Here is a 57,671-nt window from a genome sequence, read left to right on the forward strand (position 1 = left end):
AGAAGTGAAACACACCAGCGCCGATGGTAGTGTGGGGTCTCCCCATGCGAGAGTAGGTCACCGCCAGACTACAAATAGGAAGACCCCGGTGCTAACGCGCCGGGGTTTTTTTATATCTGGTGGTGACCTACTGAGAGTAGGGTGAAGCGGGTCCCTGGTAAAGCCAACGATTTGGCTTTACCCCGCTGAACAGGTTGAGCTCTGCGAAACCTTGTCCAGACTATTATTTTAAGAAGCCCTCAGCTTACGCTGGGGGCTTTTTTATGTCCGTCACAAAATACCTCGCTTCAGCAGCGGCTACGACCAAAGTCCAATTTCCCCTGTTAACAATCCCACTTACATTTGTTAGCGACCCAAAAACAATAATGTTGAACAACTGGAGGGGACGTTATGGCATTCGAAAGCGAATCTCATGCCAAAGCGTATTGGAAAGAAAACCTCAGCTTGATGCTCAAGCTGTTAGTTGTATGGTTTATCGTTTCCTATGGCTTTGGAATTATACTGGTGGACGTGCTTAACGAAATTACTTTCTTTGGCTTTAAGCTGGGATTTTGGTTTGCACAGCAAGGCTCCATTCTGACTTTCATCGTGCTCATCTTCATTTATGTGAAGGGCATGGCCGCGTTAGATAACAAATACAATGTACACGAGGACTAAGGCGCTATGGATATTCAAACGCTCACCTTTATAATCGTCGGCCTGACCTTCGCGCTATACATTGGTATCGCAATTTGGTCACGTGCTGGCTCAACGAATGATTTTTATGTAGCAAGCGGTGGTGTCAACCCGGTAATGAACGGGATGGCAACAGCTGCAGACTGGATGTCTGCTGCTTCTTTTATCTCAATGGCGGGTATCGTAGCCTTCGCTGGGTATGATGGTTCTGTTTACCTGATGGGCTGGACTGGTGGTTATGTCTTATTGGCCATGTGTCTTGCTCCTTACTTACGTAAGTTTGGTAAATTCACTGTGCCGGACTTTATTGGCGACCGCTACTACTCACAAACCGCTCGTACTATCGCAGTAATCTGCGCTATCTTAATCTGCTTTACTTACATTGCAGGACAAATGCGCGGTGTCGGTGTTGTATTTTCCCGCTTCCTGGAAGTCGATATTGCAACGGGTGTTATTATTGGCGCAATCATCGTTTTCTTCTACACCGTACTCGGTGGTATGAAGGGAATCACGTACACACAGGTTGCGCAATATGTTGTACTGATGTTTGCTTATGTTGTACCTGCTGTATTCATCTCGCTATTAATGACGGATCATTTCTTGCCCCAAACTGGCTTTGGCGCAACCATAGCTCAAGACGTTCCGGGCGGAGGAAGTTACCTGCTTGACCGGCTCGATGGACTGTCTCAGGAACTTGGTTTTGCCGCATATACAGAAGGTATGCGTAGTAAAGTCGATGTGTTTTTCATCACAGCTGCATTAATGGTTGGTACTGCTGGTTTGCCTCACGTTATTGTGCGCTTCTTCACCGTACCTAAGGTACGCGATGCGCGTCGCTCTGCGTTCTGGGCTCTGACCTTTATTTCTGTGGTTTACTTAACAGCGCCTGCTATTGCTGCGTTTGCCAAGGTCAACATGTTCAATACTATCAACGGTCCTGAATTAACGGGTGTTGAATATGAAAACGCACCAAGCTGGATTAAAAACTGGGAAAAAACCGGTCTGATCACTTGGGAAGATAAGAACGATGACGGCAAAATGTTCTATTCAGGTGATGAACGCAATGAAATGACTATTGACCGTGACATCATGGTTTTAGCTAACCCTGAGATTGCTGATTTGCCCGCCTGGGTCGTTGCACTTGTAGCTGCCGGTGGGGTAGCCGCTGCGCTCTCTACATCTGCAGGCTTGCTATTGGTTATTTCGACGTCAGTTTCGCATGACTTATTGAAACGAAATTTGGCACCGAATATCACGGATAGGCAGGAGCTTTTCTACGCCCGACTCGCAGCTGCGGTCGCGATAATTATCTCGGTTTACTTCGGTATCTATCCGCCCGGCTTCGTGGCGCAGGTGGTCGCCTTCGCGTTCGGCTTAGCCGCAGCGAGCTTCTTCCCTGCGATCATCATGGGTGTGTTCCATAAGCGTATGAACCGTGCAGGTGCAGTAGCTGGTATGGTTGTCGGTATACTGTTTACTTTCTGCTACATTGTTTACTTCAAGTTCGTCGCTCCGGAGCTAAATACTCAGGAAAACTGGTTATTCGGTATCTCGCCTGAGGGCATTGGTACTTTAGGTATGATAATCAACTTTGTTGTTGCGGTTGTTGTGCATAAATTTACTGGTGACGCCCCGGAAGATATTCAGGAGCTGGTTGAGTCCATTCGTTATCCGAAAGGATCGGGTGAAGCTCAGTCTCACTAAAGAGTAACATAATAGAGTTAAAGCCCAGCCCGAGTGCTGGGCTTTTTATTGACTAAGTTGTGTTAATACACAAAACTGAAGTCAGCTTTTACACATTGAGGTCAGCTCATGGAAGTAAATGCATTTCTAAAAGATTGCCCTCCATTTGATACGTTATCTGAAGAGCAGAGAAGTTGGGCGGTATCTCAATTGCAGTCCGTTTATATGAATGAAGAAAACTGCAATGAAATTATGAAAGACATGCGGCCTGCACTTTTTATAGTGCGCTCGGGAGTCTTTGATTTGCGAGGCGCCGATGGGCGGTTAATTGAGCGCCTGGAGAATGGTGATCTCTTTGGCTATCCGTCGTTGTTATCGGGTCGAGAAGTAGTAAATAAACTTAAAACAATAGAAGATGGCATTGTTTACGTTTTGCCTCAGTCTGCCTTCGATCGTCTTCGGAATGTGTCGAAACCCTTCGAACAGTACTTCATTCGCGCGCATGGACAACGCTTGCTAACAGAACAAAAAAGCGACGAAAATGATGAGCTTGACTGGAGTGAGCAAACGGTCGGTAGTGTCGTAACAATGCCCCCCGTTAGCTTAACCAGTGACACCTCTGTACAGGAAGCGGCAAAACTGATGTCCAGCAACGGTATATCCTCTGTACTGGTTGTAGATGATACCCAGCTTGTGGGAATTTTGACCGACAGAGATCTGAGAAACCGCGTTGTGGCAGAAGGCTTGCCGCTTGACGTTAGAGTTGCCGCAGTAATGACGCAATTACCTGAATCTGTTTATGAGAATCGCTCATTAATGGATGCGCTGACAACAATGACTTCCAGCAACATTCACCATCTGCCTGTGGTTAACGATCAAAATCAACCTGTAGGCATGGTGACCGCTACCGACCTAATCCGCCAGCAACGCAGTGATCCGGTGTTTCTCATCAGTGCCATTCGTAAAGCCGGTAGCAAAGAACAGTTAGTAGAAGAGGCTAGAAAGCTTCCGGACTACCTGCAAACTTTTGCCAGTCGCGTAAAACAAACCTCAATATTGGGTCGTCTTATGGCGTCGGTTACCGACGGTATGACACGCCAGCTTATACAGTTGTACGAGCAAGAAAATGGCGCTGCACCGGCTGCATACAGTTGGCTCGCATTTGGCTCGCAAGGAAGGGAAGACCAAACGTTAAGCTCGGACCAGGACAATGGCCTGTTATTAAGTAACGGTTTAACCGACAAACAAAAGGACTGGTTTGCCGGTTTGGGTGAGTATGTTTGTGAAGGGCTAAATGAATGCGGTATTCCCTCATGCCCGGGAAATATTATGGCATCTAACCCTGATTGTCGCGGTACAATAGATGAGTGGAAAAAACGTTTTACTAGCTGGATAGAAAGTCCGACACCTAAGGCTTTGATGTACTGCCAGATATTTTTTGACAGTCGTCCGGTGGTCGGTCCCGGTAAGTTTTACCAAGAGTATCGTAAGCAAATAGCTGATTTAGCCAGGAATGAAATGTTTTTAGGAAACTTAGCGATTTTAGTCAATAAAATAAGTGTTCCGCTTGGGCTTTTTAATCGGCTGCGTACAGAGGACACGGACGATGGCGATACTATTGATATTAAGCGCTACGGAATTGCACTTATTAATGATATTGCCCGCATTTATTCTCTGCAGGCAGGGCTGACATCGCCGAGTACGCCCGCTCGACTGGCAGCTTTAAAAGGTAGTAAGCTGCTAAACCGACGCGATAACCAGTCCCTGCTGGAAGCCTGGGAATTTCTGACTCAACTGAGGTTGAATCATCAACTAAAAGTCTGGGGAACAGATAAACCCAAAAACGCAATAGAGCCGGATGAGTTAAGTACCTTATCAAGGCGACAATTGAAAACCGCATTTAAGATAATTAAAGAAGCCCAACAGGGCGTAGGCCTAAAATTCAGTCGCCAGGGTTATTAGTTATGGGGCAATGGTTAGAGAAACTTGCTCATTGGTACGACCGCCGGCAAAAGCTAAAACGGCCCTGGCAAGAGTTGAGGTATGTTGCGCTGGATATCGAAAGTACCGGGCTGGATCCAAAGAAGCATCAAATACTGTCGATTGCGTGGATGACCATACACCCGCCAGTAATGCACTACGGCAATGCTCAATATCATGTTTTCGCTCACGGACAGGAGCTTGAATTAGGTCAAAGCCCGACTATCCACGGTTTAACCCAGCAAGACTTTCTGCATAGCTCCGAGCCCAGGCAAACGTTCGGCATGTTGAGTCGAGCTTTGAATGATGCCGTATTAGTTTGCCACCACAAAGGCATGGACTGGCGATTTTTGAAGTATATTGAAGCCGAGTATGGCACCCCTTTTAAACCGTTGGCAGTTTTTGACACCTTAGCTTTTGAAAAAAACAAACTTGAGCGTAACCCTCAGCAACCTATTCATGGTGGCCAACTAACGTTGAGTGCGTGTCGAAAGCGTTATAACTTACCTGACTATCATGCTCATCACGCACTAACAGATACCCAGGCATGTGCAGAGCTTTTTCTGGCACAGTGTTACTCAAATGGGAGTGCTAATAGACCAGCAACCTATTTGTTAAAGAAAGCGACTAATTAGGTATTTTAGATGTATTTAAAAACATGATATCGTGGGTATGTTACAAGATGTTACAAGGTTTAATAAAATGTTTTACTGCGTAATATTGTAACTATTGGAGATAATAAGTCTTAAAAACCCAGGGAAATACAATCATGAAAAATTCAATATTCAAAGTGAGTGTTGCAGCATCAGCTGTGGCTTTGACTTTAGGCAGTGCCGCACCGGCTCTTGCTGATGAGTCAAAAGGCTTTCTGCTTGGTAGTGCAGAAAACCAGGCTGGAGATGCAATTAATGATGTCCAAATTACCATAACGAATTTAGAAACAGGACTAACTCGTACCGTTACTACCAATGAAAACGGTAACTACCGCTTTCCTTTACTACCGCCCGGACAGTATTCTTTAAAAGCAACGAAGTCGGGTTACGGAGTGTTGGAAGAAGAAATGCTGCGTGTGCAAGTCGGTGGTCGTACCAATATCGATTTGACACTTGTTACCCAAGAACAAATGGAAACAATCCAGGTTACAGGCTCGGCTATTTCTTCTATTGACACTACATCGTCTGAATCTGAGCTCGTTATTGGCCAGGACTTTTTGAGCAAGGTTCCTGTCCCTCGTGATCTTTCTTCAGTTGCTTTGTTAGCACCGGGCACAACCCGTGGTGACTCAGCGTTTGGTAATCTGGCGTCATTTGGTGGAGCGTCAGTAGGTGAAAACGTTTATTACGTCAATGGCTTGAACGTAACGAACTTCCGTAATGGCCTTGGTGGTTCTGAGTTACCATTCGAAATGTACGAAACGTTTGAAGTAAAAACGGGTGGTTATTCTGCTGAATATGGACGCTCTACGGGTGGTGTCATAAACGCTACAACGAAATCCGGTTCGAATGAATTTAAAGCCGGAGCAAGTGCTTATTTTGAGCCATCTTCACTGCGTTCTGATAAACCAGATGTGATCCTGACTGACGAGGAGCAATTAGCCCGCAACGGTAGCCCTTACTATCAGTTAAATAGCAAAGATGAAATTGGTGAAAACAACTACAACGTTTGGGCAAGTGGCGCACTGGTCGAAGATAAATTGTTTTTCTTCGGTTTGGTTAACTTTAAAGATCGTGTAAGCGACTTTGCTACTGCAGGACAGTCCTACGAAAGAGATGCATCCGATGTCTTGTTTGCCGGTAAATTAGACTGGTATATTACCCAAAACCATATTATTGAATTTACGGGTTGGGACAACTCAAGTGAACTGGAATCCAGTAAGTACGCTTACAATGCCGAGCAAGACGCGCAAGGTGAATTGTACGGTGATTACGTATTAGACCGCGGCGGTAAGTCTTATTCGGCTCAATACACGGGTATTTTAACCGATGACTTAACGCTAAGTGTTTTATACGGCGTTAACGAAGCCACTTATACAAACCGTAACGCGAGCTCGGATACTGTTGCTATCTATGCAGACGGTTACTCTGGTCAGTTTACAAACTTTGGTTTAGCAACGCCTTCTGTTCAGGAAGATAAACGTACAGCTTATCGTGTTGATATCGATTGGTATGTCCATCCGGATCATACGATTCGTGCCGGTATTGACTATGAAGATATGGAAGCTTACGAAAAAACTGAGCGTGCTGGCGGTGTAGCTTACACTTACTATGGTTGTGACTCTTCAGGTTTCTCTGACGGTGATCTTGTCGGATGTACTTTGGTTGATGAAAACATTTACAGCAACGAAGGTAGCTTCGAGACTAAATCGAACGCATTTTACGTTCAGGATACCTGGTACGTAACAAACGACGTTGTTGCCCGCATTGGACTACGTAATGAGACATTTGAGAACTACAACAAAGCCGGTGAAAAGTTTGTTGATGTTTCTGATCAGTGGGCACCTCGCGTTGGTTTAAGCTGGGATATTAATGGTAATGGTGAGAGCAAGTTATTTGCTAACTATGGTCGTTACTTCCTGCCTGTTGCAACTAATACAAACGTTCGCCTTGCTGGTGACGAGTACTATGTTGTAAGCACCTATGAAGTTGCCGATATCAACGATGATAATACACCTGTCTTTGGTGACTTAGATGGCCGTTCTGTCTATGCTGACGGTACTCTGAAAGGCACTGGTGAAACAGTTAACGCTGATCTTGATCCTATGTACCAAGATGAATACATCCTGGGCTATGAAACCATGGTTTCTGAAAATTGGTCAGTAGGTGTTAAAGGTACGTATCGTGAGCTCGGCAGTTCGCTGGAGGATGTGGCGATCGATGCTGGCTTTAACGAATACCTGCAGGATGAGTTTGGTTCAGCTTGTACTATGTGTGCCAGTGGCTTCCACTATTATGTTCTTACCAACCCCGGTAATGACGTGACTATCACTACCGATCCGGATGGTGAGTCTGGTCCACTGGAAAATCAACAGTATACAATTCCGGGAAGCTACTTAGGCTACCCTGAATCTGAGCGTAAGTACGCAGCTGTTGATGTGACTGTTAAACGTCAGTTTGATGATAAATGGATGTTTGACGGTAGTTACACTTGGTCTCATAGTTGGGGAAATAACGAAGGTTTTGTTCGTTCAGATAATGGGCAGGATGATGCTGGACTGACAACGAACTTTGACCAACCAGGATTAACAGATGGTTCTTATGGTAACTTGCCAAATGACCGTCGTCATATGGTTAAGTTGCGCGGCTCATATGCACTTACAGATGCATTCAGCCTGGGAGCTAACTTTAGCTGGGAATCTGGTCGTCCGGTTAATGCCTTCGGTTACCACCCTACGGACACTTATGCTTCGCTGTACGGTGCAGAGTCTTTTGTTAAGGATGGCGAAATAGCGCCACGAGGTTCACAAGGTCGTACAGATAGCCAGTGGCGTTTAGACTTGACTGCTCGTTATAACATGATGATCGGTGATACGGATGTAACCTTCCGTGCAGATGTCTTCAATGTGTTTAACAATGACACTGCAACTGAAGTTAATGAAGTATCAGAACGTTTCGCAGGTTATGAAGCGGTTGATTATGGCTACGGTCTTATTGCCCGAGGCCAGGAAAATGAGCTTTACGGCTTGCCAACTAACTTCCAGACTCCACGCTATGTGCGTTTGAGTGCAGAAGTTAAGTTCTAAAGTAAAGCAATAGAACTGGAACGTTCAAGCCGGGAACTCTCTGATTCCCGGCTTTTTTGTCTGTCATTTATAATAGGGGAAAACTGTGGAAGTTATGGCGTTTTTGTCGGATATTCAGGAGTCGATGAAAGCTCGACGGAGAACCGAAACGGTTGAAAAAATTCGGCATGCAATAGAAAAGAAATTCCCTCTTAAAACGCATTGGTTAATGTTAGCCAAAATGAGTTTAGGGTTGCGGGAAATCGCTTTAGCTACTGAGTGTGTCGATGTCATGCGAGAACAGACGCAAAGAACAGTTACGACAGATATCCAGCGAGCGGGTGTATATGCAGAAGCGGGATACCTTCAGAAGGCACTGGCAACAGCGGAGCCGTTAACTCTTCAGCAACCTGATAACCCCTCAATAATGCACCTATGTGGCACTGTCCGGGCACAGTTGGGAGATTTTTCGCTAGCAGACCGATATCTCAGAAAGGTTGTCGGGTTAGCTCCCCACCTCGGAATTAGTTGGTTAACTTTAGCGTCTTTTACTGATTTCTCAGAAGATATTGAGCTGTTTCAAGAGTTGCTGGGTGTTGCTGATAAATATTCGGAAGATGATCCTATTAACTGGATGCACTATCACTACGCTTTAGGAAAAGCGTTAACCGACAGAGAACGTTTAGAAGACGCGGTTAAGGCCTACGAAAAAGGGGCTAACTTAATGGCTCAACAGTCTAAGTATAAGGCTGCATTTGATAAGCGGTTTGTTACCGACTTACAGACCTATTTTAGCAAACAGGGAATGAAGGCTGTACCCGAGTCGCGGGTTAAATATAACCGGGCGATTGCAATTCTTGGTTTACCAAGAAGCGGAACCACGCTTTTGGGACAGATACTGAGTAATCATAGTGCAGTAGTCGGTGCCGGAGAGACTGGGGCGTTTGGACAAGCGTGTGCTCATTTATCGCCACAGGACACCATGAATTTCCCTGCTTTTATGGGGCGCCACGGTGACGCTCAGGCTGGGATAGACATGATAACCGAAACTTACCAGGAACTTACCGATGTTCGTTATCCGGGCTCAGGTTACGTTGTCGATAAAAGTCTTAACTTGAACCGGTTGTTCGGTATTTGGGCGAAAGCCGTGCCACAAGGCAAAGCAATTTATATAAGGCGCAAACCTGAACATATTGCATGGTCTTGCTATAAAACCGCGTTTCGTGGAGGTGCTGACTGGAGCTGGTCTAAAGAGTCTATTAAAGCATACATAGAGAATGAAATAAGCCTCCTGACTCACTGGGAGAAGTGTTTCCCTGATCGTATATTGACCATAAGTTATGAGGATCTTGTAACAAAAACGAACAACGTTATGAATAGAGTGTATGAGCATATTGGACTGGAGCCTGAAAAGTCTTCATATTCGCCTAAAGGAAGTCGCAATCCTGTTTTGACGTCCAGCCTGGGTCAGGTTAGTGCAGATGTTAATGATGAAAGCATCAAACGTGCGAAAGCGGCAGAACCTATTTTTAATACTGTATTTTAAAGCCTTTACAATCCTGAAACACCTGTTAAAACAATTGAAACTATTGTTATTTTTTTTAATAAAAGAGTTTTAATAATAATCTATTAGGCTGTTTTTTAGGCGAACGATTCCTAAGGTTAAAGAAAAGAACTGAACTCCTATTGAAATGAAATCCCTGCGGCGTTAAAAGGTTGTAACCGAAAACACGATGCACCTTCCAAAAACGATAAGTGCGTCGTCGGTTTCATGTTGCTTTCGCCAATCAAGCAACTAAAAAATAATGTTCCAGGGAGTAATTTCAATGAACAATAGTACTTTTCGTAAAAGCTTAACGGCTGCAGCTATTGCAACCACATTAGGCTTTCCGGCACTAGTTGCTGCGCAAGAAGCAGGAGCTAACGATGTCGAGCGTATTCAGGTAACGGGTTCGCGTATTAAACGCACCGACACTGAAACTGCAAGCCCAATCACAGTTTTTGATTCAGAAGCAATCGAAAACTCAGGCTTCACCAGCATGGAAAAGTTCATCCATAACATTCCTTCCATGAATGGTGGTTACAACGGCTCAAACACAAACAATGGCTCTGTTGGTTATGCTTCAGCTAACTTACGTGGTCTGGGTTCAGCTCGTACGCTGATCTTGATCAACGGCCGTCGTTACGCTTCAGGTGATTTAAACTCAATCCCGATGGCTTACATTGAGCGTGTTGAAGTATTACGTGACGGCGCATCAACCATTTATGGTTCTGATGCTATCGCCGGTGTAATCAACTTTATCACCAAGAAAGATTTTGAAGGTGCGGAGTTCTCAGCTCAGTACGACTTAACCGGTGAAGGCGACGGCGAAACGACTAAAGTTTCAGGTGTTATAGGCGCTACCAGCGACAAAGGCAATGTAACTTTAGCGCTTGAGTACCAAAACCGTAATCCAATCTGGCAGGGCGACCGCGACTTTTCTCGTTACCCTCTGAGTGAGTCAGGTGGCGAAATCGTACGTGGTGGTTCTTCAACTATTCCTTACGGTAACTGGTCTGCAGCTGATGAAGACTCTCAGTATAACTCAGGCAACGCAGGTACGAGCTTTGTCGTAGACCCTAACACTGGCGAAATTCGTCCGTATGATGGTCAGCAAGACGCTTACAACTTTGCTCCTGCAAGCTACATGGTGACTCCGCAGGACATCTTCTCAATTAATGCGTCTGCAAACTACGAGTTAACTCGTGACCTTTCAGCATTTATGGAAGGTGGTTTCACTAACCGTCAGTCTGACCAGCTAATGGCTGCAGAAGGTACTTTCTGGGGACCAACAGTTGCTGGTGATCATCCTGACAACCCAATTGGTGAAGACCTTTACATCTACCGCCGTCTTGCCGAAACTGGCGGACGTTCATTTACTCAGGATTTCTCTGACTACCGCATGGTATTCGGACTGGAAGGTTACCTGGATAACGGTTGGTCATGGGACATCTCATACAACTACGCTCGCTATGTTGACAGCCGTGTAGAGTATGGTCGTTCAAACCCAGAGCGTATCGGTAACTTGTTAGATCCAACACTGTGTGACGCAGATGAAGAGTGTCCAGGCCTATGGAACCCGTTCCAGGAAGGTACTTTCACACAAGAATTCCAGGACTACGCAACAATTCCTAACTCGCCAGTTGATCGTGCGACGACAAAACAGTTAATGGCTAACTTAACTGGTGACACTGGTTCATTTGGCTTACCTGCAGGTCCAGTTTCATGGGCTGTCGGCGTTGAGAAGCGCTGGGAAGAATATCAGAACCAACCAGATGGCGGCGCAATCTTAGGTCAAATCTACAGCGTTGCAGCAGAGCCAACTGAGGGTTCTTACGACGTTCAGGAAGCTTACATGGAAATTAATGCTCCATTGTTAGCTGGTATGCCTGGTGTAGAGCGCCTTGATTTGTCTGCGGCAGTCCGTCGTTCTGATTATGACTTCCTTAAAGCACAAACTACCACTAAATTCGGTTTAGAGTACGTACCAACTACAGGTACATTGGTCCGTGCAACCTTTGCAGAAGGCTTCCGCGCCCCAGGTATTGGTGATTTGTACTCACCACAAGTTGAGTCAAATATCAGCTACACAGATCCATGTACCGACTACGGTACAGGTAGCCAGAGCCAGACAGTTAAAGACAACTGTGCAGCCGAAGGCCTGCCTGGCGACTTTAGTCTGGACAACAACCAGTCATCAACACTGGTAGGTGGTAACCCGGATCTGAAACCTGAAACCTCTGAAAGCTTCACTTTAGGTGTTGTTTATCAGCCAGAGTTCATCGAGAACTTCAGCGTTGCAGTTGATTACTACGATATCGAAATTGAAGATGGTTTAGGTGCGCCAAGTACTTCCGCTATCATCTCTGAGTGTTACAACAGTGAAAACTTCTCAGCGAATTCTTGTGACCTGATTTTAGGTCCGGAAGCTGTAGGTCGTCCTGGTTACTCAGGTTCTGAGTTCCGTGACTCTCAAGGTTACATGGCTGGTATTCTTGCCGGTACTGCAAACATCTCAACGTTCACAACTTCAGGTTTTGACTTCGATGTGAAATGGGCAACTGACCTGGGTGACGGCATGTTCAACCTGCGTGTTGACGGTACTGTACTCGATGAGTACAAATACCTAGCGCAAGAAGGTGCGGAAACTCTTGAGTTGGCTGGAAAATTCGGTGCAGACACCAACTTCGGTGGTCGTGTAGCGGCATTCCCAGAGTTGCGTACAAACCTGACTATGGGTTACCAAATTGGTGACTTCGACTGGAGCTGGATCACTCGCTACCAGGATGGCGTAACTGACATCAACTACGATGTGGATGATCTGTCAAGCGAAGTAGGAAGCTACGTATATCATGACGTACAAATGAACTACTTCTTCAGCGAAACAACCACCTTTACTCTTGGTGCGCGTAACGTGTTTGATAAGCAGCCTCCATACGTTACTAACAATAACGATATGAATACTTTGAACTCTTCTTATGACACTGCTGGTCAATACTGGTATGGTCGTATCAGCATGAAGTTCTAAGGCCTGACAACGTTAGTTGTTTAAAAACCCAGCTTCGGCTGGGTTTTTTTATGGCAGAATAAGAGAGTGTTATTATGATTCGGCTAAGACAAAACTAACAATAAGGGAAGGAAATGACGCAAAGTAATCCGTGGAGTTATTTTTGGCAAAAGGGTGCCAAGGCGAGTTTTTTAGATGACAGCTCACGTTTACCCGCTTACCAAATGCGAAAGTTTTGGTTTGAACGCATGGATGAAAACGACGTGAAACAGCCTATTGTGGACATCGGTACCGGTAATGGCATTGTTGTTCAATGGTTAAACGAGTATGCAAAAGAAAAAAGCAAGAAACTTGATGTGCAGGGCATCGATTCTGCTCAGCTGAACCCACCTGATACGGAGTTAAAACTTCAGGGGGATATGCCTTACGAGAGTTTCCAGCTACCTTCAAATAAAAAAGTGGGCACCTTGGTTTCTCACTACGGGCTGGAATACGGCAATATGGCTGACGGTTTGAAGAACCTTAATGCTCAGCTAAAACGTGGAGGCATGTTAATTGCGCTGGTTCACTCAAAAGAGTCTGTTATCTATAAGAAGAGTGAAGCAATTTATGATTTAATGCCTTCAGTGATTAAGCAACTTAAAAAATCAGTGGTGCCGCTTCAGGAGTCGTTGCTGAAGCACGGCCCTAAAAACTTACCGCGTTCTGCTTTGCAGGCACAACAAATACTCAATCAGTTTGTTCGCAAGCATGAGCGCAATCCATCATTTCATGCCATGAATTTTGTGCCGGCGACTAAGCACCTGTTAAATGCGGCAGCAGAAGGTAAAGACGCAGAGTCGCGCCAGGTTCTTAACGGTTACATGGATTCATTAAATGCACACAAAGCACGAACCAAAACCTTACTGAAAGCAACTGAACAGTTAGGTGATATGGACGAAACAAAAAAGCAGTTTGAGGCTGCAGGCTTTAAAAAGGTTACAGTGCAACAGGTACAGTTTCCTGAGAGTGGTGTGTTTGGGAATTGTGTCATTGCTTTTAAGTGAATCTCTTTGTTTATAGTGCAGGCCACTTTTGTGGCCTTGTTAACACTCTTTGCAACAAAGCCAACAAAATTAGAACGAAAAGTTTACAAGCCATTAACTTCCTGTTAAATTTTAAGCAGCTTCTATTAAAGAAGCGGCATAATAAAAACGTTCCAGGGAGTTTTTACTCATGAAAAATATGACATTTCGAAAAAGCTTAACGGCTGCAGCAGTTGCTGCGTCTTTAGGCTTTCCTGCATTAGCAGTTGCACAAGACAATCAAAATGACACTGATACGGCTGCAGAAGAAGTAGAGCGTATTCAGGTTACAGGTTCTCGTATTAAGCGTACGGACTTAGAAACTGCATCTCCTGTAGAGATGGTTTCTTCTGAAGAAGTTAAAGCATCTGGTTTTACCCGTGTGGAAGACTTGATGGCAACTTTACCGCAGCTAGAAACAGCGACACAGAACTCGTTTGTTGCTAACGGTGCAGCGGGTGTTGCAAACCTTGACTTACGTGGTTTGGGCGCTAACCGTACTTTGGTACTGGTAAACGGTCGTCGTTTACAGCCAGGTGGTGTTTATTCACAGGCTGCTGACGTTAACCAAATCCCAACCGCTCTTATCGAGCGTGTTGAAGTATTAACCGGTGGTGGTTCTTCTACTTACGGTTCTGATGCTGTTGCCGGTGTTGTTAACTTCGTAATGAAGAAAGACATCGAAGGTTTTGAAGTAACTTTAGGTACTTCAGGCTACCAGCACGATAACAGCAATAGCTACATGCAAGGCTTGATGGATGAAGCTGGTTACGACTACCCAGAAGGCGGTTCAGGCATTGACGGTAAAACTTACACCGTAGATGTTACTGGCGGCAGCATGTTCGCTGGTGGTAAAGGTAGTGCAAGTTTTTATGCAACTTTCCGTACTAACGAAGAATTGTTGCAGGCTGAGCGTGACTACTCTTCTTGTGCTCTAAACGGCGCTGGTACTAGCTGTGGTGGTTCTGCAACCGCTCCAGTTCCTAACTTCTTTATTTCACCAATTGAAGGTGGTTCACCAAACTTCGATGAAGAAGTATTCTGGTCATTGACAGAAGACGGCAGCTTTGCACCGTTCAGTGACAACGTATATAACTATGCGCCAATCAACCACTTCATGCGTCCTAATGACCGTTACACTTTCGGTTCATTCGTAAACTATGAAGCAAATGATCACTTCCGTCCTTATTTAGAAACCAGCTATATGCATGACCGTACTGCTGGTCAAATCGCACAGTCTGGTGTTTTCTTCCAGAACTTCGCGTTTGACGTAGACAGCGACGTATTCAGCGATACTCAGCGTCAGCAGTTCCGCGACCAGTTCGGCGCAGATACTGACCAGATTATGGCTTATATTGGTAAGCGTAACGTTGAAGGCGGTCCTCGTATTAATAACCTTGAGCACAACTCTTACCGTATCGTTACTGGTGCTACCGGTGAGCTGAGTGCTATGTGGGAATACGATGTGTCCTTCCAGTATGGCTCAACTCAGTCATCATCTGTTTACATCAACGACTTCTACGTACCACGTATGCCTCAAGTACTGGGTGCTGCGGGCGCAGATGAGTGTGGTGAAGACTGTATTCCTTATGAAGTATTCAAGTATCAAGGTGTAACGGCAGAAGCAGCTGATGCCTTAGGTGGTACAGCTATCCTGACCGGTTTAACTACACAGCGCATTATTAACGCGTTTGTAACTGGTGAAACTGGTTTCAGCATGCCTTCATCTAACTACAATGTTGCGGCGGTATTTGGTGTTGAAAACCGTGAAGTTGACTTCGAACGTGTTGCTGATGAAGTTTATCAACTGGGTGCTCTTTCAGGCCAGGGTGGTCCAACTGACAGCTTAATTGGTGGTTACAACGTTTCTGAAGTATTCACAGAAATTAACGTACCGTTAGTTGAAGACGCTAGCTGGGCAAACAACCTACAGGTTGACTTAGGCTACCGCTACTCTGACTACAGTTCATCTGGTGGTGAGCCGGCGTACAAACTTGGCTTAGACTGGCAGGTTAACGACGACTACAAAATTCGTGGTACATACAACCGTGCAGTTCGTGCGCCAAACGTTGCAGAACTTTTCGCAACTCAAGGTTTAGGTCTGTGGGCTGGTGTTGACCCGTGTGCTGGTGACAGCCCTGAGTATACTCAGGAGCAATGTGCTAATACTGGTGTAAGCTCAGGTCAGTACGGTAACGTATCTGCTAACCCTGCGGGTCAGTACAACGCTATCTTTGGTGGTAACCCAGACTTGCAACCAGAGCTTGCGGATACTATGACTTTCGGTATCGTGGGTAACCCAACTGATAACTTCAACTTCTCAATCGACTACTGGAACATTGAGATGGAAGACCGTATTGGTACAATTTCACCTGAACTTATTATCCGTCAGTGTGCGGAAACTGGTGAAGCACAATGGTGTGACGCGATTACTCGTAGCCCATCAGGCGACGTATGGCGTGGTACAGACGGTTATATTAGCGCAACCAGCGTTAACTTGGCTGAATCTACCAACACTGGTATCGATACCAACATTAACTACAACACCGAAATTGGTGGTGGTCAGTTAGCTGTTAGCTTGACTGGTACGTACTACATGACTAAAGAAACCACAACGGTTCCTGGTCTTGCTGGTACTACAATCGACTGTGCTGGCGTAATCAGCTCAGACTGTTTCCCACAAGCTGAATGGCGCCATTCAATGAACTTCACATACAGTACTGGTGACTGGTGGAGTGTAGGCGCTAAATGGCGTTACCTTGGTTCAGTTGACTATGATGGAGAAACTGACGAGCTAATCGGCGACGGTTTAGGTTCTACTAGCTACATCGATCTGAACGCAAACTTCGACGTTACAGAAAACGTTTCTGTACTGTTGGGTATGAACAACGCGTTAGATAAAGAACCTACCATTGTTGGTGACGTTAACAGCCTGAACGGTAACACTATTGCTGGTTACCACGATGCGCTAGGACGTTATGTATTCGGTAGCGTAACTTTCCGCTTCTAAGAAACTATCGCTTAGGCGAATACAGTTCTTAAAAATAAAGGCGACCCTCGGGTCGCCTTTTTACCTTCTGTTTCTCTTAAGTTTATCTACTCACACAAGGAGAAAGTTGTGTTATTGTAAAAACATTGTCAAAAAGTTGTATGTTATTACTATGTCTCAACTCGCCCAACAGTTCCAAAAAGCCGTTAATGCTTTACAGCAAAATGATTTTATTCAAGCTGAAAAAATTGCCAGTCAGTTAAATCAGCAGGCTCCTAACCATCCGGATATTCTGCATTTATTGGCTCTTGCAACTAAGCAAAGAGAGCCTGATAAAGGCGCTGACTATTTTGAACGCAGCTTAAAAGCCAACCCGAAGCAACCTAGTGTTTTGTCGAACTACGCTAACTTTTTACAGAGTAGTCAGCAGTTAATGGCAGCAAAGCAGAATTATACTAAAGCTTTGCAAATAAACCCGAAACTGCCGGACGCCTGGTACAATTTGGCATCGCTCCACTACCAGTCGAGAGATTACCTAGCGGCTATAGAAGCGGCGACTAAGGCGCTACAGCAAAAGCCGGACTTCAAAAATGCGGTAATTCTTAAGGCGCGTTCTGAGCTCGACTATAAGTTGTTTGATAAAACAGAAGAGACACTTGCAAAAGCGCTCCAGCAATGGCCTCAGGAGCCGTCGTTATTGTTTAATCTAGCTTTGGTCTATCGTTATACCGAGCGCACGGAGTCAGCTCGCGAAATTTTAGAACAACTGGGTGGAAAATTTGACGAAGCGCAACGGCAGTTTCAACTGGGTTGTCTTGCTTATGATGACAACGACTTTGAACAGGCGGAGCAACTGCTACTGAAAACCATAGGGCTTAAAAACGATTTTGTTCCGGCGCACGAGGCTATTAATAAGCTTTACTGGGAGCACGACCATCAAGATCAGTTTTTGGCCTCCTTCCGGGAGTCGTTAAAAACTCAGCCCGATTCCTTGCCATTAGCTTATGCGTATCTGGCTCACTTACTTCGCTCCCAACAATATGAGCAAGCAGACTCAGAGATCGAAATATTCCTTGAACGCTTCGGGGGTGTGCACAGTTTGCTGCATATGAAGGGTACTCAGTGCTTGCGTAAAGGTGATGTTGAAGAAGCGTCGACTCTGTTTGATAAAGTGTTGGAGCAGCAACCCAGGCATCCACGCTACTTGATTGATAAGGCCAATGTTTTGCTTAGGCAGAAGGCGTACGATAAGGCTTTTCAATTGTTAGATCGTGCCCACGGGAATCAGCCACTTAACCAGGAGATACATGCCTATAAAGGCTTGTGTATGAAGCTGAGCGGTAAAGAGCAAGAGGAGAAATACCTTAATAATTACGATGACTATGTGAAAGTAGGTTATTTACCTGCGCCCGATGGTTATGATTCTTTAGAAGAATTCTGGCCCATTTTAGTTAAGCGGGTTCAGGCGCTTCATAGAACCCAGCACCAGCCGTTAGATCAGTCCGTATGCAAAGGCACGCAAACGGTGGGCTCATTGCTCTCAATGGACGACCCGGTTATTCAGGCTTATAAACAGAGCTTAGAGAAGTTTATTAACGATTACCTGGCACAACTTCCGGATGATAATAAGCATCCGGTCACTTCCCGATATAAAAGCGGGTACCATTTTAGCGGAAGCTGGTCAGTTAAGTTGTTTAAACAAGGCTTTCATACCAACCATGTTCACCCCGAGGGTTGGCTTTCAATGTGCACATATTTGAGCATTCCTGAGCAAGTAAAAGAAGACGACCCTGAACATAAAGGTTGGATCAAATTTGGGCAGACATCGCTCAACTTAGGTGAGCAAGACACTATCGATAAGAGCGTTTGTCCCAAGCCTGGTATGTGTATTATTTTTCCCAGTTATTGCTGGCATGGCACGGTACCCTTTGATACCGACGAAGAGCGGATCACCATCCCCTGTGATATTTTTCCGTCTTAGACGAATGAAATTTATACAACTTGATTGTTTTTGTTTCTTTCTTTAGGAAAGGCATTTTGGTGTTGTTACAACAACTGATTAATAGTTATGAGCTTTGTCAATAATATCAATGACTTCATTTATGAGGGTAGCTAGCTATAACCTTTTGGGATTAACTGTTATAGCCTTATAAGCTCCGTAAAATTTACAGCTGAATTTAACTTTTTCTGTTAACAATATGTTGCCATTGTTTTCATTTTGTGGTCTTCTTTACATTCCGCTTTAATAAAAAATTTACTTGCAGCGGCTTTAAAAAATTATACAACTAGATAATAAGAAAACTCAGGGAGACTAAACATGACAGAACAGTCATTGTTGGCACGTTCCATCAAAACTATTTTGATGGCAGGTGTAGGTTCGGCATTTTTAGCCGGGCCGGCTTTAGCTCAAGATCAAGAAAATGTTGAGCGTGAAGCTATGCAAGTTGCTGAAGAGCAAAATGCTCAGGAAGAACAACCAGAACGCATCCAGGTTACGGGATCACGTATCCGTAGTGACGCGTTTGCTAACGAAACTCCTATCGACATTATTTCTGCTGACGAAGCGACCGAGCAAGGCTTGGCCACTTTAGGTGACTTGCTGCGTACTAGTACAATTGCGGCGGGTTCAAGTCAGATTACTTCTGCTTTATCAGTAGGTTATGTAACCTCCGGTGGTGCCGGCGCAGAAACTATTTCAATGCGTGGCTTAGGTGCTAATCGTACGTTGGTTCTTTTAAATGGCCGTCGTGCAGGACCTGCCGGTACTCGTGGACAAGTTTCAGCGTTTGATATGAACGCGTTGCCAATTTCGGCAATTGAGCGTGTTGAAGTTCTTAAAGATGGTGCATCATCACTTTACGGTTCTGACGCTGTTGCGGGTGTTATTAACATTATCACTAAGAAAGGTGATGATAAGTCAGTTACGGTTGATCTTAGCCAACCATTTGAATCAGGTGGCGAACGTCAACGTATCAATGCGTCAATTGGCGAAAGCTTTGATAAAGGTTCTTTCCGCGTTGTTTTAGACTATAACGTTCAACAAGAACTAAAACGTGGTGATCGTGATTTCTACCGCTGTTCTGAACGTTACTTATTTAACCCTGATGGTGAGCGCGCTGATCCAATTGATCCTCGCACTGGAAATTATCACTGTAATGATACCCCTTATGGTTTGTGGCTATATCCTGCAGGAGCCTCTAATATTCCTGGCGGTGCTTATGCACAGTATGACTATTCAGGTTTCTTAGGTGAAAACGGTTATGAAAGCATCAACGATACTTGGTCTGGTGCGGGTGATCTTCGAGGACCGAATGATTTTTACTTCGTTGGATACGATAAAGAAACTGATGGTTTGTGGGATAAGCAACATCCTTTCACAGATAAAGAAAGCATGGTTCCTGAAACTAAGACAGCTTCGGTTTTCTTACAAGGGGATTATAGTTTAAGCGATACTTTGACTGCATACGGTGAACTTCTTCATAGCTCTCGTGAGACAGAAACTCAAGGTTATCGTCAATTCTGGACGGCCGATGTAGGTGTTCTTCCTGCCGCTAACGTTGGTTGGGAAGGTGATGCGTTTATTTTCCCTGTCCACTTGACAGATCATTATGGCTCTGACGTTGAAGTTGATTACACACGTTTTGTAGCTGGCCTTGAAGGCAGTATTGGCTTCTGGGATTGGGACGTCTCTTACCAGAACAGCTATAACAGCGGTAAGTACGGCAATAAAGTTATCTTCCGTGACTCAATGGTAATGGCGCAAGTAAATGCTGCTAACGGAGTCTCCTGTAACGGTGAAGTGACTGCCATTTCAGGTAAAGAGTGTGTTGATGTTCCTTGGGGAGACGCACAGCTTGCTTATGGCAACCCTACGGATGAAGTTCGTAACTTCTTATTCGGTTATGAGCAAGGTGAGACGGTCTACAAGCAACAGACATTAGAAGGTTACATAACTGGTGACCTGTTTACTTTACCAGCAGGCCCTGTTGGGGCTGCATTTGGTGCCTCTTACCAGTATGATGAAATTGATGATCAGCCAGGTGTACATAGTGCAAATGGAAACTCTTGGGGCCTAAGTAGTGCAAGTCGTACAGCTGGTGACCAGAATTCACGCGCAATCTTTGGTGAAGTTCGGGTGCCTGTAGTCGCGGATGTTGCTTTTGCTCAGCGTGTTGATGTAACTGGTTCTGCTCGTTGGACTGATGTTTCTACGTATGGTAGCGATACAACCTTTAAGTTAGGCTTAAACTGGGAAATTAATGATGACTGGCGTTTACGTGCATCGCGCGGCACATCATTCCGTTCTCCAGCGCTATTCGAACTGTATTTAGCAGAGCAGTCTGGCTTCGGTGGTCAGATGGGTATTGATCCATGCTACAACTATGGAGCTCGCTATGATGAAGGTAACGTTTCAGAGCAGGTCTATCAGAACTGTCAGTCTGATGGAATCCCGCTTGATTACGATGGAACTGGAACGAGTTCTGCAACTATCATAACTTCAGGTGGCGAAGGTAATCTGGAAGCAGAAACCTCAGTTGCTGAAGGTCTTGGTTTAGTTTGGACTAGTCCTGAAGACACTTTTGCTGCGTCTGTCGATTATTACGACGTTCAAATTGACGGACAGATCGCATCTTTAAGTGGCGCGCAGATTGTGAGCAACTGCTATACTTCGGAAGACTTCCCGAACGACCCACTTTGTAACTTGTTCAGCCGTAATGATGGTACTAACGGTGACTACGGTATCGATGTGGTGAACAGCGGTTACGTTAACGTTGCTAGTCAAAGAACTCGAGGTGTTGATCTTAAATTGACTTACCAAGATCAGTTCGATTTTGGTAATATTCGAGTGAACTTGGAGCATACAAACCAAATTGAGCGTAGCTATCAATTATTTCCTGATAGCGAGCCGCTTCAATACATCGGTGAAATCGGTGATCCCAAGCACGTTGGTTTGTTAACAACAACCTTCTCTCGTGACGACTGGAGCTTGACTTGGACTGCACGTTATGTCGATAAAACTAACGATTATGAGTATTTCGATGATACCAACGAAACAACTTATCGTGGTGAAGATGTAACTTTCGTAGCTGAAACTCCAACGACTTTCTATCATACGTTATCAGGAAACATGACGTTTGCTGACTCGTTCGATGTGACTGTTGGTGTAGCAAACGTGTTCGATAAAGAGCCACCAATTGTTTCTCCGGCATATGTACGTGCTGTTGGTAATGCAACTTTATATTCGCAATATGACAACTTAGGTCGTCGCTTATTCGCGAGCATTACTTACAACTTCTAAGTCTTAACACTCGAACCTGGAACGTAGAGTGTTAAAAAGAGAAGCATCAAAGCCCTTCACGTGTGAGGGGCTTTTTTCTTTGGGTTCAGCTTTAAGAGTTTAGCTATGAAAAAAATACTATGCTTATTGCTTTGTCTAGCGCCCCTTCAGGCTATTTCAGGGACTCCTGAAAAAAGTGTTCTGGAGGACTATGCAAAGCATGCTCAATTTATGAATATCAAAATATCTCCACAGGGTAACTATTTAGCCGCAACATCTCGCACCCAGGACGGTAGTATTAACTTAACCGTATTAGACATTAATAATCAGGAAGTTTTGTCTGTTACTCAGGGGCGCGGAAAGGAGTCGGTTAGCGACTTTAACTGGGTCAGCGACGAACGTTTAGTGATGTCTATGGCTCGAGAAGTCGGCTCTTACGAAACTCCTTTTGCCACGGGTGAAATTTTCGCTATGAATGCGGATGGCGGTAATCAAAAAATCTTGACAGGCTGGCGCTCCGATGGACTTAAGCAATTCGCACAGATTATTGACTTATTGCCTGAAGAGTCCGACCAGGTGATGATTTACTCAACTTCAAATAATGCGAGCGAGCCTTATGTTGATATCTATCGCTTAAAGGTTGACAGCGGACGGGTAAAATCAGAAGGCCGGATACCGGTTCGCCGTTACAAAGGCACAAATGTTCGTGTTTATCTGGATGACAATGGTATCACCCGCCTTGCTACAGGCGAAGAGCCACATAACACCAACGAAAAAGTCATTATGACCCGCCCGGGCGCAAATAAAGAATGGAAGGAAGTTGCTCGTTTTGGCCAAAAAGAGGGTAATTTTCTCCCAATTGATATTTTGCCTGACGGTAAAACAGCTGTGGGTTTAAGTGATGTTGTGACGGACACGAATGCCCTTACAACAATGAATCTGGCGACAGGTGAAATTAGCGTAATGGCTGAACACCCCGAAACCGATCTTTCGCCAATAATGAGCATTCGCAATGGTCGCGCAAATGAGGTTATTGGTGCAGCTTATGAATACGATAATATAGACACTGTCTTTTTTACCGATATCGAGGATGAATACTTCGCGAAAGTTGTACAGAGTCTGACAAACGCATTTCCTAATGCGAGTGTGAATATAAACTCGGCAACTTTAGATAACTCTAAAATTGTTTTGTCTGTTTCATCAGCTAATCATCCGAGAGAGTTTTACTTATTTGATGCAGAAAAGCGCGCGTTGTCTTTGATCATCAAGTCAAAGCCATGGCTTGATAAAGAAGAGATACCGCAGACTGAGATCATCAGTTATAAAACCCGCGACGGACTGACAATAAAAGCATTACTGACTCTGCCAAAGGGCCAAAAGGCAGAAGATTTGCCCTTAATCCTGCTTCCTCATGGCGGCCCTCATGGACCTAGGGATTCTCTGACAGCACTTAACCCTGACGCTAAAGTACTTGCTGAGCATGGTTATGCGGTACTACAGCCAAACTTCCGGGGCTCAGGTGGTTATGGGCGTGAATTTCTCCAGTCGGGCTATAAAAACTGGGGGACGACCATGATTAACGACATGACAGACGGTGTCATGCACGTTGTAGAAGAGGGCATTGTCGATAAGGATCGGATGTGTGTGTACGGTGCTTCTTACGGTGGTTATGCTGCTTTGATGACCGTGATACGCGAACCCGATTTATACAAGTGCACTATTGGTTTTGTTGGCGTTTATGATCTGAATATGATGTTTAAAGAAGGTGACATACCTGAGACAGAATCTGGCTTAAACTACCTGGACATGGCTTTACCTAATACGGAAGAAGAGCGTAACGCTCAGTCTCCGGTTCATTTGGTTAATAAGTTAAAAGTACCTGTATTTATCATTCAGGGCGGTAAAGATGTTCGTGTTCCACCAAAGCAGGCGTATGCATTACGTGATGCTTTGGAAGAGCGTGATCACCCGTATGAGTGGATGTTTAAAGACAGCGAAGGGCATGGCTTTTATAAGCCGGAAAACAACATCGAGCGTTGGACTCGGATGTTGACCTTCCTTGATAAACACATTGGTGAATAGTCACTGTAATAACCAGAGCGGTATAGAGTACCGCTCTGGATTATATCTAAACCTTAGCTAAAACTGGCCGATAACAAAGCATGAACTGAATTAACTAAGGTGAGTGTTATGGTTTATCGGCTTCTCGCTAGTATTGCGCTTGGCACGCTGTTTTTATTTTTTCCGAGCAGTGCTCAGGCCCATGTCTCAAACCCACACGAGACTATTGCAGATGATTTGGCGGCCCAGTTAGCGGACCAACTGGACGCTGACATTAAAGCCTACCCAATGTCTCAACTTGGTATTACTCGCTTGGTTTTAGCCGAAACACTTGAACAACCTGAGCATGGCGACTCTCTCTATCAGTTAAGTCATCAGTTGAGTGAGGGGCTATATGCGCATCTTGAAGAGCGCGACATACTGTTAGTTGAGTTCAGAGCACAAGACTATATCAGCATAAGTGAAAGTGGGGCTCTGGCATTAAGCAGAGACGCCGAGGCACTAAATCAGAACCCTAACTTAGACTGGGTGCTGGTGGGAACGCTCTCACGTAAAGACAGTGGTGCTATGGTCAACCTGCGTATCATTGACCGCAGAAATCAGCAGGTTTTGGCTGCTGCGAACCGTTACGTTCCTAAGCATTTATATTGGCCTAACAAACAGTCTGAAATGGTCAATGGCCGTTTGCAGCGCAACTAAGAGGTTTTGATAATGAAAGTATTTTTAACAACATTACTCACACTTACTTTATCAACAGCCTGCACTGTTTTACCGGCTAAGCAGCCAGTTGCGCATGATAACGCCGAAGAAAAGAGCTCTGATGTTTACCAGCAACCGGGCAGTGCCAAGTTTACCGCAGAGCTTGCGCAGCAATTAGTAGACAACGCCAGTATTAAACTGGAAGAAGCACGGGTTGGTGTTACGCACTTGGTTGGCGTTACCAGCCAGTATGATGAGAGCTCAGCTTTGAGTCAGGTATTGTCAGAACAGCTGATGCTGGAACTGCATCGCCGTAACTGGAATGTTATGGATTTTAAAACAACGGACTTTATACGCGTTACCAGTAACGGTGATTTTGCGCTAAGTCGGGATTATCTGGAACTGGACGAGATCATGCCAATTTCTCATGTTGTGGTGGGGACTTTATCCAGACATCGTGACGGTATAATGGTTAACACGCGTTTAGTCGACATTAACTCTAAAAAAGTTGCTAGCGTTGCCCAGGTGTTTTTACCTGAATCTGCTGTACGACAGTTAGATGAAAATGATGGTCAGCCGCTACTTAGAAAAGCGCCATAGAAGTCATTGAGCCTGTCGGTTATCCGCCAGGCCCATTCTGTTAAATTATCGCAGCTCAGGTTTTAGCTGAGATAAATATTCGCGGATACGCTCAGCGTTTTTACCAACATCACTGCGTCCAACACGAGACTTACTGCGAATATCTAACTCACTGCCGTCTGCTGTAGCACGAATCCGGATAACAACGTCATCCTTAAAGCCAAACCAGGTGGTCGTGGCAGTGGCCTCAATACGCCCTTCGGTTTCTGAGCTGTCGACTAACTCCCATCCCATTTTATCAACGGCTAATAAAGCGGCTGAAAAAAGTTCATCCGGGGACTCCAGCGACTCATAAGTTGTGAGTTCAGGGTAAGCCTTGCGTTGTTGTTTTGCGGTATCTTCGCCAGCGTATTCAACCGGGTTAGATGCGTCAGCACGCAATGGCGCAATAGCGACAAACTCCGGTGGGTTTTGTGTATCGGTTGTAATGTCGTGAATTGCGGGAACGTTCTGAGCTTTTAAGTACTGGCTGAAAGGCATATAGAACGCAAAGCCGCCGGCAATAATTGCCAGACCGCTAAGCCCTGCCACAAGCCCCTGTGGGCGTCTAATTAAGTACCAAATAATATTAAGAACAAAGGTTGCTGCACCAATATAGGCCGCCCAGCGGAGCATTAAAAAAGCCGTTCCAAGCTCGGCAGTGCCACTTTTATATAAAGGCCCCGATATGGCAAGGAGCACCACAGACAGTAACCCGAAAACAATAAACAAACCGTGTAACGCTTTCATAGAGCAATCCCCTTAATAATGTTGACTGATATTACGTCACTATACCGGTTTTGGGTCAACGAGAATTTAACAGTTTTTAAACGTCAGCGATTATCTATACTGTTTAATGTCCAGTTGTAGTCAACAAAGCGAATATCTAAGCTTTGTTGTTTCATTTTTTCCTTTTGTGCGGGGTCATCAGAAAGCGCACTGATGTATTTTAAAAGATAGTCTTCAAGTCCGTTGAAGTCGTCTCGATACCAGTCAAAAATTTTAGACAAATAAATGCCTTTGCCATCAATACCATTTTTGTCACGATCATTTAAAAAGGTGAGCATTTGGTCGTCTAACTGGGTATTCAGGTTTTCAGCTGTAAAGGCTTCAGCACGAAGTTTGGGGCAACTGATAGCGGCACAAACTAAGGCGGCATGTATTCGTGGTTCGTCAAAGTCGACTCGAATTTTTTCATGTTCAACCCAGTCCAGCGTGCGCCTCTCTCCTAGTAGCGTGAAAAAAGACTTTTCCCACGGTGTAGAAAATAATCCACCCAGGTCCCGAATGGACTCAGCTTCACCTGAACGAAACTCCTCAATATTGTTGACGATAAGTTTTAGAGTAAAGCCGTTGTATGCGTTGATTAAAAACGCAAGCTGCTGTTGGCTAGCCCAGCTTTGATACATCGGTTTTTCTACGGCTGAAAGTGCATCCAGATAGGTGTTAAGCGGCTCACTGTTTTGAGCTAATTGATTGTAGTTAACCGCAGACTTTAAGTTGTTGTCATAGACTACGACATGCCTGTCTAACACTTGAGTAAAATTTTCATGCGAGTGGTCAAATGACTGCGCGAAGGCAGCCATTTGAAACACAGCACCTGTAATAAATACGAGTATTCGCATTGGCGGCTACCTTAAAGACTGAGTTTGATATCGTAGTCGCGCAGTATAAACAACGCAACACAGGCTGCCAGCATAGGCCATGCAGCAAAAAACAGAAGATTATTAAAGGCATCCAAGTATTGCGGGAATGAAGAAAAAGTCGATACCGCGTGTAAAATCAAAATGAGTCCGTAGGTTATTTTCTTCCATAGGCCGGCTAAAAAGGTCAAACATAATACAATTTGAAGGCCACCCAGAATTGCAGCCAAAGTGGCTGATAATCCGCTGATACCATAAAAACCTTCGAATACTGCGGCGGTATGTCCCGGGTTTACAAATTTATCTAACGCCCAGACAAACATTACAATGAAAATACCAACCCGCAGGGCAAGCAGCGCCCACGGGAGTTTTTGTTCGAGTGATTGGCTCATAGTTGTTTCCGTTGTTGGTTTTTGCACTTCACCTGATGTAACAACAGGCTACGCAAACTTCTTAAAGGGTTCATCAATAGGCGTCTGTGCAATATGGTTGGTAAAGTTACTCATGGTTTTCTGAGCAATACCTAAGATCACTTCCAATGCCTGACGCTGTCCGTAACCGGCTTCATAAAAGGACTCAAGCTCACTTTCACTGGCGTTTCCCCGTTTCTTAAGCATTACCAGGGTAAACTGGCGTAACGCCTCTAGCTTATCGTCGTCTAAAGCCTTACCCGCTTTGATATTTTCTGTTATTGAATCATCGGCGCCCATGTTCTTGGCAATAGCGGTATGGGCAGGAACGCAGTAGTGGCATTCATTGAATACATTAATGGTTTGCCAGACAACGGTTAACTCGTTTTCGTCAAAGCTACTATTCACAAAAAGCTCGTGTACTTGCTGGTAGGCTTCCAGAATGCCGGGCGCTTCAGCCATAACGGCGTGCAAGTTTGGAATCATACCGAAAGCTTTCTCTGAGCCTTCTAGCAGCTTTTTACTTTCCTCCGGCGCTGACTCTTTGTCGTGTCGTTTGAAGTCACTCATACTTTACTCCTGACGTTTTGAGTTTTATTGAATAGGTGAGTATCAATATAGAATAAAAGCTCAAAAATAAAAGAAGGCAGATGTCAGATTAAGTGTTTTAGTCATATAGACAGGTGTTTCTGTTGTGTGCTCTGTTGTTTTGATGGCTTAATATAAAGAAAAACGATCTTATTGTTAATGAAAGGCGTAATCGACTGGCGCGGCTAATAAAAAGTTTTTAGTGCTACTTGGCAAATACAGAGTGTTAATAAGGAAAACAAGAATGAAAAAGTGGTTGTGGCTCGGTTTATTACCTTTAACGGCGGTTGCACAAGAAAAGCCAATGGAAGTGATAGAGGTAATTGGTCGCGATGACTCAGGGGTGGTATTACCCTCTGAAGAGTCAACCGAAGGCTTATTTGGCTTAGCTGAAAGCTTGCAGGATATTCCGCGCGCCGCCACCGCAATTAGTGGCTCGTTAATGGAAGAAGCCGCAATTAACGACTTGCATGACATTGCTCGTTTTGCGCCAAATAGTTTTGCTGCGGCGGGCTTTGGTAACCCGTCATTACCCACACTTCGGGGACAGCTTGGTGAGCTCTATGAAGCAGGTATGCGCCGTCAGGCCGGGAATAATGGCCTGGGAGTTCCTATGTCATTTAACGCCATTGAAAGTATCGCTGTGGTTAAAGGCGCGCCGCCGGTCATGCTTGGCACTTCGCAGCGCGTTGGCGGCTTTGTGAATTTGCAGCCTAAAACGGCTCGTGTGACTGAGTCAGACTCGACATTAAAAGCGCAGTTTGGCGAGTGGAGTCAGCAACGCTTGCAGCTTGACCACAACTGGGTGTTAGAAGAAAACGAACAGGGTCTGCGCATTAGCGCTGAGTATGTGGATGAAGACAGCTTTTACGATTACCACCATCATCGCAGTGACGATATTCTGCTAGCGTACAAGTTTGCCCCGAACGATGATACACAGCTGGATGTCTCGCTTGAGTATTATGACGTAGAGTGGACAGATAATGCCGGTATCAACCGGCCAACGCAGAATCTCATCGACAATAACCTGTACATTACGGGGCAGGGCGTTCAGCCAAATGGTTCACAGGTTCCGGGTGCCGGCGCGGTTATCAGCCCCACCGGAGAAGTGGAAATTGACCGCAGCACCACGCTGACAGATCCTCTGGATACGAATACCGCTGAAACGACGTTACTGCATGCCAAACTTCAGCACTGGCTGAACGACGATATGGTGCTGGTTAACCGCACTTACTATCAGTATTTAACCCGAGAAGGGATTAACCAGAACAGCTTTGTCGAAATTATCGATGACGCGCATACCTTCGAAAATCGGACTGAACTTCACATTAATAAGAAGACAGTGGTGGGTGTGAATTTGCGTGTTAACGACGTGCTTGGTTACAGCCAGTTTACGACCGAAGCAGATAATCCTATCGACTTAACCGGGCCTGTCAGTAACCGCCGAATTCCTTTAACCGATGAGCAGCAAGCTCGCTTAATTGAGCTACGTCCGGGGCTATTTGTATCTCCAGGTGGTCAGTACGATATTGACGGTGATGGTGCAGGTGATTTCAATTTATCGGACACCACAGATTCAACCAGTTACCAATGGGGCGCTTTCGCTCAACACGAGTTGGATATCACAGACAAATGGCGCATTACGGGTGGGGTAAGAGCCGATTATTATGATGTAGAAGCTGAAGACCCAATAGCTCCGCAGGGCGTTGAAGCTGCTAATGATACCTACAGCGACTGGTTGACGGCCGTTAGTTTATCAACACAGTACAACTGGACGCCAGAACTTACGTTCTATGCAACGGCTTATGAAAGTGACTCGACGTCGAACTCAATGGCCGGAGGAACTGTGCTGAATGCGTCTGGCCAAATTGATGCGCAGAACTTTGCGACAGAGAACTCGCTTTACGAGCTGGGCGTGAAGTACGCTCCGGGTGATACGCGTTGGTACGCCGACGCCGTGGTTTTTGACCAAAAGCGCAGTTTGCGGAATCGTGATGGGTCGAACAGCGGTATTCGCACCGAGGGTTTTGAGACCCAGTGGCACTTCTCTTCCGCTTCAGGAACGCACGAAGCCGGCTATTGGTTAACTCTGGCCGCCAGCTATATTGATGCGCGCTGGGATGATTCCGCAGCCTCACAGGGAACAGGGCAGATAGCCGATGCGTTTGATGATTCACGCCCCGACATTATAGAAGGTACGGGGGTAGGCTCTCCGAACTTTACTTTATTCCCGGCTTCTAATCAGCAGCTTCAGGGTATTCCGGAAGTGCAGGCTTCGGCTGTTGCTGGCTGGCAGGTTACGCCTGAGTGGTCAGTAGGTGGTGATTTAAGCTATACCAAGCATTATCCGTTGGATTATCTGCAGACCGTATTTATACGTGATCAGCATACCTTAAACCTGAACGCGCGGTATCGGTTTACGCCGCAGTTAAGTGCCCGCATTGATGTGTTTAATGCAACCGATCAGGACAACTGGTCGCCGGTATTTGAAGGCGGTTATTTTGGTGCAACACTAGCGTTTCCATCTCAGCCTAGGCATGCTCGTTTAAGCGTTAACTACAGATTTTAAGGAAGTTTTATGTCAGCCAAGAAGCTGTTGCTATTACTGGTTATTGTTGCGCTGTTTGTCAGTGCGTTTGTATTCGACCTGACACAGTACTTATCTCTAGATGTTTTAAAAGAAAAGCAGCAACAGCTTAATCAGCTTTTCGCTGACTACCCCTTTACTGTCTTTGCAGTTTATTTTGTTATTTATGTAGTGACTACGGCCTTATCTTTGCCTGGCGCAACCATTCTAACTTTGGGGGCCGGCGCTATATTCGGGCTCGGCTGGGGCTTACTTCTGGCAAGTTTTGCAGCGTCTCTTGGTGCCTTTCTGGCTTTTTTAAGCGCCCGCTTTATTCTGCATGACTGGGTGCAGGAAAAATTCGGTGATCGCCTAACCGCTATTAACCGCGGCATGGAGCGAGACGGTGCATTCTATTTGCTGAGCCTACGCCTGGTTCCGCTGTTCCCGTTTTTCGTTATTAACCTGGTTATGGGCCTGACCAAAATAAAGGCGTGGACTTTTTACTGGGTCAGTCAGGTGGGCATGTTACTGGGTACCGCTGTGTACGTTAATGCAGGAACCCAGCTGGCTCAAATATCCAGTCTGGGGGATGTTGTTTCTGCGGACTTAATTGGTGCCTTTGTCTTACTGGGAATATTCCCGCTAATTGCTAAAGCTGTACTGGCCTTTTTGAAACGCCGTAAGGCATTTAAAGGTTATAAAAAGCCCAAGTCTTTTGACAATAACCTGGTGGTTATAGGTGCCGGTTCAGCCGGGTTAGTCAGTGCTTACATAGCGTCAGCGGTAAAAGCAAAGGTTACGTTAATAGAAAAGCATAAAATGGGCGGCGACTGCCTCAATACCGGATGTGTGCCCTCCAAGGCTCTGTTACACGTAGCGGAGCTTGCTCACAATGCACGCAATGCCTCTCGCGTTGGAGTGAGTGTTCTAAAGGTGTCGGTCGATTTTAAACAAGTGATGCAGCAGGTACAGTCGGTCATTAAGGACATTGAACCGCACGACTCGGTTGAGCGTTATACCAAGCTGGGTGTCAATGTTGAGCAGGGGGAGGCTCGTATTGTTTCGCCCTGGGAAGTTGACGTTACCAGTAATGGCGAGACAAAGCGTATCACCACCCGCAGTATTATTATTGCAACCGGAGCAAAGCCATTAGTACCCAGCTTTGAAGGCTTGGATAAAGTTGATTACTTAACCTCGGATACATTATGGGAGTTAGAAGAGCTGCCTAAACGCTTATTGGTATTGGGTGGCGGTCCCATTGGTTGTGAGTTGTCACAAGCGTTTCAGCGTTTAGGTTCGCAGGTCACTCAGGTGGAAATGGCTGATCGGCTTATGGGTCCGGAAGACAACGACACAGCCCGGCTGTTGAGTGAGCGTTTAAGTGCTGAAGGTATTGATATTAAATTGAACCATAAGGCCCTGCGATTCGAGCAACACGATGGCGAATCGGTTCTAATTGCTGAGCATGAGGGGCAAGAGACCCAGTTGCCGTTCGACAAAGTGATTATTGCATTGGGTCGGCAACCTAATATCTCCGGCTTTGGATTAGAGGAGCTGGGGGTACAGACCAATAAAACAGTCAGTACCAATGAACTGCTTCAGACTAACTTTCCGAACATATACGCCTGTGGTGATGTTGCCGGGCCTTACCAGTTCACCCATGTGGCATCGCATCAGGCCTGGTATGCTTCAGTAAACGCGTTATTTGACCCCTTTAAGACATTCCGTGCTGACTATTCTGTTATCCCCTGGGTAACTTATACTTCGCCGCAGGTAGCCAATGTGGGCCTAACTGAGCAGCAGGCCGAGAAAGCAGGTAAGGCGTACGAGGTGACTGAATACGATATTGGCGATTTGGACCGTGCTATTGCCGATGACAATGCTTTTGGTCGGGTGAAAGTTCTGACCAAACCCGGTAAAGACGAACTGTTGGGTGTGAATATTGTTGGGCCGCAGGCCGGAGAGCTGCTGGCGGAATATGTGCTGGCAATGAAACATGGTATTGGTCTGAATAAAATATTGGGTACCATACACAGTTATCCGACACTGGCAGAAGCCAATAAATACGTTGCCGGAGAGTGGAAGCGCGCCAACGCCCCGCAGAAGCTGCTAACATGGGTTGAGAAGTTTCATCGCTGGCGCCGGAGTTAACATGCGTTTTATAGCAGCCATCAGTTTATTGTTTATGACACTTTTTGCCACCTCGCCGCTAAAAGCGAATGAGGTGAACTTTTATGCCTGGGGTGGCTCGCCGGAAGTAAACAATTACTTACGCTGGGCTCAGAAAGAGCTCAGAGCTGAAGGCATTCAACTTCGCCACAATAAAGTGGCCGATGCATCTGAAGTGGTTAAGCAATTAATTGATGGACGCTCCAATGCTGACATTATCTGGGTAAACGGCGAGAACTTTCACGCGTTGAAAAAAGCCGGAGCCTTACGTTCCATTGCCGATGAAATTAAAGCGTTAAATAACATCAGCCCTGAACTTAACTGGCAGAGTGACTTTGGCGAACCGGTTGATGGACTGGAAGTGCCCTGGGGTGTCGGGCAGTTTAATCTTATTAGCCGCCCTGGGCTTTTCAGCCAAAAAGCAGTGAGTGCCGAAGCTTTACTGGACGCTGCGTGGGAAAATAAAGGCCGTATCAGCTACCCTAAACCGCCGGACTTTCATGGCACCACCTTTTTAAAGTCACTGCTGTTGTCATTGTATCCGCAACAGCGTGAAGTTTTTCAGCAGCCAGTAAGCGAAGTTGATGCGAATGAATGGACTAAGCCTTTATGGCACTATTTAGACAAACTACATCCACTATTGTGGCAGCAGGGTGAAAATTTTCCGTCGTCAGCCGGAGAACAAATTTCTTATCTGGCGAATGGGCAGTTGTTAATGGCGGTCAGTTTTAACCCTAATGATTATCAAACCTTAGTTAATCATGGGCGGTTGCCGGCAGGTGTTGAGCGCCACACGTTGTCAGATAAAGCCATAACCAATAACCATTATCTGGCCATTCCGGTCAGTTCGAATAATGCCGAAGCTGCAAAGGCGGTCATCGAGTTCTTGTTGTCTGAAAAGGCGCAGCAAAGAAAAGCCGATACCAACCGCTGGGGCGATCCTTCCGTTTTAAAACGCACGCAAAAAGCTGATAAAAGCTCTGCGTTACTCGAACCTACCGATGACTTTCATGCCAGCTGGCAGAATTATCTGGAGCGGGAATGGTCCGCGCGTTATCAATAGCGGTCTGGTTACTGCTGATTATTCTGCCTGTCGGCAGCGGTGTGCTTTTCCTGTTGCTGACATCTCTTGATGGGAAAACCGGAGTCAGTTTAGCGGCATTCAGCGAACTACTATTGGGTTACGAGTCGATACTGTCGAGCTTTGTTCTTGCGGTTGTGGCGCCTTTTGTAGCTTGCTATCTGGCGCTTTGGATGGCACCAGGCATACTTCGTAAACCGCGCTTACAACAGTTGCTGTCCCCTTTACTTTCTATTCCGCACGTGGCATTTGCGGTCGGACTTATGCTGTTAATGAGCCCGTCGGGCTGGCTAGTGCGGCTGGTGGAAGCTGTCAGCGGGCTTTTCCCTGTGCCGCCGACAGGTTGGCCATTACCAGAAAAGTCCTTAGTGACCGTGATAATTGTACTGGTCTTAAAAGAGCTGCCGTTTTTGTTGTTGATGATATCGGCTCAGTTAAAACAATTACCGGTTAAGTCCTGGCTTGTTCAGGCTCAGAGCTATGGCTATAGCGAACGCCAGGCCTGGTGGCGTATCGTGACGCCGGAATTATTGCGCCGGATGACACTTCCTATGGCAGCAGTGATGATTTACTCGTTGTCTGTGGTTGATATTCCGTTATTGGTTGGCAGTAACACGCCTGCCGTATTGGCTCAGCGAGTTTACGAGTGGACCTTTCAGTTTGCAGCCGATAGTCAGATAAAAGCAATGACAGGTGCCTGGGTTCTGTTAGCAATGGCTTTGCTTTTACTCTTAATGAATTCAAAGCACTCTGTTCTTTATCACCGTTTAGTACTGGGGAAAAGCGCGGGCACGCCAGGGCGATTTAATTCGGACAAGGCCAGCCGCTATGCGTGGGCCTTTTTAGGCCTTCTCTCGTTTGGGGTTATTGCTGTTTTAGCGTTACAAAGCCTAGCCTCAAGCTGGTTTTATCCGGATTTATGGCCGGCTGCTTTAAGTCCTGAGCGCTGGCAAACGGAGTGGAGTTACCTGCTGGAACCAACGGTTCACAGTTTTTGGCTGGCGTTACTCAGCGCAACTACCGGAACTATAGCCGCAATGGTTTTACTGCAAAGGCAGAGACAAAAAGCGGTTAATTCATTTTACTGGCCGGTTCTTATTGCTTTGTTAATTCCGCAGGTGCCATTGGTATTAGGCTGGCAACGAGTGCTTGGCCAACAGTTAACTGAAGGTTGGCAGCTTTGGTGGGTGTTCTGGTCTCATGCCGTATATACTTTGCCTTATGCTTATTTAGTCTTACATGGCGCTTATACCAGCTTTAACGAACAATGGTTGATTCGGGCACAAAGCCTTGGTTACTCGGCACGGGCAGCCTGGTGGAGAGTTATGCTGCCAATGCTAAAACAACCGGTTGCCATTGCTTTTGCTGTTGCGTTCTCAGTCAGTATTGCTCAGTACTTGCCAACTCAATGGTTGGGGCAAGGAGTTACGCCTACTTTAACCACCGAAGCGGTGAGTGTGGCCAGTGGCGGAGACTGGCGTATAGGCAGCCTTTACGCACTGCTGCAGATGTTATTGCCTTTATTGGTCTTTATCGCTGTAGGGGTAATCAGGAAGGGAAGTTATGCTGAACATTCGTGATCTTAAAATTGAGCTGCTGAGAGACGATCAGGCAGAGCTTTTATTTCAGCTGGATGAATTAACCGTTGGAAAAGGTGAAGTCGTGACATTAATGGGCCCCAGTGGCGTCGGTAAGTCAACTTTATTACGCTGGGTTTTGGGAGAACCTCTGGTTAACTTTCGTATTCAGGGACAGTTAAGCTTAAATGGAGAGGACATCAGCGGTAAGTCTATTGCGCAGCGTAAGCTAGCCATGATGTTTCAAAAAGGTGGCTTATTTCCCCATTTGACGATTGAAGAGAACTGCCTGTTTGCTCAAAAACCGCGCTCTAATTTGCACCGCATTGAACAGCAAGAACGCGCCTTAACCATGCTGAAAACCCTGGGTCTTGAAGATAAATGGGCCGTTTACCCCGACAGCTTAAGTGGAGGACAGTATGCCCGCGTTGCTTTACTGTGTTCACTGCTGGCAGAGCCGCAAGCTATGTTACTGGACGAGCCCTTCTCATCGTTAGATGCAGGCCTGCGTGAAGACGTCAGACAGTGGACTTTTGCACTATTACAGGAAAGGGAAATTCCAACTTTGCTGGTGACTCATGATATTGCCGATGCCTGCGGGCGAGTGATTGAGATGAGAGGAGAAAGCGTTAATGTTTGACCCTAAAATACTCCCTGTTACCCGCAAAGTTCTGGATATACCAGCGAGACTCTTAGTACGCGCCGGAATCAGCGCTGATCAGGTAACCGTTGCTGGCTTTTTCATTGGTTTACTGGCGGTTCCTTTACTGGCTTTCCAGTATTATGAACTGGCACTGGTCGCTATTTTATTGAACCGGGTATCTGACGGTTTAGACGGGGCGGTGGCAAGACGTACGCAATTAACCGATGCCGGTGGCTATATTGATATCGTGCTGGATTTTATTTTTTACAGTGCGGTGGTGTTTGGTTTTTTACTGGCTGTGCCAGAACAAAACGCCATAGCGGCCGGGGTTTTGCTTGTTACCTTTATGGGAACCGGCGCGACTTTCTTAGCTTTTGCCAGTGTGGCCGGTAAACGTGGCATTGAAAACCCGGACTACCCAAATAAGTCGTTGCACTATATGGGCGGCTTAACCGAAGGCTTTGAAACCATTATGGCTTTTGTGGCGTTTTGTCTGTGGCCCCAACACTTTTCAGTGCTGGCTTACGTGTTTGCTGCCGCATGCTGGGTTACCGCAATAACGCGTATTGTTGCAGGTTATCGGACATTAAAGCAGCCCGTAGTGGCGGAGGAGCATAATGTCTGAAACTCTCTGGCGTCTAAGCGTTTTTATTGGTGTTTTACTGGTTATGGTTTTATGGGAGTTTCTCGCGCCAAAGCGAAAGCCGCGCTACAGCCGTAAACAGCGTTGGCCTGCTAATCTTGCTATTGTTGCGGTTGATACCTTACTGCTGCGAGTTATCGCACCTGTCGGTCTCACGGGTATTGCATTGTGGGCATCAGAACAAGAGTGGGGGCTGCTTCATTATTTAAGCAGCACTGCCGGCAATGAACTCCCGTTTTGGTTTGTTGTTCTGGTTAGCCTTGTAGCGCTGGATATTGTTCTTTATTGGCAGCATCGGCTGTTTCACCGTATTCCTGTGTTATGGCGTATGCACCGGGTGCACCATGCCGATCCTGATTTTGATGTAACCACCGGTTTGCGCTTTCATCCCGCAGAAATTGTTCTCAGTTTTTTTATCAAGGCTGCTGCCATTCTTGCGCTGGGGGCACCGGCTTTGGCTGTTATTGTATTCGAAATTATTCTCAACGCCTGTTCTTTGTTTAACCATGGGAATGTCGCGTTGCCGACGCCCCTGGAGCGAGCTGCGCGTAAAGTTCTGATCACCCAGGAGTTACATCGTATCCACCACAGTGTTGAAAAAGAAGAGACCAACAGCAACTATGGTTTTAGTGTCAGTTGGTGGGATCATCTGTTTGGCAGTTTTACTTCAAAGCCTAAGGCGGGTTCTGATCAAGTCGATATTGGTTTAAAAGAATATAGAGATGCGAGTATTACGACGAAACTTTGGGGACTTCTGAAAATCCCTTTTCGCAATTAACCTCAGGCTCCAGACTTATCTTGCCTTACTCGTTAAACTTTGCTATCAAACCTTACATTGTATGTTAAGAGATTGTAAAAAGTATGGACCGGCGGCAGATAGCAATACGGAATAACGTCCGGATCCGCGGCGAAGGAAATAAAACATTACTTTTCGCTCATGGTTTTGGTTGTGAGCAGCGTATTTGGGAGCCGGTCATTGAGGCACTTCCGAACAGTTATAAGGTAGTGACTTTCGACTATGTAGGCTGTGGTGAATCGGATTTTAGTAATTACATCAGTAAACGTTATGATTCACTGAAAGGCTATGCACAAGATCTCACCGAAGTCGTTCAAACGCTTGGCTTAACCGATATCACTTTAGTTGCGCACTCCGTCAGTGGGAGCATTGCGTCTCTGGCGTATCCCGAGCTTGCCAATAAAGTATCAAAAATAGTTATGCTAAATCCTTCACCACGCTATATTCATGACTTGCCCTCTTATGAAAGTGGCTTTAGTCGTAGTGATGTTGATGAATTAATGGTTTTAATGGAGCAAAACTTTTTTCAGTGGGCCGAATATATGAGCCCTAAGGTTATGGAGAATAGTGATAACCCGCAATTAGCTGAAACTCTGGAAAACTATTTTACTGCCGGCGACGCTCAGTTAACGCGCAACTTTGCGAAAGCAACTTTCTATTCAGATGTAAGAGACACCTTACCCAAACTAAAATGCCCGGTGCTTATTTTGCAAGCTAAGGCTGATATTGTTGTGCCGTTAAAAGTATCCGAGTACATGGCAGAAATACTGCCTTTAGCTAAGCTTGTGGTTATGGATGCTCGTGGGCATTACCCACAACTGAGTGCCCCAAAACTTGTGGCGCAGTACATTAGTGAATTTGTTTAAACGGTAAAATGGAAATGGCTGACTACGGAAAGGAAAAATGGCCGGTTTTGGCGCTGGAATGCGAACTTGAACAGCTTCTTGTTACAGAAGTGAGCCATCGCCTTTGCCTGTGTCTTCAGTTAGCTCCTAAGGAAATCGTTGGAAAAGTTTTGGGTGAGTTATTAACACCAGCATCCAGGCTTTATTTTCTTTCAGCAATTGAACCTAATTTGAGGCAGGGAAACAACTGCGAACAAATGGCGCTTTATTTAAAAACGGCGGACAGTCCCCGAATGTTCGTTGCAAATGCAGTTGTTGATGATAAAAAATGCTTTTCTCTTATTCTAATGCCGGCAGACAGGCATTTAATATTGGAACGCCAGCTGATCCGCGAACGAGATCAGACCCAAGAAATTAATCAGGAACTTGAACGTCGGGAACAAGAGTTACTTCAGCAACGTGCCCTCAAGTCTGAGTTGCTGAGTAAAATGGAGTCGGTGAGTTCAGAGCTTTTGCAAACGGAAAAGCTGGCTGCACTGGGTCAATTAGCCGCAGGTATTGCGCATGAAATCAATAACCCGGTGGGGTATATACGTTCAAACTTGAATACATTAAGCCAATACAGTCAGAAGCTATTAGATTTCATCCATAAAAACCAGAACATTAGCGCTGCACAGAAAGAGTCCGTTGATTTGGCTTTTTTGGAGAAAGATTTACTGTCACTGCTAAATGAAACCAATGAAGGCATACAGCGAATTACTCAGATTACCCGAGCACTTACCCAGTTCACCCGAAGTTCGGGGTTACAGGATTGGTGTGACATTCATAAGCAAATTGATACAACCTTACGGGTAATGAGCGGTGAGCTTCGGCGTAAAGTTGATATAAGCCGAAACTACCTGCCGGATTTACCTCTTGTCTACTGTGACCCGGCTAAGGTCAACCAGGTTTTAATGAATGTCCTGTTAAATGCAGCAGATGCAATTGAGCGTTTTGGCGTTATCCGCATAACGACCAAATGTCACAGTGGCCAAGTCGAAGTGATTATTGAAGACAATGGTTGTGGTATGAATGAAGAAGCTGCCAGAAAAGCACTTGAGCCCTTTTATACCACTAAGCCTGAGGGTGAGGGCACTGGCCTTGGTTTGTCAATTAGTTACAGCATTATGAAAAGTCTTGGTGGGAGCTTAAGGATCTCCAGCGAATTAGGAGAGGGAACCCGAATTTATTTGGCTTTCCCCGTCCCGGCAAATAACTCCGAGGATGAGCATGGAATATAATTGGTTACCTATGGTTGCACGCAGTTACTGGCGTTCTTTGACTCTGGCGTGCTGGTTATGGGGGAGTATTGGATGCTTCGTTATTAGCGTGGGTCTGGTCAGCGTTAGCTTCCGTATGTCATTAACCGATGCTTTATTGGCTGCTGGCGTCGGCGTCGCTGGTGTTGTGTTTTCTTATTTTCGGCGGCTTCGTCTTTTTATTCATCGTCAACGGGTTATTTGCTGGATAATAGCCGGATTCTGTTTTCTGTTAAGTGGCTGGCAACTGTACTTTGCTTTTCAGACTGACTTATACGTGTTTCCCGGTTTTTTAGCCGCTATAACTGGAGTTGGACTCATTTTCCTGCCCTTTTTCACGGTTTCTAACAACCTGCGCAAAGACGGAAACTGGTTATGGATAATGCTGTTACTTTATATCCTTGCGAGCATTTGGTGGTTTTATGCGCTAAATCAGACTTTGCATGGTGCCAGTGTTTTGCAGGACTCTGTCCCCGGCGTTATCTTGGTAGGGCATTTTCTCATTTTGACCATGCTGTATATTTGCCGGGATGTTATTTTGAACTTCCATCAGCTGACCTCTCAGCGAGACAAAGCGTTGGAAGAACTCCATCGTTCAGAGCAACATTATCGCTCGCTGTTTGATCATAACCCCAATGCCGCTTTTTCATTAGATTTATCCGGTCGTTTTACCGACTTGAACAAGTTAGGTGAAAACTTTCTGGAAAGAGAGAAAGATAAAGTGGTTGGTCAGCATTATGAGAATGTTCTTGCTTCAAATGAGCTGCCCCGTGTTGCATTGTTTTTCGATAAAGCACTGAAGGGTGAGCCAATGCATTATGAAACAGTTATACAGAGACGCTCAGGTGAACGGCTTAATTTAAGCGTCAGTAATATCCCAATGCATGAAGACGGTAAAGTTGTTGGTGTTTTCGGTATAGCGCAGGATATTACCTCAATTAAGAAAACCTACAGTGAGCTTGAGCAGGTCAACGACGAGTTACAAAATTTTGCGGCCGTCGCCTCGCATGACCTGCAGGAACCTTTAAGAAAAATTGTGAGCTTTGGTGAGCTGTTAAAGCAGTCGGAATTAAAGGAACAAGAGAGGGATTATCTGGAGCGAATGGTTTCAGCATCTCGTCGTATGCAGCAGCTCATTGCAGAAATACTTGAGCTGGCAAAACTAGGCCGGGACTCTTTAAAACTGGAATCTGTTGATTTGAATGATATTGCCAGTCAGGTGTTGGAGGAGCATCAAGCAAAGCTTTCAGCTATGGGGGCTCAGGTCGAAATAAACCTTAGGCATAGGCTAACCGCTGATGCTAAATTACTTGCGCGGGTGTTCGATAATTTATTGACCAACGCAATAAAATACGCCAGAAAAGATAGAAAGTTAAAAATAGAGCTATATTCTACAGCAACAAGTGCCGATAGAGTCACTATTGCGTGTTCAGATAACGGTATTGGTATTGAAGCAACTTACCATCAATCGGTTTTCCGTCCGTTCAAGAGGCTGCATTCTCGTAGTGAGGTACCCGGAACGGGAATGGGGTTAGCTATTGTTAAGAAAATTATCGATCTACATAACGGAGAAGTCAGTTTAACAAGCCATATTGGCCAGGGAACGACCTTTAAGCTCGTTTTACCGAAGTAACTTTTGCTGGAATGATTATGAATTTATCCGTAACGGAAGCATTGAATATTCTGCTGATAGAAGATGACGCAGACGATTACATTTTGACTCGGGATTTGTTATTAAAAGGCGCGCCTGAATACCAGCTTAGCTGGGTAAAGTCGAAGCAAGAAGCTATAGAAAAAGTTCAGCAAGAAGACTTCGATGTCATTCTGTGTGACTTTCACCTTGGAGCCGATGATGGGCAGGCAATTATTGAGTGCTTGCGCGAGAACCATGTAGAGACTCCGGTTATTTTTCTGACCGGGCAGGGCACGGATGACCTGAGTAAAAGAGCCATTCAGTTAGGTGCAGAAGATTACCTGGAAAAATCCGAAGTTACGCCGTTGGCTTTAAAGAAAAGCATTTATTACACACTGGAACGGCGTAACTACCAGCGAGACTTATTAGACAGTCAGCTGACTTTTGAATACTTGCTGGAAGACAGCTTGCAACCGGTTGTTTTAGCCGATCACAATAGGGTGATTATGTATGCGAACCCTGCGGCAGAGAAACTTCTTTTGCAAAGCAACGCAGAGCTCCGCGGACGCAAGTTGCCTTTAGAGTACAGTAGCAACTATGCCTTTAGTCATGAAGCCACTCTCAATTTAGCTGATGGTAAGCAAAAACGAGTGCGACACTATAGCATTCAGACATACTGGCAGGGGCAGCCGGTTCGCTTAGTGCATTTTGAGGATATAACCAACCGTATTGAGCTTGAACAGAAAGTGGCCTTTTTTGCTAACCACGATACTTTAACAGGCTTGCCTAACCGCGTTCTACTGGCTGATAGACTGCAACAAAGCTTAACCTTGTGCCGACGTAACGACGTTGAGTTGGCAGTTGTTTTTATTGGCCTCGATGGGTTTAAACCAATTAATGATACTTTGGGTCATACAATTGGCGATAAGCTGCTGCAGGCGGCTGCCGAGAGATTGAACGAGTGCCTTCGGCCCGGCGATACTTTAGCCCGTATGGATGGCGACGAGTTTGTTGCTGTTCTACCTGAACTCAGTCACTCAAGTGACGCTGTGGTAGTCGCCGAGCGTTTAATTAAGGCGATGCAAAGTCCGTTTGTGATTGATGACAGTGAGCTGCACCTGTCGGCAACGGCGGGGCTTGCAATAACCAACAGCTACAATGAAGACCCGCTTAAGCTGGTACAGCAGGCCGATATCGCGATGTACGAAGCCAAGCGTTTTGGAAATGGAAGTTACCAATGGTTTGATCAGAAGCTCGATAACCAGGTTTCTAAGAACCTGAAGATACGAAACTCTTTGCAGGCTGGTATCGAGAAGCAAGAATTTGAGTTGTTTTATCAGCCACAGTTTTACCTTTCTAATGGCGAAGTTACAGGTGTGGAAGCGTTGATCCGCTGGAATCATCCGGAGTTGGGAATGGTCTCACCCGATGATTTTATCGAAGTTGCAGAGAATACGGGTCAAATTGTCCCTTTGAGTGGCTGGATTTTACGACAGGCCTGTAAAGACTTTCTTCTGCTGGCCGCTAAAAGAGATACCTTGACGACTGTGTCTGTGAATATTTCTACAATTCACATTTTGCGATCGGAGTTTGTTGATACGGTGCGGGAGGTCATTACAGAAACCGGAATTAAGCCGGCACAGCTGGTGCTGGAAATTACGGAATCTGTCTTTATGCGAAACCCTGAGCTGGCCATTAGTAAACTCCATGAGCTTTCTGAACTAGGTGTTAAGGTGGCATTGGATGATTTCGGTACGGGCTATTCAAGTTTAAGTTACTTAAAGAACTTACCCGTGAACTTGCTAAAAATTGATCGTAGCTTTGTCAATGACATGGTTTCAAACAGCCATGACTCGGCGATTATTGAAGGGATCATCTCCATGGCTCACCATCTGGGACTGGAAGTATTAGCCGAAGGGGTTGAAACCAGCGCGCAACAAGAATATTTACGTCGATGCCACTGTGATGCGATGCAAGGCTTTTTGCTCGCGAAGCCAATGGCCAAAGAGCAAGTACTGAGCTTTCTGCAAGACTACCGCAGTAACATTAATGAGAAACTCAAAGAGCACGAGCGTCAGGCTGTTCTCATTGTTGATGATGAAGAAAATGTCCTGAAGTCGCTTCAGCGGCTTCTGAGACGAGACGGCTACCATATTTTTACGGCGTCTAATGCTGAAGAGGCTTTTAATATATTGGCACATGAACCCGTGGATGTTGTGATTTCTGATCAACGGATGAGGAATATGCAAGGCTTAGAGTTTCTCTCGAACGTGCGAAATATGTACCCCGACGCCGCCCGTATTGTACTGACTGCTTATAGAAACGAGGATGCTTTAACTCAGGCAATTAATGAAAGCGAAGTGTATCGGTTTTTAGATAAACCCTGGGATGACGAGGTGTTACGGCAGACGGTAAGAAACAGTTTGCGTCCCCGGCAGGAGTCGAACCTGCGACCTTTCACTTAGGAGGCGAATGCTCTATCCAGCTGAGCTACGAGGACGTGCCCGCGATTATGCCAGAAGCTGTCGCGGGTTTCACCCTCAGTTAACCGGCACCACCCAGTCGTTCACCTGAATATTATGTAACATATTTCCTTTAGTCAGCTTAGCAATAGCCGTAGATTGCTGCACTTGGGAAACTTCCACCTCAAATTCACTCACCTGCCATTTCTGACGGTAACGACCCTGATCATCGGTAAAGTGACTGGGCTGAACAACTTTAAGCTTATCGCCCGGGCTTACGCCGTGTTTTTCACCCAAATTAAACTGAAGCGTTTTTTCATCGACGGCAATAATTCTGGCTCGTACCGGTTTGCAAACTACCTGCTCTTTCACACCAGAAGCTAAATCGCGCAAGCCGCTGTCTAGTGCTGCACCGAAGGGCTCGTTCCAAAATTGTGCTGTGGCAACATCAACATCGATGTTGCGATCAAAAGTCCAGGGCTGAGTGTCTTCGACTCGTGCGCGGGTAACCAGTTGTCCGGTGGTCGCATCCAGCAGGTAAAGCGTTAAGGCGTAGTGGCGGTTTGGGTCGCTGGACCAGAACCAGTTAGAGCTGGTGTCCATCATGGCTAAGTCGTCAAACATACCAAAGACAACAAACTGACTGTCGTTGGCTAAACCGAGGCTACGAGCCATGCGGCCCAGCTCTTCCAGGTTAAGGCCATTCAGTGCTTGCCCGAGTCCCGCATGTCGCTGCAAGGTATGAGAAATATGTAGTTGGCTGCCGACACCGCCAAGCTCACGCGCTAAACGCTCTGCGGCAACTTCTCCAATTTCCCAGATTTGTCCCCAGGTTCCATGGGCGCGATCGCGCAATTCAAACGGGACGATAGTAACGGAGTTTTTGTAACTGCTTCGAGTGCAGTCGCCTTCGCGGTTCCAGATGTCAGCTCGCAGCAGGACAATAACGCGGTCATCACGAACTTCTTCGCGAACAATAGTGACTTGGTCCACGTTACCCTGACTGCTCCATTGGGTTTCAGTGTTTCGTAATACGCCGTCAACCACTTGTTGAATACTGGAGATATTTCCGCCAGAAGTGAGAAGCGCTTGTTGCAGCGCATTTTCTATAGCTTTTTGACGTGCTGCATCGGTATCGCCGTTTATAATGCGGGCGGTACCCTGGGCTTCTACCCAACGTGCTTCGCTCGGCATAGCGATAAAGAAAACAGAAGTGATCAGCAGCAGGGTTTTCCAGTTCATGGTGTTATGCATCCCAAGTGTCAGTTTTTAGTCGTTACTTTGCTATTGGAATTAGCTGCAAAAACCCTGCCATGTTGAAAGAGGAAGTCAGAACCTAGTAATAAACAACGCGCTTCACTTTTTGCTGGCGGTTTGTACTCTGATACAGACGATGTACTTTCTCAAAATCCAGACGTAGCTCAGTCGCGTAGTAATCACCAACCGTGTAGGTTTTTACCACTTCGGCACCACGAATAACACCGTCAACGGAAGCCTGAAAGCTGTCCTGGTTTAACGCCCAGTCTTCAACGGAGCTACCACCGGCAATACGTTGGCCATACACTTGTTCGGCCAGCTCGCGATAAGCCGCAAGTTTTGAAGCACGCATAGCGTTCAGATCTTTCAGCTGTGCGTTTTCGCCTTGCTGAGTTTCGATAGGAGCGTAACCAACCGCATTAAGAACCGGGAATTCATCTGGAGTCTGAGTTTCCCACTCAACGTGTTTTTGATCATACGCTAAGTTGTTGTAAGCACTACATCCGCTTAGTAGCAGTGTAGATGCGAGTAACGCGAAAGAAAGTAGGTGCTTAGCCATAACGACCTCTGATTGAACAAAGTACTTATGGTTGTAACGGCTGAATGGCAGAAATCTTTAGCGGATTTTGCCTTTACTATCGTAGGTGAGGCTGTCTTTTCGTGCAGACTGTAAAATGGTTTGTTTCAATTGGTCGATGCTATTCAATGTTGACTGCACCACCTGCTCGTTGACCTGGCTTTGGTGCTGGACATTACTCAGGGTGCTTTTTATCGCAGCAACGGCTTCGGCTAAATTGGGGTCATCTTTGAGCTGTTCTTTATCGGGGTGTTCGGCAAGCTGCTGGTCGAGTTGATTAACTCTGGCCAGGGCTTTTTCTTTTGCCTCTGTAATAGCATTTACATCGGCGTGTTGGCGGTCAACTATGGCGTTTAGCTCACGTTGCTGTAACAGCGCAAGGGTATCTAGCGAGTCCGCCATTTCCTGAAGGAGCTCATTGACAGGCGCCAACACGGTCATTATTCGTTATTGCCGTTACTGAATAAGTCAGATTCAAACTGAGCCAGTTTATTCGCTAACTGCTCAACATTTATTTTGTATGAACCGCTTTCAATATCCGCTTTGATCTTGTCAACTTTGGCTTGATCAATTCCGCTGCTGTTCATGGCTTTTTCTTGTAAGCCACCCAGTTGTTGCGCTTCACTTGTTAGAGAAACGGCGTCTCCACCTTTCTGCGAAACCGATGCAGGCTTACCCGGAGCATCGTTCTGCACTTGGCGATTACTGGATTTGCTGTCAATGTTGGCATTTTTCAGCCCGGCATTGTTAATATTAATTGGCATTGTGTTTAGCCTCGCTAGATAAAGTCTCTCGGTTACTTATCGACCGTACTCAAAAAAACTTAAGTAAATATTTTAACAATTTTATAAATTGACGGTCACTTCATTTAATCCTGTGACAACAGCCTGTACCGATTTGTTCGACCGTGCGTTTTCAACAACCACAGATTCACCTTTAAGGCCATCAGCCAATGCCCTTCCGGCAGCAGTAATTCGCAATGTTTTATCCTGAGCTACTATTGTAACGCTTTGGCCCTCACATACAAGACAGGTGTCGCTGGCGCTTATTGCTTGCCCTGCGCTAATGCGCTTTTTAATGCGAGCGCCCACTAAAGCCGTCATGTCGGTGAACACATTGGAGCGCACACGATTAAGGTCAATTTCAGAATAAACTAAGTCACTCTCGCTTATCATTTGCCCCGGCGACATTGGAGAAGCAGCTGTAACGACATTTTTATAGTGATATATACGGACAGGCACGTAAGTTCGCCAGTGAGCGGCTGCAGTGCACTCTATTTCAATTGTCGTGTAACTGTCTAAAGTCGCATTATTGGCTAAATCAACTTTCGGCTGTTGTGGGCAGACTTTCGGCGTCATGCGAGGGTCAAGGTTATTCGCAACAACTTCTACGCGTCCGTTATCAGGGGCTGATACTCTTTGCTCTACGTAATTGTGAGCCAACTCCTGTAGGGCTTTATAATCAAAGCGCAGGCTCTGCTTTTTACTGGTTTCATCCGCGTTAGCCGGGCCTATACCGGTAAACGATGCAGCAAAAATAAAAAGCGAACTGATCAGTAGCGATTTACGTACTATCATAAAAATTCCTGATGTTATTCGTTAAGGTTCTCTGGTCGAGTGCCGAAAAAAACGGTATAACGTCAAAAGTTCGGCAGTTCGATGGTTTCAGTATGGTTGTTGTTGATGTAAGCAAGTACCGTGCCGAAGTAGAGGTCCCCTGCCATATAACAGGAGTGAATAATGGCCAGTATTCTTGATTCAGTGAATCAGCGCACACAAATGGTCGGACAAAACCGGCTGGAACTTTTAATGTTTAACCTTAATGGCAGGCAGCGGTTTGGCATTAACGTATTTAAGGTGCGTGAAGTTCTGCCTTGTCCCAAACTGACCGCTATGCCTCGGCGAAATCCTCTTATTCGAGGTGTTGCGCACATTCGGGGACAGGCTATTTCCATTATTGACTTAAGTATGGCGACTGGTGGACCCGAGTTAACCGGTATTGAAAACCGCTTTGTAATTATTGCGGAGTACAACCGAACCATTCAGGGGTTCCTGGTGGGTGGAGTTGACCGCATTATTAACATTAACTGGGAAGATGTTATGCCACCGCCGAAAGGCACAGGCCGGGGCGCTTACTTAACAGCCGTTACTCAAATTGAAGATGAGCTGGTTGAGATTATCGATGTTGAGCGAATCCTTGCTGACATTATGCCAACCAATATGGACGTCAGCGACGATGTTGCCAATGCGCCAATAAACGTGGCCAAAGAAGACTTAACCATCTTAATTACTGATGACTCTTCAGTTGCCCGTAATCAGATTAAACGAGCGTTGCAGTCTTTAGGAATTTCGTTAGAGGTTAAGAAGAACGGTAAAGAAGCTTTAGACTATTTAAAAGAGAAGTCCAAAGAGGTTGGGGGGCTTGTGCATCCTCATGTTCCGGTATTAGTTTCTGACGTTGAGATGCCGGTAATGGATGGGTATACCTTAACTGCAGAAATTAAGGCTGACCCAAATTTGCGTGATGTTCACGTTATTTTGCATACATCATTGAGTGGCGTCTTTAATCAGGCTATGGTGAAGAAAGTTGGAGCCGATGATTTTATTGCAAAATTTCATCCGGATGAACTAGCGACCGCTGTTCAAAAATGGCTTAATACGGTTGTAGACTGACGTGTTACGTCAGGTGAGATATCGGACCTGGCGTGAACGTCGGCCAGGCTACGAAACAAAAAACGAAATGGAAGTAGTTTATATAACGTGTTGAATCGCGAATTAAGTTTATCGGAATATCAGGAATTTCGTCAGTTTCTGGAGCATCAGTGCGGAATTGTACTGGGTGAGAGCAAACTCTACCTGGTGAAGAGTCGTTTAGGCCCTTTGATGGGGCGTTTTAATGTCGACTCTTTAGCTGAACTGGTAAAACGTTCAATGAAAATTAGTGAACGTGCCTTACGTGCTGCGGTAATTGACGCAATGACCACCAACGAGACTTTGTGGTTCCGTGACACTTATCCGTTCGAAATTTTGAGTAACCGAATCTTCCCCGAATATAAAAATCATTCCGGACCTTTAAAAATATGGTCGGCTGCCTGTTCATCAGGACAAGAGCCGTATTCTATTGCGATGACGTATTTAGAATATAAGGCAAAAAGTCCCGGCGCATTGCGTGCCGGAATAAAGGTAACGGCTACGGATATTTCGAATAAGGTTCTGGAGCAGTGTGGCATCGGAGAATATGACAGCCTTGCTTTGGCCCGCGGCTTGTCAGCAGAGCGACGTAAAAAGTTTTTCACCGACGCCGCAAGCAAGCCTGGTTCTATGAAAATAAAAGATGAACTTAAGCAATTCATTCATTTTCGTCATTTGAACTTATTGGACAGCTATTCTTTGTTGGGTAAGTTTGACGTAATTTTTTGCCGCAATGTTCTTATTTACTTTGCCCCGGAAGTAAAGCGGAAAATTATTGCCCAATTTCGGCAATCACTAAACCCCGGTGGCTATCTTTTCCTGGGTGCCTCAGAGTCTATTTCCGGACTCACCGACGATTTTGAAATGATCCGCTGCCAGCCCGGCATTATTTACAGAAGAAAATAACCTTCCGCAGAGAATACCTGTTAGAAACCTCTTGTAATTAAACTGGCACGCTTCCTGCATTGTCTTCACCATCGAACACTGTGGAGACAAAAATATGGCACTTTCCATGGATAAACTGATGGGAATACAGCAACACACGCTGGGTATACGTACTCAGCGAGCGGAGCTTATTGCCAATAATATCGCCAATGCCGATACCCCTGGCTACAAAGCGAAAGGTCTGGACTTCCAGCAAGCGTTGCAACAAGCGCAGCGTGGTATGGAAAACCATAAAATGGCACGCACCCACGAAAAACACTTCAGCGTTGAGATAAAACCTCAGGGTACAGAGAAGTTCCGAGTTCCATCACAGCCGGATACCGGTGACGGTAATACCGTTGATGTGCAGTTGGAACAAAACTTGTATGCCCAAAATGCACTGGAATATGAAATGACCATGAACTTTCTCGACGGCCGTATTAGTGGTGTGAAGAAAGCCTTGGGCGGACAAGGGAGATAATAAGTCATGAGTCTGTTTAATATTTTTAATGTGACCGGTTCTGCCATGAGTGCGCAGTCAGTAAGACTGAACACAACGGCAAGTAACCTGGCCAATGCCAACTCGGTAAGTAGCAGTATTGATGAAACCTATCGAGCGAGAAACCCGGTTTTCGCAACGGCTTTAGCGGATGCCAGAGGGGATTATAAAGGTAATAGTCTGACTAATCAGACTCAGGCAGGACAGGCCGCAGGCGTTAAGGTTTTGGGAATCGTTGAAAGCCAGGACCCACTACAAATTGAATATGCTCCAAATCATCCTATGGCTGACGAGAGTGGCTACATCTATCGGCCTAACGTTAACACTATGGAAGAGATGGCAAATATGATTTCGGCTTCGCGTTCCTACCAGACAAATGTGCAGGTAGCGGACACTGCCAAAACAATGACACAGCGTTTATTGCGTCTGGGTCAAGGGTAAGCAGGAGATAACAAATGGAAGGCGTAAGCAATAATTCCTACATCGACAGCATGAAGTGGAAGAAAGAAGAAGGAGCTAAGTTTGCTGATCCTGATGAGGAACAGAAACTTCAGCAGGAAGATTTCTTCAAGCTGTTAACCGAGCAGTTGAATATGCAAGACCCGTCTAAGCCGGTTGAGAATGATCAAATGATTGCTCAGATGACCAGCTTTACCATGGCGGAAGGTATCAGTGGCTTGTCGGATCGTTTTGACCAGTTTGCAAATGATATGACTTCAAATCAGGCGCTACAGGCTTCAACTATGGTTGGTCGCAAAGTTCTGGTGCCGACAGACCAGGCCAACCTTGAGTCAGGCGCAGGAGTTACGGGAATGATAGCAACACCGCAGTCAGCCCAGAATGTGAAAATTAATATTAAGGACTCAACCGGAGCCTTGGTTAAAACCATTAACTTGGGAGATATGCCTCAAGGCACGAAAGAGTTTGAGTGGGACGGAACAATGTCTGACGGCTCGGAAGCTCCGGCTGGAAATTATTCCTTCTCGGTAAATGCCAGTGTCGGTGGCCAGACTGAAGAATTACCCATACAGATGCACGCTCGCGTGCAAAGTGTCAGCACCGGCGGTGATCGCGGTGTGGTTTTGAATCTTAAAGGATTAGGTGGCATCAAGCTTTCTGATGTGACTGAAATTAGCTAACAGGTGAGGTGACTTATGTCATTTAATATTGCACTCAGCGGAATCAACGCATCGCAGAAAGATCTGGATACGACCGCGAATAATATTTCAAACGTGAAAACAACGGGCTTTAAACAGTCCCGCGCAGAGTTCGCGGACGTTTATGCGACGAGTATTTTTAACGCAGGTAACACAAAAGTGGGTGACGGTGTTTTAACCTCGTCGGTCGCGCAGCAGTTTAGCCAGGGAACACTGGATTTCACTGAAAACTCGTTGGATATGGCTATTTCAGGTAACGGCTTTTTTGCTACTACCGATGGCCTTGGTTCGCGTGATATGACTTATACCCGTTCAGGTGCTTTTAAGTTAAACGATGATAAGTTCATCGTTGATAATCAAGGCAACTACCTGCAGGGCTACCAAGTTGACCGTAATAGTGGTACCGCATCATCGGTGGCTTTGGCTACGACTCAACCTATTCGTATTCCGGATGTAGCTGGTGCACCGCAAAATACCGATAATGTCTTTACTGCTTTTAACGTTGATGCGCGTCGCTCGCCGATAGATGGCGCTGCTAACCCATTTGATCCTGGTACACCAAGTACATATCACAGCTCTACTTCTGCAACTATTTATGATTCATTAGGTGAGTCCCATACATTATCGACTTACTATGTGAAACGGGATAATAACCAATGGGACGTTTATGCCACTTTCGATGGTGATGAAATTGACTTAGCTCCGACGGGAACAGCGGTAGCATCTCCTGATACCTCAATTAATGGCAACTCAGGATTACGTCTAACCTTTTTAGGAAACGGTGAGCCGGATGTTCCAGCTGGACAAACAACGTTTGATCCCGGTTCAATTGACTTGTCAGGTAATAACGCCGCGGGCGACCCGTATTTAAACAACGGTGCAGATGCCCAAACGGTCCAGTTTAACTTCCAGGATCTTTCGGGTACTACCAGTCCTACTCAGTTTGCTTCAGATTTTGAGGTGACTAACCTTGATCAGGATGGCAGCACAGTTGGACGCTTAACGAACGTGGATATTGATAAGTCAGGTTTAATTGCGGCAACTTACTCTAATGGTGATGTTCAGTACCTGGGTCAGGTTTCCATTGTTCGCTTTGCTAATGAACAGGGCCTGACGCAAATTGGTGGTACCAAGTGGCGTGAGAGCATTGACTCGGGCGAGCCGCTTTCTGGTGAAGCGAATACCGGTACTTTTGGTGGTATTGAAGCTTCTGCGCTCGAAAACTCAAACGTTAACCTGACCAAAGAGTTGGTTGACTTAATTACAGCGCAACGTAACTTCCAGGCAAATTCACGTTCGCTTGAAGTTAACAACACCATTAATCAGACCATTCTTCAGATTCGTTAATCGCTTTTATCTGTCAATTAAAAAGACGCCTTCGGGCGTCTTTTTTGTTTCTGGCATGAAATCTGCATTATCAAACGCAGATGACAAAATTTTGGCTGGAGGTCAGCTATGGACAAGATGCTATGGGTAGCGATGAGCGGCGCAAAGGAGAATATGAACTCCGTTGCCGTACGCGCCAATAACTTAGCTAACGCCAATACCACGGCGTTTAAAGCCGACTTACAACAGGCACGGGCAATGCAGGCCTTTGGTGAAGGTTTGCCGACTCGGGTCTTTTCTATGACAGAAAGCCCGGGGCAAAACTTTGCCAGTGGGGCAATACAGACGACCGGACGTAACATGGATGTTGCGATTAAAGACCAGGGTTGGATTGCGGTCGACGACGGCAACGGCAATGAGCGTTACACCCGAAATGGCAGTCTGGAAGTTGGCACCGATGGCATGCTGAAAAACTCTAATGGCCAAACGATTTTAGGCGACAACGGACCCATTTTTGTGCCCATGCCAATTGATAACCTGGTTATCGGCTCCAACGGTAATGTATCCATACGCCCTATGGGAGCTCCGGCTGACGCAATGGAAGTGATTGATCGGATTAAGCTGGTGAACCCACCGAACGGCAATATAGAAAAAGGTAATGATGGTCTGTTTAAGCTAAAAGATGACCAGCAGGCTTTTGCTGATGCCAACGTGAAACTGGAAATTGGCGCTCTGGAAGGGAGCAATGTCAATAGTGTCGAAGAAATGACACATATGATTGCACTGCAGCGCCAGTACGAAATGAACGTCAAATTAATGAAGACGGCCGATGAGAACGCACAGCGCTCTGAATCGCTGATGAGAATGAGCTAATCGTAGCCCGAGGAGAAACACTATGAACCCAGCATTATGGATAAGTAAAACCGGACTGGATGCGCAGCAACGCGATATTTCAGTCATTTCCAACAACCTGGCGAACTCCAGCACGATTGGCTTTAAGAAAAGCCGGGCGGTGTTCGAAGATTTGCTGTACCAGAATATTAATCAGCCAGGTGGTCAGTCCGCTCAGGACACTGAGCTACCTAACGGCTTGATGCTTGGTGCCGGTACTAAAGTAGTTGCAACGCAAAAAGCACATACTCAGGGTAATGTTCAGACAACGGACAATTCATTGGACGTGATGATTGACGGCAAAGGCTTCTTTCAGGTGTTGATGCCGGATGGAAACATTTCCTATACCCGGAATGGTCAGTTTTCACTGAACGAAGAAGGTGAAATGGTAACCTCGGGTAACGGCTACACCATAGAGCCGGCTATTCAGATACCAGAAGACGCGATGTCGGTCAGCATTTCGCAAGAAGGTGAAGTGACGGTTACTCAACCGGGCAACCCGGACAACGTTGTTGTCGGGCAGCTTAACCTGGTTAACTTTATTAACCCGGCGGGCTTACAACCTATGGGTCAGAATTTATATAAAGAGACGGCTGTAAGTGGTGCGCCTTTAGAAGCCGTTCCCGGTGTTGACGGAATGGGGAATACCATTCAGGGCGCGCTGGAAACCTCAAATGTGAATGTAACTGAAGAGCTGGTGAATCTGATTGAAAGTCAACGGGGTTACGAGATGAATTCAAAAGTAATTTCTTCTGTAGACCAGATGTTGAGCTATGTGAATCAGCAGCTTTAATTGAATAAATAGCGGGTGAGTCTATGCGTTTTTTACTTTTTACTTTAACAGCGTTGGTCATGGCGGGGTGTGCGCAAACGCCACATAAACCGATGCCAAATGACCCATATTACGCACCCGTATTACCGGAAGAGCGTGCCCAGCCTGTTGTACCAACAGGCTCTCTATTTCAGGACGCTTACGCAGACAACCTGTATTCCGATATTAAAGCGCGGCGGTTAGGCGACATTATTACTGTGACGCTACAGGAACAGACAACGGCCAGCAAAACGGCAACCACTGAAACCTCAAAAGAGAGTTCGGCAGAACTCGGCGCACCAACGATGTTTGGGCGTGATATTACCGTTGGCGGTAACCCTTTATCGGCAGGCGTCAATGGCACCAGAAACTTCAGCGGTGACGGAAGCTCTGATCAGAGTAATCAGCTTAACGGTGAGATTACCGTTACGGTTATAAAAGTACTGCCAAACGGTAATTTAATTGTTCGGGGTGAAAAGTGGATGCGAATTAATACCGGCGACGAGTACATTCGTTTAACCGGTATGATCCGGCCTCAGGATATTACTGCAGCTAACCAGATCCCATCCACTCGCGTGGCGAACGCGCGCATAGAGTACTCGGGTACAGGCAGTCTGGCGCAAGTTCAGGAGCAGGGTTGGTTAACTCGGTTCTTCAACAGCCCAGTATGGCCATTCTAAGGAGTAAGGCATGAGAACGGTTAAATTCATTGCACTTTTGGTCAGCCTGATGTCAATGCTGGTTGCCCCGGTACAGGCTTCACGCATAAAAGATATTGCGTCGGTTCAGGGCATTCGGGACAACCAACTTATTGGTTATGGTCTGGTAGTCGGTTTACCGGGAACGGGTGAACAGACGCCGTTTACCGATCAGACATTCCGCACCATGCTGGGCAATTTCGGCATTAATATTCCAGCTAATGAACGACCCAAAATTGATAATGTGGCGGCCGTTGCCGTACATGCGGATCTGCCTGCCTTCGCAAAACCCGGTCAAAAAATTGATGTCACCGTGTCTTCTGTTGGCAGTGCCGATAGTTTGACAGGCGGTACCTTGTTGCAAACCTTTTTGAAAGGTGCCAATGGTGAAGTTTATGCGGTTGCGCAGGGCAGCCTAATTGTGGGCGGCTTAGGCGCCGAAGGTAATGATGGTTCCCGTATTGTTATTAACACGCCGACGGTCGGTCGAATTCCGAATGGTGGCGTCGTTGAGCGTGAGGTTCTGTCGGGTTTTGGCTCTTCCGATTACTTTACCTTTAACCTGCACCAGTCAGACTTTACGACAGCCAAGCGTATGGCAGAAACCATTAATGGCATAGTTGGTGAAGGCACAGCACAGGCGGTAGACGCGACTTCTGTTCGGGTGAGGGCGCCTCGAGATATGAATCAGCGGGTCAGCTACATGTCGACACTGGAAAACCTGGAAGTGCAACAAGCTGCCGCCGCCGCGAAAATTATTGTTAACTCGCGTACCGGAACTATTGTGGTTGGTCAGAATGTTGAATTGCGTCCTGCAGCGGTTGCACATGGCAACATGCAGGTGACCATTGCAGAGAACGTGAATGTAGATCAGCCAAACCCCTTTGGTCAGGGAGAAACTGTTGTTACACCCCAGTCGATAATTGACGTCAATCAGGATGATGCCCGTATGTTTGTTTTCGAGCCCGGAACCACGCTGAATGATTTGGTTCGCGCTGTGAATCAAATTGGCGCTGCTCCGGGAGACATGATTGCTGTACTGGAAGCACTAAAGCAAGCCGGTGCGTTATCTGGCGAGCTTATTGTAATCTAGCGGCGGTTTAAACTATGACGGTTTCAGACTCTCATCTAAAGCAAGCGCAGCACGCCATGGATACCCACAGCCTTGACGGGCTGCGGAAGCGTGCGTTCAAGCCCGATGACAAAGAAGCCTTGATGGAAGCCGCGCAGCAGTTTGAAGCCATATTTCTGAATATGGTGATGGGCAGTATGCGAAAGGCCAACGCCGTGTTTGAGAAAGACAACTTACTTGATAACCGTTACACCAATATGTATCGCGATATGTATGACCAGCAATTGACCTCAGAACTGTCCAGCCAGGGCACTCTGGGGTTGGCTGAGTTGATGGTAAAGCAGCTAGGTGGTGACGACAGTTATGTTCCGGCATCAATGAATCGCAATGGCGCGAACCTTGACGACCCGCGCATGAAGAACCGCGCCGACATGAGCAATGCCTCGCAGAAAGTCAGTGACCAGGGCGGTATTGATGCGGGTCTGTATTACGGGAATCAGCGAGTGAATACCGTCAAGCTGAGCGATGGCGATGCGACCTTTAATTCCCCGCAAAGCTTTATTGCTGCGCTAAAGCCTCATGCCGAGAGAATCGCCAAAGAAGCCGGTTTAAATCCGGATGTACTGATGGCGCAGGCGGCACTGGAAACTGGCTGGGGCAAGCGACTGGTACCGGGACGCCATGGTGGTTCCAGTAATAACCTGTTTAATATTAAAGCGGATACACGTTGGGACGGCGATAAGTCTCATGTCAGCACCCTGGAGTTTGACGGTGAAGTGGCTCGCAAAGAACGCGCTGCGTTTCGATCCTACGCTAACGTGGAACAGAGCTTGCAAGACTACGTAAACTTTATAAAAGAGCATCCGCGTTACCAACAGGCACTGAAAGTCGCTGATGACCCTAAACAGTATACGCAAGCACTGCAGGAGGCCGGTTACGCGACCGATCCTCAGTACGCACAGAAGATTCAGTCGGTATTAAATAATCCGGCTTTTGTTGATAAAGAAATTTAGGAATGCGGCAGGCGGCAAAAAATTGCCGTATTGGCTAAATAATATTCGCTCGGTGCCGATAACGGTCATAGAGTAACTGGAGAATCATCGATGAGTTTTGACTTATTAAATATCGGGAAAAACGGCATATTGGCGCACCAGCAAAGCCTGCAAGTGACCGGCCAGAATATTAATAATACGAACACACCGAGTTATGTTCGCGAGCGTACCGAGTATTTCGAAAGTCAGTTCGGAGGTTTAGAGCGCGTTCGTGTCGAACGTATGATTGATCAGTTCGCAAACCGGCAGCTGCGAACGGACATTTCTAAAGTCAGTTACTATGAAGCGAATCTGGAGCAAGCTGAGCAGCTCGATACTTTGCTGGGCGATAGCACGACCAACGTTGCTTCTTCTGTAGAGAGCTTCTTTAACACGTTGCAAGATGCTAATAATGATCCTGGTTCAGTGACTGCGCGCCAACTGGTATTGGCTGAAGCCGACGCCATGGTGACCAAATTTAATGACTTTTCCCAGTACCTCGACCAACAAAAAAGTATTATTAACGACCGTCTGACCTTATCGACCGATCGCATTAATTCAATTTCAGAAAACCTTGCTGAACTGAACTCAAAAATTCAGTCGTCTAATGGGAAGAACAGTGACAACGGCGATATCAACGCTTTACTGAATAAACGCGATGAACAATTACGTCAGCTTGCGGAGTTGGTTCAGTTCAGCACGGTTGAGCAGAAAAATGGCGCGGTTGCGGTCAACTTAAAAAACGGACAGCCATTGGTTTTAGAAGACGGTCGATTTAATGCGGTAGCGGTAAAAAGTAACCCTGATACCGAGCGTTTAGAAATGGTGCTTCAAAAAGAGCATGGCGGCGGTAAGACAAGTGAGTTTTATGTGCCAACGGATGAAGTTGGTGGTTCTGTGGGGGGGTATCTCGAGTACCGGGACGAAGTGTTAATGCCAACGCAAAAGCGTTTAGGGCAGTTGGCAATACGTATTGCGGACTCGATGAATACACAAAACCAAAAAGGCATGGACTTAGATAACCAGCTGGGCCGGAAGATTTTTGACCTGTCAAAAACCGAGTCAGAAG

At 46.0% G+C, this 57,671-nt stretch carries 46 protein-coding genes and 1 tRNA gene (1 of these 47 running past the window's edge); 37 read left to right on the forward strand and 10 right to left on the reverse strand.

The window, feature by feature from the left end:
* Window positions 1–390: 390 nt before the first annotated feature.
* The 14 genes from ACP7FG_RS10395 (at window position 391) to ACP7FG_RS10460 (ending at window position 25,294) form a co-directional block, all read left to right on the forward strand.
* A complete protein-coding gene (locus tag ACP7FG_RS10395; protein ID WP_054491183.1) occupies window positions 391–657 on the forward strand; it encodes a DUF4212 domain-containing protein in 267 nt (88 codons plus the stop codon).
* 6 nt (window positions 658–663) lie between these two features.
* Complete coding sequence (locus ACP7FG_RS10400; protein WP_199494990.1) at window positions 664–2,379, forward strand: sodium:solute symporter family protein; 1,716 nt, start codon at window positions 664–666, stop codon at window positions 2,377–2,379.
* Window positions 2,380–2,487: 108 nt separating this feature from the next.
* Entirely contained in the window at window positions 2,488–4,320 is a 1,833-nt protein-coding gene (locus tag ACP7FG_RS10405) for a DUF294 nucleotidyltransferase-like domain-containing protein (protein ID WP_439226327.1), read from the forward strand.
* 2 nt (window positions 4,321–4,322) lie between these two features.
* Window positions 4,323–4,973, forward strand: a complete 651-nt coding sequence (locus ACP7FG_RS10410) for a 3'-5' exonuclease (protein WP_439226328.1) — start codon at window positions 4,323–4,325, stop codon at window positions 4,971–4,973.
* A gap of 134 nt (window positions 4,974–5,107) precedes the next feature.
* On the forward strand, window positions 5,108–8,077 hold the full coding sequence (locus ACP7FG_RS10415; protein WP_439226329.1) for a TonB-dependent receptor: 2,970 nt from the start codon (window positions 5,108–5,110) through the stop codon (window positions 8,075–8,077).
* A gap of 94 nt (window positions 8,078–8,171) precedes the next feature.
* Window positions 8,172–9,602 (forward strand): tetratricopeptide repeat-containing sulfotransferase family protein, encoded by a 1,431-nt coding sequence (locus tag ACP7FG_RS10420; RefSeq protein WP_439226383.1) that lies wholly within the window; start codon window positions 8,172–8,174, stop codon window positions 9,600–9,602.
* Window positions 9,603–9,882: 280 nt separating this feature from the next.
* Window positions 9,883–12,624, forward strand: a complete 2,742-nt coding sequence (locus tag ACP7FG_RS10425) for a TonB-dependent receptor plug domain-containing protein (protein WP_439226330.1) — start codon at window positions 9,883–9,885, stop codon at window positions 12,622–12,624.
* 113 nt (window positions 12,625–12,737) lie between these two features.
* Window positions 12,738–13,649: an SAM-dependent methyltransferase gene (locus ACP7FG_RS10430; protein ID WP_439226331.1), complete on the forward strand. Its 912-nt coding sequence runs from the start codon at window positions 12,738–12,740 to the stop codon at window positions 13,647–13,649.
* 169 nt (window positions 13,650–13,818) lie between these two features.
* Window positions 13,819–16,677 carry a TonB-dependent receptor domain-containing protein gene (locus ACP7FG_RS10435; protein WP_199494997.1) on the forward strand — a complete coding sequence of 953 codons (2,859 nt, stop codon included), beginning with the start codon at window positions 13,819–13,821 and terminating at the stop codon, window positions 16,675–16,677.
* 151 nt (window positions 16,678–16,828) lie between these two features.
* Window positions 16,829–18,637, forward strand: coding sequence for a tetratricopeptide repeat protein (locus ACP7FG_RS10440; RefSeq protein WP_439226332.1), 1,809 nt, complete (start codon window positions 16,829–16,831; stop codon window positions 18,635–18,637).
* A gap of 336 nt (window positions 18,638–18,973) precedes the next feature.
* Entirely contained in the window at window positions 18,974–21,955 is a 2,982-nt protein-coding gene (locus tag ACP7FG_RS10445) for a TonB-dependent receptor plug domain-containing protein (RefSeq protein ID WP_439226333.1), read from the forward strand.
* Window positions 21,956–22,060: 105 nt separating this feature from the next.
* Window positions 22,061–24,016, forward strand: coding sequence for a prolyl oligopeptidase family serine peptidase (locus ACP7FG_RS10450; protein WP_439226334.1), 1,956 nt, complete (start codon window positions 22,061–22,063; stop codon window positions 24,014–24,016).
* Window positions 24,017–24,124: 108 nt separating this feature from the next.
* Window positions 24,125–24,694 carry a FlgO family outer membrane protein gene (locus tag ACP7FG_RS10455; RefSeq protein WP_439226335.1) on the forward strand — a complete coding sequence of 190 codons (570 nt, stop codon included), beginning with the start codon at window positions 24,125–24,127 and terminating at the stop codon, window positions 24,692–24,694.
* 12 nt (window positions 24,695–24,706) lie between these two features.
* Window positions 24,707–25,294, forward strand: a complete 588-nt coding sequence (locus ACP7FG_RS10460; protein ID WP_439226336.1) for a FlgO family outer membrane protein — start codon at window positions 24,707–24,709, stop codon at window positions 25,292–25,294.
* 45 nt (window positions 25,295–25,339) lie between these two features.
* On the opposite strand, the gene ACP7FG_RS10465 is transcribed toward ACP7FG_RS10460, so the two are convergent.
* The 4 genes from ACP7FG_RS10465 to ACP7FG_RS10480 all read right to left on the reverse strand — a co-directional run bounded on the left by ACP7FG_RS10465 (window position 25,340) and on the right by ACP7FG_RS10480 (window position 27,935).
* Complete coding sequence (locus ACP7FG_RS10465; protein ID WP_417447691.1) at window positions 25,340–26,062, reverse strand: DUF1499 domain-containing protein; 723 nt, start codon at window positions 26,060–26,062, stop codon at window positions 25,340–25,342.
* 83 nt (window positions 26,063–26,145) lie between these two features.
* Window positions 26,146–26,937 (reverse strand): DUF547 domain-containing protein, encoded by a 792-nt coding sequence (locus tag ACP7FG_RS10470; RefSeq protein WP_439226337.1) that lies wholly within the window; start codon window positions 26,935–26,937, stop codon window positions 26,146–26,148.
* A gap of 11 nt (window positions 26,938–26,948) precedes the next feature.
* Entirely contained in the window at window positions 26,949–27,347 is a 399-nt protein-coding gene (locus ACP7FG_RS10475) for a hypothetical protein (RefSeq protein ID WP_439226338.1), read from the reverse strand.
* 48 nt (window positions 27,348–27,395) lie between these two features.
* Entirely contained in the window at window positions 27,396–27,935 is a 540-nt protein-coding gene (locus tag ACP7FG_RS10480; protein WP_199495004.1) for a carboxymuconolactone decarboxylase family protein, read from the reverse strand.
* 262 nt (window positions 27,936–28,197) lie between these two features.
* Here ACP7FG_RS10480 and ACP7FG_RS10485 point away from each other — a divergent pair, with 262 nt between their 5' ends.
* The 11 genes from ACP7FG_RS10485 to ACP7FG_RS10535 all read left to right on the forward strand — a co-directional run bounded on the left by ACP7FG_RS10485 (window position 28,198) and on the right by ACP7FG_RS10535 (window position 43,672).
* Window positions 28,198–30,522, forward strand: a complete 2,325-nt coding sequence (locus ACP7FG_RS10485) for a TonB-dependent receptor (protein ID WP_439226339.1) — start codon at window positions 28,198–28,200, stop codon at window positions 30,520–30,522.
* Between the two features lie 9 nt (window positions 30,523–30,531).
* On the forward strand, window positions 30,532–32,673 hold the full coding sequence (locus tag ACP7FG_RS10490; protein WP_439226340.1) for an FAD-dependent oxidoreductase: 2,142 nt from the start codon (window positions 30,532–30,534) through the stop codon (window positions 32,671–32,673).
* Between the two features lies 1 nt (window position 32,674).
* A complete protein-coding gene (locus ACP7FG_RS10495; RefSeq protein WP_439226341.1) occupies window positions 32,675–33,754 on the forward strand; it encodes an ABC transporter substrate-binding protein in 1,080 nt (359 codons plus the stop codon).
* Window positions 33,733–35,352, forward strand: coding sequence for an ABC transporter permease subunit (locus tag ACP7FG_RS10500; protein WP_439226342.1), 1,620 nt, complete (start codon window positions 33,733–33,735; stop codon window positions 35,350–35,352). Before ACP7FG_RS10495 ends, ACP7FG_RS10500 begins: the two co-directional genes overlap by 22 nt.
* Window positions 35,336–35,989 carry an ATP-binding cassette domain-containing protein gene (locus ACP7FG_RS10505; protein ID WP_439226343.1) on the forward strand — a complete coding sequence of 218 codons (654 nt, stop codon included), beginning with the start codon at window positions 35,336–35,338 and terminating at the stop codon, window positions 35,987–35,989. The genes ACP7FG_RS10500 and ACP7FG_RS10505 overlap by 17 nt, the downstream gene beginning before the upstream one ends.
* Window positions 35,982–36,617, forward strand: coding sequence for a CDP-alcohol phosphatidyltransferase family protein (locus ACP7FG_RS10510; RefSeq protein WP_439226344.1), 636 nt, complete (start codon window positions 35,982–35,984; stop codon window positions 36,615–36,617). The genes ACP7FG_RS10505 and ACP7FG_RS10510 overlap by 8 nt, the downstream gene beginning before the upstream one ends.
* Window positions 36,610–37,413: a sterol desaturase family protein gene (locus tag ACP7FG_RS10515; protein WP_439226345.1), complete on the forward strand. Its 804-nt coding sequence runs from the start codon at window positions 36,610–36,612 to the stop codon at window positions 37,411–37,413. The genes ACP7FG_RS10510 and ACP7FG_RS10515 overlap by 8 nt, the downstream gene beginning before the upstream one ends.
* Before the next feature lie 83 nt (window positions 37,414–37,496).
* On the forward strand, window positions 37,497–38,297 hold the full coding sequence (locus ACP7FG_RS10520; RefSeq protein ID WP_439226346.1) for an alpha/beta fold hydrolase: 801 nt from the start codon (window positions 37,497–37,499) through the stop codon (window positions 38,295–38,297).
* Window positions 38,298–38,311: 14 nt separating this feature from the next.
* Complete coding sequence (locus ACP7FG_RS10525; protein WP_439226347.1) at window positions 38,312–39,556, forward strand: sensor histidine kinase; 1,245 nt, start codon at window positions 38,312–38,314, stop codon at window positions 39,554–39,556.
* Window positions 39,546–41,207: a sensor histidine kinase gene (locus ACP7FG_RS10530; protein WP_439226348.1), complete on the forward strand. Its 1,662-nt coding sequence runs from the start codon at window positions 39,546–39,548 to the stop codon at window positions 41,205–41,207. The genes ACP7FG_RS10525 and ACP7FG_RS10530 overlap by 11 nt, the downstream gene beginning before the upstream one ends.
* Window positions 41,208–41,224: 17 nt before the next feature.
* A complete protein-coding gene (locus tag ACP7FG_RS10535; RefSeq protein WP_439226384.1) occupies window positions 41,225–43,672 on the forward strand; it encodes an EAL domain-containing protein in 2,448 nt (815 codons plus the stop codon).
* Here ACP7FG_RS10535 and ACP7FG_RS10540 read toward each other — a convergent pair.
* The 6 genes from ACP7FG_RS10540 to flgA all read right to left on the reverse strand — a co-directional run bounded on the left by ACP7FG_RS10540 (window position 43,634) and on the right by flgA (window position 47,080).
* Window positions 43,634–43,707, reverse strand: a tRNA-Arg gene (locus ACP7FG_RS10540). The two genes, ACP7FG_RS10535 and ACP7FG_RS10540, sit on opposite strands and share 39 nt — an antisense overlap.
* A 40-nt stretch (window positions 43,708–43,747) precedes the next feature.
* A complete protein-coding gene (locus ACP7FG_RS10545; protein ID WP_199493135.1) occupies window positions 43,748–44,911 on the reverse strand; it encodes a flagellar assembly protein FlgT in 1,164 nt (387 codons plus the stop codon).
* Window positions 44,912–45,005: 94 nt separating this feature from the next.
* A complete protein-coding gene (locus tag ACP7FG_RS10550) occupies window positions 45,006–45,485 on the reverse strand; it encodes an LPP20 family lipoprotein (protein ID WP_054491211.1) in 480 nt (159 codons plus the stop codon).
* 57 nt (window positions 45,486–45,542) lie between these two features.
* On the reverse strand, window positions 45,543–45,944 hold the full coding sequence (flgN, locus tag ACP7FG_RS10555; RefSeq protein WP_199493133.1) for a flagellar export chaperone FlgN: 402 nt from the start codon (window positions 45,942–45,944) through the stop codon (window positions 45,543–45,545).
* The gene (gene flgM / locus ACP7FG_RS10560) at window positions 45,944–46,267 is read right to left on the reverse strand and encodes a flagellar biosynthesis anti-sigma factor FlgM (protein WP_271331628.1); all 324 of its coding nucleotides are present in this window, start codon (window positions 46,265–46,267) and stop codon (window positions 45,944–45,946) included. Before flgM ends, flgN begins: the two co-directional genes overlap by 1 nt.
* 81 nt (window positions 46,268–46,348) lie before the next feature.
* Window positions 46,349–47,080 (reverse strand): flagellar basal body P-ring formation chaperone FlgA, encoded by a 732-nt coding sequence (flgA, locus tag ACP7FG_RS10565; RefSeq protein ID WP_439226349.1) that lies wholly within the window; start codon window positions 47,078–47,080, stop codon window positions 46,349–46,351.
* A 162-nt stretch (window positions 47,081–47,242) separates the two neighbouring features.
* Here flgA and ACP7FG_RS10570 point away from each other — a divergent pair, with 162 nt between their 5' ends.
* The 12 genes from ACP7FG_RS10570 to flgK form a co-directional block, all read left to right on the forward strand.
* Complete coding sequence (locus ACP7FG_RS10570; RefSeq protein ID WP_222236669.1) at window positions 47,243–48,175, forward strand: chemotaxis protein CheV; 933 nt, start codon at window positions 47,243–47,245, stop codon at window positions 48,173–48,175.
* A gap of 87 nt (window positions 48,176–48,262) precedes the next feature.
* Window positions 48,263–49,099, forward strand: coding sequence for a CheR family methyltransferase (locus ACP7FG_RS10575; RefSeq protein WP_054486725.1), 837 nt, complete (start codon window positions 48,263–48,265; stop codon window positions 49,097–49,099).
* 94 nt (window positions 49,100–49,193) lie between these two features.
* Complete coding sequence (gene flgB / locus ACP7FG_RS10580; protein ID WP_054486727.1) at window positions 49,194–49,598, forward strand: flagellar basal body rod protein FlgB; 405 nt, start codon at window positions 49,194–49,196, stop codon at window positions 49,596–49,598.
* Window positions 49,599–49,604: 6 nt separating this feature from the next.
* Window positions 49,605–50,057, forward strand: coding sequence for a flagellar basal body rod protein FlgC (gene flgC, locus ACP7FG_RS10585; RefSeq protein ID WP_199493125.1), 453 nt, complete (start codon window positions 49,605–49,607; stop codon window positions 50,055–50,057).
* A gap of 14 nt (window positions 50,058–50,071) precedes the next feature.
* Complete coding sequence (gene flgD / locus ACP7FG_RS10590) at window positions 50,072–50,755, forward strand: flagellar hook assembly protein FlgD (protein WP_439226350.1); 684 nt, start codon at window positions 50,072–50,074, stop codon at window positions 50,753–50,755.
* A gap of 15 nt (window positions 50,756–50,770) precedes the next feature.
* Window positions 50,771–52,120 (forward strand): flagellar hook protein FlgE, encoded by a 1,350-nt coding sequence (flgE, locus tag ACP7FG_RS10595; RefSeq protein WP_439226351.1) that lies wholly within the window; start codon window positions 50,771–50,773, stop codon window positions 52,118–52,120.
* A 108-nt stretch (window positions 52,121–52,228) separates the two neighbouring features.
* Window positions 52,229–52,972, forward strand: a complete 744-nt coding sequence (locus tag ACP7FG_RS10600) for a flagellar basal body rod protein FlgF (protein WP_224797925.1) — start codon at window positions 52,229–52,231, stop codon at window positions 52,970–52,972.
* A 22-nt stretch (window positions 52,973–52,994) separates the two neighbouring features.
* Window positions 52,995–53,783: a flagellar basal-body rod protein FlgG gene (flgG, locus tag ACP7FG_RS10605; protein WP_054486737.1), complete on the forward strand. Its 789-nt coding sequence runs from the start codon at window positions 52,995–52,997 to the stop codon at window positions 53,781–53,783.
* A gap of 23 nt (window positions 53,784–53,806) precedes the next feature.
* A complete protein-coding gene (flgH, locus tag ACP7FG_RS10610; protein WP_054486739.1) occupies window positions 53,807–54,481 on the forward strand; it encodes a flagellar basal body L-ring protein FlgH in 675 nt (224 codons plus the stop codon).
* A 10-nt stretch (window positions 54,482–54,491) separates the two neighbouring features.
* Window positions 54,492–55,592 (forward strand): flagellar basal body P-ring protein FlgI, encoded by a 1,101-nt coding sequence (locus tag ACP7FG_RS10615; RefSeq protein WP_439226352.1) that lies wholly within the window; start codon window positions 54,492–54,494, stop codon window positions 55,590–55,592.
* A gap of 14 nt (window positions 55,593–55,606) precedes the next feature.
* Window positions 55,607–56,584: a flagellar assembly peptidoglycan hydrolase FlgJ gene (gene flgJ, locus ACP7FG_RS10620; RefSeq protein WP_439226353.1), complete on the forward strand. Its 978-nt coding sequence runs from the start codon at window positions 55,607–55,609 to the stop codon at window positions 56,582–56,584.
* 90 nt (window positions 56,585–56,674) lie between these two features.
* On the forward strand, window positions 56,675–57,671 hold the 5' portion of the coding sequence (flgK, locus tag ACP7FG_RS10625; RefSeq protein WP_439226354.1) for a flagellar hook-associated protein FlgK. Its footprint extends 1,019 nt past the window's final position; 997 of the gene's 2,016 nt are visible here — the first part of the coding sequence; the start codon lies at window positions 56,675–56,677; the stop codon falls past the right edge of the window.

This window comes from Idiomarina sp. ST10R2A5 (assembly GCF_051842325.1).
Lineage (GTDB): Bacteria > Pseudomonadota > Gammaproteobacteria > Enterobacterales > Alteromonadaceae > Idiomarina > Idiomarina abyssalis.

Bases quoted from the DNA above. Each gene is read 5' to 3' on its own strand.
- ACP7FG_RS10395 (WP_054491183.1), top strand. From the start codon at position 391: ATGGCATTCGAAAGCGAATCTCATGCCAAAGCGTATTGGAAAGAAAAC.
- ACP7FG_RS10400 (WP_199494990.1), top strand. From the start codon at position 664: ATGGATATTCAAACGCTCACCTTTATAATCGTCGGCCTGACCTTCGCG.
- ACP7FG_RS10405 (WP_439226327.1), top strand. From the start codon at position 2,488: ATGGAAGTAAATGCATTTCTAAAAGATTGCCCTCCATTTGATACGTTA.
- ACP7FG_RS10410 (WP_439226328.1), top strand. From the start codon at position 4,323: ATGGGGCAATGGTTAGAGAAACTTGCTCATTGGTACGACCGCCGGCAA.
- ACP7FG_RS10415 (WP_439226329.1), top strand. From the start codon at position 5,108: ATGAAAAATTCAATATTCAAAGTGAGTGTTGCAGCATCAGCTGTGGCT.
- ACP7FG_RS10420 (WP_439226383.1), top strand. From the start codon at position 8,172: ATGGCGTTTTTGTCGGATATTCAGGAGTCGATGAAAGCTCGACGGAGA.
- ACP7FG_RS10425 (WP_439226330.1), top strand. From the start codon at position 9,883: ATGAACAATAGTACTTTTCGTAAAAGCTTAACGGCTGCAGCTATTGCA.
- ACP7FG_RS10430 (WP_439226331.1), top strand. From the start codon at position 12,738: ATGACGCAAAGTAATCCGTGGAGTTATTTTTGGCAAAAGGGTGCCAAG.
- ACP7FG_RS10435 (WP_199494997.1), top strand. From the start codon at position 13,819: ATGAAAAATATGACATTTCGAAAAAGCTTAACGGCTGCAGCAGTTGCT.
- ACP7FG_RS10440 (WP_439226332.1), top strand. From the start codon at position 16,829: ATGTCTCAACTCGCCCAACAGTTCCAAAAAGCCGTTAATGCTTTACAG.
- ACP7FG_RS10445 (WP_439226333.1), top strand. From the start codon at position 18,974: ATGACAGAACAGTCATTGTTGGCACGTTCCATCAAAACTATTTTGATG.
- ACP7FG_RS10450 (WP_439226334.1), top strand. From the start codon at position 22,061: ATGAAAAAAATACTATGCTTATTGCTTTGTCTAGCGCCCCTTCAGGCT.
- ACP7FG_RS10455 (WP_439226335.1), top strand. From the start codon at position 24,125: ATGGTTTATCGGCTTCTCGCTAGTATTGCGCTTGGCACGCTGTTTTTA.
- ACP7FG_RS10460 (WP_439226336.1), top strand. From the start codon at position 24,707: ATGAAAGTATTTTTAACAACATTACTCACACTTACTTTATCAACAGCC.
- ACP7FG_RS10465 (WP_417447691.1), bottom strand. From the start codon at position 26,062: ATGAAAGCGTTACACGGTTTGTTTATTGTTTTCGGGTTACTGTCTGTG.
- ACP7FG_RS10470 (WP_439226337.1), bottom strand. From the start codon at position 26,937: ATGCGAATACTCGTATTTATTACAGGTGCTGTGTTTCAAATGGCTGCC.
- ACP7FG_RS10475 (WP_439226338.1), bottom strand. From the start codon at position 27,347: ATGAGCCAATCACTCGAACAAAAACTCCCGTGGGCGCTGCTTGCCCTG.
- ACP7FG_RS10480 (WP_199495004.1), bottom strand. From the start codon at position 27,935: ATGAGTGACTTCAAACGACACGACAAAGAGTCAGCGCCGGAGGAAAGT.
- ACP7FG_RS10485 (WP_439226339.1), top strand. From the start codon at position 28,198: ATGAAAAAGTGGTTGTGGCTCGGTTTATTACCTTTAACGGCGGTTGCA.
- ACP7FG_RS10490 (WP_439226340.1), top strand. From the start codon at position 30,532: ATGTCAGCCAAGAAGCTGTTGCTATTACTGGTTATTGTTGCGCTGTTT.
- ACP7FG_RS10495 (WP_439226341.1), top strand. From the start codon at position 32,675: ATGCGTTTTATAGCAGCCATCAGTTTATTGTTTATGACACTTTTTGCC.
- ACP7FG_RS10500 (WP_439226342.1), top strand. From the start codon at position 33,733: ATGGTCCGCGCGTTATCAATAGCGGTCTGGTTACTGCTGATTATTCTG.
- ACP7FG_RS10505 (WP_439226343.1), top strand. From the start codon at position 35,336: ATGCTGAACATTCGTGATCTTAAAATTGAGCTGCTGAGAGACGATCAG.
- ACP7FG_RS10510 (WP_439226344.1), top strand. From the start codon at position 35,982: ATGTTTGACCCTAAAATACTCCCTGTTACCCGCAAAGTTCTGGATATA.
- ACP7FG_RS10515 (WP_439226345.1), top strand. From the start codon at position 36,610: ATGTCTGAAACTCTCTGGCGTCTAAGCGTTTTTATTGGTGTTTTACTG.
- ACP7FG_RS10520 (WP_439226346.1), top strand. From the start codon at position 37,497: ATGGACCGGCGGCAGATAGCAATACGGAATAACGTCCGGATCCGCGGC.
- ACP7FG_RS10525 (WP_439226347.1), top strand. From the start codon at position 38,312: ATGGCTGACTACGGAAAGGAAAAATGGCCGGTTTTGGCGCTGGAATGC.
- ACP7FG_RS10530 (WP_439226348.1), top strand. From the start codon at position 39,546: ATGGAATATAATTGGTTACCTATGGTTGCACGCAGTTACTGGCGTTCT.
- ACP7FG_RS10535 (WP_439226384.1), top strand. From the start codon at position 41,225: ATGAATTTATCCGTAACGGAAGCATTGAATATTCTGCTGATAGAAGAT.
- ACP7FG_RS10545 (WP_199493135.1), bottom strand. From the start codon at position 44,911: ATGAACTGGAAAACCCTGCTGCTGATCACTTCTGTTTTCTTTATCGCT.
- ACP7FG_RS10550 (WP_054491211.1), bottom strand. From the start codon at position 45,485: ATGGCTAAGCACCTACTTTCTTTCGCGTTACTCGCATCTACACTGCTA.
- flgN (WP_199493133.1), bottom strand. From the start codon at position 45,944: ATGACCGTGTTGGCGCCTGTCAATGAGCTCCTTCAGGAAATGGCGGAC.
- flgM (WP_271331628.1), bottom strand. From the start codon at position 46,267: ATGCCAATTAATATTAACAATGCCGGGCTGAAAAATGCCAACATTGAC.
- flgA (WP_439226349.1), bottom strand. From the start codon at position 47,080: ATGATAGTACGTAAATCGCTACTGATCAGTTCGCTTTTTATTTTTGCT.
- ACP7FG_RS10570 (WP_222236669.1), top strand. From the start codon at position 47,243: ATGGCCAGTATTCTTGATTCAGTGAATCAGCGCACACAAATGGTCGGA.
- flgB (WP_054486727.1), top strand. From the start codon at position 49,194: ATGGCACTTTCCATGGATAAACTGATGGGAATACAGCAACACACGCTG.
- flgC (WP_199493125.1), top strand. From the start codon at position 49,605: ATGAGTCTGTTTAATATTTTTAATGTGACCGGTTCTGCCATGAGTGCG.
- flgD (WP_439226350.1), top strand. From the start codon at position 50,072: ATGGAAGGCGTAAGCAATAATTCCTACATCGACAGCATGAAGTGGAAG.
- flgE (WP_439226351.1), top strand. From the start codon at position 50,771: ATGTCATTTAATATTGCACTCAGCGGAATCAACGCATCGCAGAAAGAT.
- ACP7FG_RS10600 (WP_224797925.1), top strand. From the start codon at position 52,229: ATGGACAAGATGCTATGGGTAGCGATGAGCGGCGCAAAGGAGAATATG.
- flgG (WP_054486737.1), top strand. From the start codon at position 52,995: ATGAACCCAGCATTATGGATAAGTAAAACCGGACTGGATGCGCAGCAA.
- flgH (WP_054486739.1), top strand. From the start codon at position 53,807: ATGCGTTTTTTACTTTTTACTTTAACAGCGTTGGTCATGGCGGGGTGT.
- ACP7FG_RS10615 (WP_439226352.1), top strand. From the start codon at position 54,492: ATGAGAACGGTTAAATTCATTGCACTTTTGGTCAGCCTGATGTCAATG.
- flgJ (WP_439226353.1), top strand. From the start codon at position 55,607: ATGACGGTTTCAGACTCTCATCTAAAGCAAGCGCAGCACGCCATGGAT.